Annotated in this window: 51 protein-coding genes (2 of these 51 only partly in view); 31 read left to right on the top strand and 20 right to left on the bottom strand. The window is 71.8% G+C overall.

Going from position 1 to position 56071, the window contains the following annotated elements:
• The 3 genes from ACZ42A_RS12280 to ACZ42A_RS12270 form a co-directional block, all read left to right on the top strand.
• On the top strand, window positions 1-677 hold the 3' portion of the coding sequence (locus tag ACZ42A_RS12280; protein ID WP_468527106.1) for a DUF5707 domain-containing protein. 103 nt of this gene lie to the left of the window's left edge; only the last 677 of its 780 coding nucleotides appear in the window; its start codon lies beyond the left edge, outside the window; the stop codon is at window positions 675-677.
• A gap of 74 nt (window positions 678-751) precedes the next feature.
• Window positions 752-1621 (top strand): calcium-binding protein, encoded by an 870-nt coding sequence (locus tag ACZ42A_RS12275; protein WP_468527105.1) that lies wholly within the window; start codon window positions 752-754, stop codon window positions 1619-1621.
• A gap of 200 nt (window positions 1622-1821) precedes the next feature.
• A complete protein-coding gene (locus ACZ42A_RS12270) occupies window positions 1822-2727 on the top strand; it encodes a hypothetical protein (RefSeq protein WP_468527104.1) in 906 nt (301 codons plus the stop codon).
• Window positions 2728-2730: 3 nt separating this feature from the next.
• On the opposite strand, the gene ACZ42A_RS12265 is transcribed toward ACZ42A_RS12270, so the two are convergent.
• Both ACZ42A_RS12265 and ACZ42A_RS12260 read right to left on the bottom strand, forming a co-directional pair.
• Window positions 2731-5121, bottom strand: a complete 2391-nt coding sequence (locus tag ACZ42A_RS12265; protein ID WP_468527103.1) for an HAD-IC family P-type ATPase — start codon at window positions 5119-5121, stop codon at window positions 2731-2733.
• A 46-nt stretch (window positions 5122-5167) separates the two neighbouring features.
• Entirely contained in the window at window positions 5168-5437 is a 270-nt protein-coding gene (locus tag ACZ42A_RS12260; protein ID WP_468527102.1) for a DUF2530 domain-containing protein, read from the bottom strand.
• 135 nt (window positions 5438-5572) lie between these two features.
• Between ACZ42A_RS12260 and ACZ42A_RS12255 the strand changes: the two genes are divergently transcribed.
• Window positions 5573-7024 (top strand): NCS2 family permease, encoded by a 1452-nt coding sequence (locus tag ACZ42A_RS12255; RefSeq protein WP_468527101.1) that lies wholly within the window; start codon window positions 5573-5575, stop codon window positions 7022-7024.
• Here the strand turns inward: ACZ42A_RS12255 and ACZ42A_RS12250 are convergent.
• Window positions 7017-7199: a ribbon-helix-helix protein, CopG family gene (locus ACZ42A_RS12250; protein WP_468527100.1), complete on the bottom strand. Its 183-nt coding sequence runs from the start codon at window positions 7197-7199 to the stop codon at window positions 7017-7019. The two genes, ACZ42A_RS12255 and ACZ42A_RS12250, sit on opposite strands and share 8 nt — an antisense overlap.
• A gap of 119 nt (window positions 7200-7318) precedes the next feature.
• Here ACZ42A_RS12250 and ACZ42A_RS12245 point away from each other — a divergent pair, with 119 nt between their 5' ends.
• Window positions 7319-7756 carry a MarR family winged helix-turn-helix transcriptional regulator gene (locus tag ACZ42A_RS12245; protein WP_468527099.1) on the top strand — a complete coding sequence of 146 codons (438 nt, stop codon included), beginning with the start codon at window positions 7319-7321 and terminating at the stop codon, window positions 7754-7756.
• Between the two features lie 30 nt (window positions 7757-7786).
• Window positions 7787-9154: an MFS transporter gene (locus ACZ42A_RS12240; RefSeq protein WP_468527098.1), complete on the top strand. Its 1368-nt coding sequence runs from the start codon at window positions 7787-7789 to the stop codon at window positions 9152-9154.
• Between the two features lie 22 nt (window positions 9155-9176).
• Here ACZ42A_RS12240 and ACZ42A_RS12235 read toward each other — a convergent pair whose 3' ends face one another.
• The gene (locus tag ACZ42A_RS12235; RefSeq protein WP_468527097.1) at window positions 9177-9689 is read right to left on the bottom strand and encodes a GNAT family N-acetyltransferase; all 513 of its coding nucleotides are present in this window, start codon (window positions 9687-9689) and stop codon (window positions 9177-9179) included.
• A gap of 41 nt (window positions 9690-9730) precedes the next feature.
• Here ACZ42A_RS12235 and thpR point away from each other — a divergent pair, with 41 nt between their 5' ends.
• On the top strand, window positions 9731-10303 hold the full coding sequence (gene thpR, locus ACZ42A_RS12230) for an RNA 2',3'-cyclic phosphodiesterase (protein WP_468527096.1): 573 nt from the start codon (window positions 9731-9733) through the stop codon (window positions 10301-10303).
• A 192-nt stretch (window positions 10304-10495) separates the two neighbouring features.
• Here the strand turns inward: thpR and ACZ42A_RS12225 are convergent, their stop codons facing one another.
• From ACZ42A_RS12225 to ACZ42A_RS12215, 3 genes are all read right to left on the bottom strand, one after another.
• Complete coding sequence (locus ACZ42A_RS12225; RefSeq protein WP_468527095.1) at window positions 10496-11488, bottom strand: aldo/keto reductase; 993 nt, start codon at window positions 11486-11488, stop codon at window positions 10496-10498.
• Between the two features lie 45 nt (window positions 11489-11533).
• The gene (locus ACZ42A_RS12220) at window positions 11534-12121 is read right to left on the bottom strand and encodes a Uma2 family endonuclease (protein WP_468527094.1); all 588 of its coding nucleotides are present in this window, start codon (window positions 12119-12121) and stop codon (window positions 11534-11536) included.
• Window positions 12122-12193: 72 nt separating this feature from the next.
• Entirely contained in the window at window positions 12194-12868 is a 675-nt protein-coding gene (locus ACZ42A_RS12215; protein WP_468527093.1) for a GDSL-type esterase/lipase family protein, read from the bottom strand.
• 87 nt (window positions 12869-12955) lie between these two features.
• Between ACZ42A_RS12215 and ACZ42A_RS12210 the strand changes: the two genes are divergently transcribed.
• A complete protein-coding gene (locus ACZ42A_RS12210; RefSeq protein ID WP_468527092.1) occupies window positions 12956-13939 on the top strand; it encodes a WD40 repeat domain-containing protein in 984 nt (327 codons plus the stop codon).
• Window positions 13940-13988: 49 nt separating this feature from the next.
• Here ACZ42A_RS12210 and ACZ42A_RS12205 read toward each other — a convergent pair whose 3' ends face one another.
• Both ACZ42A_RS12205 and ACZ42A_RS12200 read right to left on the bottom strand, forming a co-directional pair.
• On the bottom strand, window positions 13989-14738 hold the full coding sequence (locus ACZ42A_RS12205) for a sporulation protein (RefSeq protein WP_468527091.1): 750 nt from the start codon (window positions 14736-14738) through the stop codon (window positions 13989-13991).
• A 57-nt stretch (window positions 14739-14795) separates the two neighbouring features.
• A complete protein-coding gene (locus tag ACZ42A_RS12200) occupies window positions 14796-15578 on the bottom strand; it encodes a TetR/AcrR family transcriptional regulator (RefSeq protein WP_468527090.1) in 783 nt (260 codons plus the stop codon).
• A 115-nt stretch (window positions 15579-15693) separates the two neighbouring features.
• Here ACZ42A_RS12200 and ACZ42A_RS12195 point away from each other — a divergent pair, with 115 nt between their 5' ends.
• Together ACZ42A_RS12195 and ACZ42A_RS12190 are read left to right on the top strand one after the other, a co-directional pair.
• Complete coding sequence (locus tag ACZ42A_RS12195) at window positions 15694-16656, top strand: ATP-binding cassette domain-containing protein (protein WP_468527089.1); 963 nt, start codon at window positions 15694-15696, stop codon at window positions 16654-16656.
• A complete protein-coding gene (locus ACZ42A_RS12190) occupies window positions 16653-17474 on the top strand; it encodes an ABC transporter permease (protein ID WP_468527088.1) in 822 nt (273 codons plus the stop codon). The genes ACZ42A_RS12195 and ACZ42A_RS12190 overlap by 4 nt, the downstream gene beginning before the upstream one ends.
• A 75-nt stretch (window positions 17475-17549) precedes the next feature.
• Here ACZ42A_RS12190 and serC read toward each other — a convergent pair whose 3' ends face one another.
• A complete protein-coding gene (gene serC, locus ACZ42A_RS12185) occupies window positions 17550-18668 on the bottom strand; it encodes a phosphoserine transaminase (RefSeq protein ID WP_468527087.1) in 1119 nt (372 codons plus the stop codon).
• 142 nt (window positions 18669-18810) lie between these two features.
• On the opposite strand from serC, the gene ACZ42A_RS12180 reads away from it, so the two are divergent.
• The 11 genes from ACZ42A_RS12180 to ACZ42A_RS12130 all read left to right on the top strand — a co-directional run bounded on the left by ACZ42A_RS12180 (window position 18811) and on the right by ACZ42A_RS12130 (window position 33560).
• Window positions 18811-21708: an FAD-binding and (Fe-S)-binding domain-containing protein gene (locus tag ACZ42A_RS12180; RefSeq protein WP_468527086.1), complete on the top strand. Its 2898-nt coding sequence runs from the start codon at window positions 18811-18813 to the stop codon at window positions 21706-21708.
• Between the two features lie 99 nt (window positions 21709-21807).
• A complete protein-coding gene (locus ACZ42A_RS12175; RefSeq protein WP_468527085.1) occupies window positions 21808-22749 on the top strand; it encodes an EamA family transporter in 942 nt (313 codons plus the stop codon).
• Window positions 22750-22951: 202 nt separating this feature from the next.
• A complete protein-coding gene (locus ACZ42A_RS12170; RefSeq protein WP_468527084.1) occupies window positions 22952-23752 on the top strand; it encodes a TIGR03084 family metal-binding protein in 801 nt (266 codons plus the stop codon).
• Window positions 23749-25425: an acyclic terpene utilization AtuA family protein gene (locus tag ACZ42A_RS12165; protein ID WP_468527083.1), complete on the top strand. Its 1677-nt coding sequence runs from the start codon at window positions 23749-23751 to the stop codon at window positions 25423-25425. The genes ACZ42A_RS12170 and ACZ42A_RS12165 overlap by 4 nt, the downstream gene beginning before the upstream one ends.
• On the top strand, window positions 25422-27020 hold the full coding sequence (locus ACZ42A_RS12160) for an acyl-CoA carboxylase subunit beta (RefSeq protein WP_468527082.1): 1599 nt from the start codon (window positions 25422-25424) through the stop codon (window positions 27018-27020). The genes ACZ42A_RS12165 and ACZ42A_RS12160 overlap by 4 nt, the downstream gene beginning before the upstream one ends.
• A gap of 9 nt (window positions 27021-27029) precedes the next feature.
• Entirely contained in the window at window positions 27030-28877 is a 1848-nt protein-coding gene (locus ACZ42A_RS12155; protein WP_468527081.1) for an acetyl/propionyl/methylcrotonyl-CoA carboxylase subunit alpha, read from the top strand.
• A gap of 55 nt (window positions 28878-28932) precedes the next feature.
• Window positions 28933-30066: an acyl-CoA dehydrogenase family protein gene (locus ACZ42A_RS12150; protein ID WP_468527080.1), complete on the top strand. Its 1134-nt coding sequence runs from the start codon at window positions 28933-28935 to the stop codon at window positions 30064-30066.
• 27 nt (window positions 30067-30093) lie between these two features.
• Entirely contained in the window at window positions 30094-31662 is a 1569-nt protein-coding gene (locus tag ACZ42A_RS12145) for a 4-coumarate--CoA ligase family protein (protein ID WP_468527079.1), read from the top strand.
• Window positions 31659-32393 (top strand): enoyl-CoA hydratase family protein, encoded by a 735-nt coding sequence (locus ACZ42A_RS12140; protein ID WP_468527078.1) that lies wholly within the window; start codon window positions 31659-31661, stop codon window positions 32391-32393. The genes ACZ42A_RS12145 and ACZ42A_RS12140 overlap by 4 nt, the downstream gene beginning before the upstream one ends.
• A 4-nt stretch (window positions 32394-32397) precedes the next feature.
• Window positions 32398-33000, top strand: a complete 603-nt coding sequence (locus ACZ42A_RS12135; protein ID WP_468527077.1) for a TetR/AcrR family transcriptional regulator — start codon at window positions 32398-32400, stop codon at window positions 32998-33000.
• 2 nt (window positions 33001-33002) lie between these two features.
• On the top strand, window positions 33003-33560 hold the full coding sequence (locus ACZ42A_RS12130; protein WP_468527076.1) for a hypothetical protein: 558 nt from the start codon (window positions 33003-33005) through the stop codon (window positions 33558-33560).
• 72 nt (window positions 33561-33632) lie between these two features.
• On the opposite strand, the gene pdxH is transcribed toward ACZ42A_RS12130, so the two are convergent.
• Window positions 33633-34322, bottom strand: coding sequence for a pyridoxamine 5'-phosphate oxidase (gene pdxH / locus ACZ42A_RS12125; protein ID WP_468527075.1), 690 nt, complete (start codon window positions 34320-34322; stop codon window positions 33633-33635).
• A 279-nt stretch (window positions 34323-34601) separates the two neighbouring features.
• Between pdxH and ACZ42A_RS12120 the strand changes: the two genes are divergently transcribed.
• A complete protein-coding gene (locus tag ACZ42A_RS12120; RefSeq protein ID WP_468527074.1) occupies window positions 34602-35702 on the top strand; it encodes a citrate synthase 2 in 1101 nt (366 codons plus the stop codon).
• A gap of 31 nt (window positions 35703-35733) precedes the next feature.
• Here ACZ42A_RS12120 and ACZ42A_RS12115 read toward each other — a convergent pair whose 3' ends face one another.
• Complete coding sequence (locus ACZ42A_RS12115; protein WP_468527073.1) at window positions 35734-36753, bottom strand: isopenicillin N synthase family dioxygenase; 1020 nt, start codon at window positions 36751-36753, stop codon at window positions 35734-35736.
• A 710-nt stretch (window positions 36754-37463) separates the two neighbouring features.
• On the opposite strand from ACZ42A_RS12115, the gene ACZ42A_RS12110 reads away from it, so the two are divergent.
• Window positions 37464-38855, top strand: a complete 1392-nt coding sequence (locus ACZ42A_RS12110) for a PAS domain-containing protein (RefSeq protein ID WP_468527072.1) — start codon at window positions 37464-37466, stop codon at window positions 38853-38855.
• A gap of 14 nt (window positions 38856-38869) precedes the next feature.
• Here ACZ42A_RS12110 and ACZ42A_RS12105 read toward each other — a convergent pair whose 3' ends face one another.
• A complete protein-coding gene (locus ACZ42A_RS12105) occupies window positions 38870-39625 on the bottom strand; it encodes an SIS domain-containing protein (RefSeq protein WP_468527071.1) in 756 nt (251 codons plus the stop codon).
• A 257-nt stretch (window positions 39626-39882) separates the two neighbouring features.
• Here ACZ42A_RS12105 and ACZ42A_RS12100 point away from each other — a divergent pair, with 257 nt between their 5' ends.
• Window positions 39883-40575: a metal-dependent transcriptional regulator gene (locus tag ACZ42A_RS12100; RefSeq protein WP_165999814.1), complete on the top strand. Its 693-nt coding sequence runs from the start codon at window positions 39883-39885 to the stop codon at window positions 40573-40575.
• Between the two features lie 500 nt (window positions 40576-41075).
• Window positions 41076-41942 (top strand): alpha/beta fold hydrolase, encoded by an 867-nt coding sequence (locus ACZ42A_RS12095; RefSeq protein WP_468527070.1) that lies wholly within the window; start codon window positions 41076-41078, stop codon window positions 41940-41942.
• Between the two features lie 22 nt (window positions 41943-41964).
• On the opposite strand, the gene ACZ42A_RS12090 is transcribed toward ACZ42A_RS12095, so the two are convergent.
• From ACZ42A_RS12090 to ACZ42A_RS12080, 3 genes are all read right to left on the bottom strand, one after another.
• The gene (locus tag ACZ42A_RS12090; RefSeq protein ID WP_468527069.1) at window positions 41965-43566 is read right to left on the bottom strand and encodes a transporter; all 1602 of its coding nucleotides are present in this window, start codon (window positions 43564-43566) and stop codon (window positions 41965-41967) included.
• Window positions 43563-44333 (bottom strand): ABC transporter ATP-binding protein, encoded by a 771-nt coding sequence (locus ACZ42A_RS12085; protein WP_468527068.1) that lies wholly within the window; start codon window positions 44331-44333, stop codon window positions 43563-43565. The genes ACZ42A_RS12090 and ACZ42A_RS12085 overlap by 4 nt, the downstream gene beginning before the upstream one ends.
• A gap of 109 nt (window positions 44334-44442) precedes the next feature.
• The gene (locus ACZ42A_RS12080) at window positions 44443-45096 is read right to left on the bottom strand and encodes a bifunctional DNA primase/polymerase (protein WP_468527067.1); all 654 of its coding nucleotides are present in this window, start codon (window positions 45094-45096) and stop codon (window positions 44443-44445) included.
• 362 nt (window positions 45097-45458) lie between these two features.
• On the opposite strand from ACZ42A_RS12080, the gene ACZ42A_RS12075 reads away from it, so the two are divergent.
• Window positions 45459-46844: a transcriptional regulator gene (locus ACZ42A_RS12075; RefSeq protein ID WP_468527066.1), complete on the top strand. Its 1386-nt coding sequence runs from the start codon at window positions 45459-45461 to the stop codon at window positions 46842-46844.
• Window positions 46845-47044: 200 nt separating this feature from the next.
• The gene (locus tag ACZ42A_RS12070; RefSeq protein ID WP_468527065.1) at window positions 47045-48721 is read left to right on the top strand and encodes a hypothetical protein; all 1677 of its coding nucleotides are present in this window, start codon (window positions 47045-47047) and stop codon (window positions 48719-48721) included.
• A gap of 12 nt (window positions 48722-48733) precedes the next feature.
• On the opposite strand, the gene ACZ42A_RS12065 is transcribed toward ACZ42A_RS12070, so the two are convergent.
• A complete protein-coding gene (locus ACZ42A_RS12065) occupies window positions 48734-50050 on the bottom strand; it encodes an ABC transporter substrate-binding protein (RefSeq protein ID WP_468527064.1) in 1317 nt (438 codons plus the stop codon).
• A 117-nt stretch (window positions 50051-50167) separates the two neighbouring features.
• Between ACZ42A_RS12065 and ACZ42A_RS12060 the strand changes: the two genes are divergently transcribed.
• Entirely contained in the window at window positions 50168-50677 is a 510-nt protein-coding gene (locus ACZ42A_RS12060; RefSeq protein WP_468527063.1) for an SCO4402 family protein, read from the top strand.
• Between the two features lie 46 nt (window positions 50678-50723).
• A complete protein-coding gene (gene purU / locus ACZ42A_RS12055; RefSeq protein WP_468527062.1) occupies window positions 50724-51605 on the top strand; it encodes a formyltetrahydrofolate deformylase in 882 nt (293 codons plus the stop codon).
• A gap of 38 nt (window positions 51606-51643) precedes the next feature.
• On the opposite strand, the gene ACZ42A_RS12050 is transcribed toward purU, so the two are convergent.
• Both ACZ42A_RS12050 and ACZ42A_RS12045 read right to left on the bottom strand, forming a co-directional pair.
• Window positions 51644-53011 carry a zf-HC2 domain-containing protein gene (locus ACZ42A_RS12050; RefSeq protein ID WP_468527061.1) on the bottom strand — a complete coding sequence of 456 codons (1368 nt, stop codon included), beginning with the start codon at window positions 53009-53011 and terminating at the stop codon, window positions 51644-51646.
• A complete protein-coding gene (locus ACZ42A_RS12045) occupies window positions 53008-53586 on the bottom strand; it encodes a sigma-70 family RNA polymerase sigma factor (protein ID WP_468527060.1) in 579 nt (192 codons plus the stop codon). Before ACZ42A_RS12045 ends, ACZ42A_RS12050 begins: the two co-directional genes overlap by 4 nt.
• Before the next feature lie 363 nt (window positions 53587-53949).
• On the opposite strand from ACZ42A_RS12045, the gene ACZ42A_RS12040 reads away from it, so the two are divergent.
• Both ACZ42A_RS12040 and ACZ42A_RS12035 read left to right on the top strand, forming a co-directional pair.
• Window positions 53950-54330, top strand: a complete 381-nt coding sequence (locus ACZ42A_RS12040; RefSeq protein WP_468527059.1) for an STAS domain-containing protein — start codon at window positions 53950-53952, stop codon at window positions 54328-54330.
• A 134-nt stretch (window positions 54331-54464) separates the two neighbouring features.
• Complete coding sequence (locus tag ACZ42A_RS12035; protein ID WP_468527058.1) at window positions 54465-54983, top strand: EF-hand domain-containing protein; 519 nt, start codon at window positions 54465-54467, stop codon at window positions 54981-54983.
• 20 nt (window positions 54984-55003) lie between these two features.
• Here the strand turns inward: ACZ42A_RS12035 and ACZ42A_RS12030 are convergent, their stop codons facing one another.
• Window positions 55004-56071, bottom strand: partial view of a class I adenylate-forming enzyme family protein gene (locus ACZ42A_RS12030; RefSeq protein WP_468527057.1) — the 3' portion only. Its footprint extends 435 nt past the window's final position; the window shows 1068 of its 1503 coding nt (coding positions 436-1503); its start codon lies beyond the right edge, outside the window — the gene reads right to left on this strand; it ends in the stop codon at window positions 55004-55006.

Below are 56071 nucleotides of genomic sequence, written 5' to 3'. Positions count from 1 at the left end.
TCTCGAACATCTCCGTGAACGGCGGCAAGGCCGTCGTCGTCGGTGCGTCCGCCACCAAGACGATCACCATCTCCTTCACGGTGAAGGACGACTCGGGTGTCAAGGACGCCATGGCCCTGCCGTACCACGGCCCGGACCTGGACAACTCCGACAGCGCCGCCCTCCCCAACACCAGCGACTACTACTCGGTCTGCACGGCGGTGAACTCCACCACCGCCAACTGCAAGGCGACGTACGACTTCACGCCGGGCGAGAACGCCATCAACGAGGTCGCCGGCACCTGGAAGCTCTGGATCCTCGCCTCCGGCAAGGACGGCGACTACGTCCAGAAGGAGAACGCGAAGAGCTTCTACGTCCAGCGGCTCTCCAAGCTGACGGTCAACGCCTCCCCGGAGCCGGTCAAGAAGGGCAAGACCCTCACCGTCACGGGCAAGCTGACCCGCGCCAACTGGAACGCGAACAAGTACTCCGGCTACTCCGGCCAGTCGGTGAAGCTCCAGTTCCGCAAGAAGGGCACCAGCACCTACACGACGCTGAAGACCATCAAGACGAACACCTACGGCGACCTGAAGACCACGGTCACCGCGTCGACCGACGGTTACTACCGCTACAGCTTCGCGGGCACCACGACCACCCCGGCGGTCAGCGCCGCGGGTGACTACGTCGACGTGCAGTAAGTCGACGTCCAGGTAGGCCGCGACACCCCCCACGCGCTTTCCCACCTGTCGCTCTTTCCCACTTGAGGAAGCACATGCGTATTCGCACCACCGTGGCCGCCGTCACCGGCGCGCTCGCCCTGGCCGCTGCCGTCGCGCCGGTCGCCCAGGCCGACTCCCAGGGTGCCGGTTTCGACCGGCCCAGCGCCGCCGAGCGCTTCGGCGTCTCCGCCGGCAAGTCGGCGTTCAGCACGGCCGCCGCCGAGGAGGAGCTGCCCACCGTCTCCAACGTGACGGTGAACGCCGGCAAGAACATCGCCGTCGGCACCACCACGGCGAAGACCTTCACGGTCTCCCTCACCGCCAGCCACTCGACCGGCATCCAGGACGCGTACATCGACCTGTGGCACGGCACCGACGTCGAGACCGACATCGACGGCTGGTTGCCGCCGAACGAGGAGGCCGCCACCTGCACCGCGGTCAACGCCACCACCTCGACCTGCAAGCTGACGATCACCGCGTACCCGGGCGTCGAGGGCGACCTGTACGCCAACGCCCTGGCCGGCACCTGGAAGGTGACCGCCGGTGCCCTCGCCGGTGACGGCAGCATCTACTGGAACGACTACTACAAGACCCACAAGGTCCAGCGGTTCTCCAAGCTGACGGTCAACGCCTCCCCGGAGCCGGTGGTGAAGGGCAAGACCATCACCGTCACGGGCAAGCTGACCCGCGCGAACTGGGAGACGGCCAAGTACGCCGGTTACTCCGGCCAGTCGGTGCAGCTGCAGTTCCGCAAGAACGGCACCAGCACCTACACCACGCTGAAGACCGTCAAGACGAACACCTACGGCGACCTGAAGACGACGGTCACCGCGTCGACCGACGGCTACTACCGCTACAGCTTCGCGGGCACCACGACCACCCCGGCGGTCAGCGCCGCGGGTGACTTCATCGACGTGCGCTGAGCACCCGGTAGTTCGCATACGGCAGTTTGAGTACGGCATGTGAGTACGGCCCCGGAAGCCATCCGGGGCCGTACGTCTTTCGGCGTCGTTTTCGGTCGCTTTTTCAGCCTCGTACGGCTCCCGAGCAACCCCGCGCCCCCCAAGTCCATCTGATCACGTGAGTCATGACTCGGCTCCACGATCATTCACTTGGGGAACGCATGCGCATACGAGCCACCGTGGCCGCCGTCTCCGGCGCCCTGGCCCTCTCCGCCCTCGCCGTCCCGGCCGCGCAGGCCGCCGGCGGTCCGGCCCCGGCCGACGACTACCGCGCCGACGTCGCGAAGATCGCCTGGGCCGCGACCGACCGCGCCCCCGGCCAGCCGTACGACCTGAACGTCTCCTTCTCCGACTTCAAGGTCGCCAAGGCGATCAAGGTCGGCACCACCCAGCACGTCTCCACCACGGTCAGCTACACCCTGACCCACGACGCGGACGTCGACGTCAAGGCCGACGACTTCCTCACCGGCCCCGTCCTCTACCGCGGCAGCCTCGAGGCCCCGTCCGCCGTCCCGCTGATGGGCAACAAGCCGGCCACCTGCACTGCCACCTCGGCCACCACCGCCAAGTGCACCGGCAAGATCGACATCTACCCGGCCCAGGACGACCTGCTCAACTCCGACGCCGGCACCTGGAAGGGCGCGGCCCTGGCCATCGACTACAACGGCCAGGACCCGGACGGCCTCGACTTCGACATCACCAAGGTCGGGTACGCCCAGCAGGGCGGCCTCGGCACCACGCTGGTCCAGCGGAACTCCCAGCTGACGGTCGACGCCTCGCCGGAGCCGGTGGCGAAGGGCAAGACCCTCACCATCACCGGCAAGCTGTCCCGGGCGAACTGGGAGAGCCACAAGTACGCGGGGTACGTCAACCAGCCGGTGAAGCTCCAGTTCCGTAAGAACGGGACCACCAACTACACCGACGTGAAGACCATCAAGACGGACTCCACGGGCAACCTGAAGACCACCGTCAAGGCCTCCGAGGACGGCTACTTCCGCTACAGCTTCGCGGGCACCCCGACCACCCCGGCGGTCAGCGCCAAGGGTGATTTTGTGGACGTGCAGTAACCGCTAAGCCGGGAAGCGGCGGTCGACCCACGTCCACAGGAACTCCAGGGCGGCCGCCGCGCCCGCCGCGATGCCCACCGCGACCCACGGCATCGTCACCCCGACCAGCTTCAGCGCGAAGAACTCCTGCAACCACGGCACCACCAGCACCACCAGGAACCCCGCGCCCATCGCCGCGACCAGCGCGATCCGCCACCAGGTGTAGGGGCGGGCGATGATCGCCAGCACCCACATCGAGATCAGGAACAGCGTCAGCGTGGCCGCACTGGTCTCCGCGTCCAGCGCGCCGGGTCCGGAGTAGTACTGGCGGGCGATCAGATACGTCGCGAAGGTCGCCAGCGCGGCCAGCGCCCCGCCCGGGATCGCGTACCGCATCACCCGCCGCACGAAGTGGGGCTTCGCCCGTTCCTTGTTGGGCGCGAGCGCCAGGAAGAAGGCCGGGACGCCGATCGTCAGGGTGGACAGGAGGGTGAGGTGGCGGGGCAGAAACGGATACTCCACCTGTGAGCAGACGACCAGGATCGCCAGCAGCACCGAGTAGACCGTCTTCACCAGGAAGAGGGTCGCCACGCGCGTGATGTTGCCGATCACCCGGCGGCCCTCCGCCACCACCGACGGCAGCGTGGCGAAGCTGTTGTTCAGCAGCACGATCTGCGCCACCGCCCGGGTCGCCTCCGAGCCGGAACCCATCGCCACGCCGATGTCGGCGTCCTTCAGCGCCAGGACGTCGTTCACGCCGTCGCCGGTCATCGCGACGGTGTGCCCGCGCGACTGGAGCGCGCCGACCATGTTCCGCTTCTGCTGCGGAGTGACCCGCCCGAACACCGTGCCTTCGTCGAGCGCGGTGGCCATGCCGTCGCGGTCCTCCGGCAGCCGGCGCGCGTCCACCACGGCGCCGGACAGCCCCAGCTTGCCCGCCACCGCGCCGACGGACACCGCGTTGTCGCCCGAGATGACCTTGGCGCGGACGTTCTGCTCGGCGAAGTAGCGCAGGGTGTCGGAGGCGTCCGGGCGCAGCCGCTGGTCGAGTACGACGAGGGCGGCGGACTTGGCGCCCCGGGTGACGTCGGGGGAGTCCAGGTCGCCGGCGGCGCGGGCGAGCAGCAGCACCCGCAGGCCCTGCTCGTTGAGCCGCTCCGTCTCGCCCAGCGCCGGGTCGTCGGCGGGCAGCAGCACATCCGGGGCGCCCAGCAGCCAGGTGCTGGTCTCGCCGTCACCCTCGCTGAAGGAGGCGCCGCTGTACTTGCGGGCGGAGGAGAACGGCAGCGACTCGATACAGCGCCAGTCCTCCGCGTCCGGGTAGGCGTCGATGATCGCCTGGAGGGAGGCGTTGGGGCGCGGGTCGGACTCGCCGAGGGCGCCGAGGACCTGGCGTATGTACGACTCGTCGTAGCCGTTCAGGGCCCGCAGCCCGGTGACGTCCATGCCGCCCTCGGTGAGGGTGCCGGTCTTGTCCAGGCAGACGGTGTCGACGCGGGCCAGGCCCTCGATGGCGGGCAGCTCCTGCACCAGGCACTGCTTCCGGCCGAGCCGGATGACGCCGATCGCGAAGGCGACGGAGGTGAGCAGGACCAGGCCCTCGGGGACCATCGGGACGATGCCGCCGACGGTGCGGGCGAGGGAGTCCTTGAAGTCGGTCTCCTTCACCACCAGCTGGCTGATGATGAGGCCGATCGCGGTCGGGACCATCATCCACGTGACGTACTTGAGGATCGTGGAGATGCCGGAGCGCAGCTCGGAGTGGACCAGGGTGAACCGGGAGGCCTCCTCGGCGAGCTGGGCGGCGTAGGCCTCGCGGCCCACCCGGGTCGCCTGGAAGGCGCCGCCGCCGGCGACCACGAAGCTGCCGGACATCACCTGGTCGCCGGGCCGTTTGACGACCGGGTCGGCCTCGCCGGTGAGCAGTGACTCGTCGATCTCCAGCCCGTCCGCCTCGACGCACACCCCGTCGACGACGATCTTGTCCCCGGGCCCGACCTCGATGAGGTCGTCCAGGACGATCTCTGAGGTGCCGACCTCGGCGGCGACCCCGTCGCGGCGCACGGTCGGCCGCACCTCGCCGATCAGCGCGAGCGAGTCGAGGGTCTTCTTGGCCCGCCACTCCTGGACGATGCCGATGCCGGTGTTGGCGAGGATGACGAAGCCGAACAGGCTGTCCTGGATCGGCGCGACGAACAGCATGATCAGCCAGAGCACGCCGATGATCGCGTTGAACCGGGTGAACACGTTCGCCCGAACGATGTCCGTCATCGACCGGCTGCTGCGCACCGGCACGTCGTTGACCTGCCCGCGCGCCACCCGCTCGGCCACCTCCGCGGCCGTCAGCCCACCGGCCGGCACCGCGGACACGGGGCGCGCGGGCCCGGGGTGGGCGTCCGCGTCGATGTGCGTCATGCATTCGACGGTACGGGCGGATTTCTCCCTTCACCCGCCGAATGACTCAGGGAGCCGGCGCCGTCTGCTCTCGTGCCGCCGCCCGCTTGAGGGCGGCGTCCCGCTTGCGGACGTACCAGATGCCGATCAGCCCGAGGCCGCCGCCGGCCAGGCAGGTCCACAGCCACCAGGTGTGCCCGTGGTCGTCGAACCAGCCGTAGAAGGGGAGCTGGACCAGGAAGAGGACGAACCAGAGGATCGTGCCGCCGGTGATGGTGGCGACCACGGGGCCCTCCAGGGGCTCCGGCGCCTCGTGCTTGGGGGTCCACTTCGCCATAGGGGACAGCTTACGAGGCGGTCGGATCGGGCAGGTGGGTGATCAGGTCTACGCGCGGAGATGGCAATCTACGAACTCATATGTTCATACTGAAACCGTTTGTCTCTGACCACTTCTGTTCGTAGGAACTAACAAATGCCCACCTCGGCACCCGCCAAGGTCCCCGCGCCCCAGCAGCCGGGCAAGGCGCCTGTCCACGGCGCCCTCGACCGCTACTTCAAGATCTCGGAGCGTGGCAGCACCCTGGCGCGCGAGGTCCGTGGTGGTCTCGCCACCTTCTTTGCGATGGCGTACATCATCGTGCTGAACCCGATCATTCTCGGCAGCGCGAAGGACATGTACGGCAACCAGCTGGACAACGGCCAGCTGGTCACCGCGACCGCGCTGACCGCGGCCTTCACCACCCTGCTGATGGGCGTCATCGGCAATGTGCCGATCGCGCTCGCCGCCGGTCTCGGCGTGAACTCGGTGGTCGCGCTCCAGCTCGCGCCCCGGATGTCCTGGCCGGACGCCATGGGCATGGTCGTGCTGGCCGGTTTCGTGGTGATGCTGCTGGTCGCGACCGGTCTGCGCGAGCGCGTGATGAACGCGGTGCCGTTCGGGCTGCGCAAGGCGATCTCGATCGGTATCGGCCTGTTCATCATGCTGATCGGCCTGGTCGACGCCGGCTTCGTCTCCCGTATCCCCGACGTCGCCCAGACCACCGTCCCGCTCCAGCTCGGCGGCGACGGGCACCTCAACGGCTGGCCGGTGCTGGTCTTCGTCCTCGGCGCGCTGCTCACTCTCGCGCTGATCGTGCGCAAGGTGCCCGGCGCGATCCTGATCTCGATCGTCGCGATGACGGTCGTGGCCGTCGTCATCGAGGCCGTCGCCAAGGTGCCGTCCTGGGGTCTGACCACCCCGAAGTGGCCGGGCAACCCGGTCGCCACCCCCGATTTCGGCCTGGTCGGCGAGGTCAGCCTGTTCGGCGGCTTCGAGAAGGTCGGCGTGCTGACCGGCATCCTGTTCGTCTTCACCGTGCTGCTGTCGTGCTTCTTCGACGCGATGGGCACGATCATGGGCGTCAGCGACGAGGCCAAGCTGACCGACGCGCAGGGGCAGATGCCGGGCATCAACAAGGTCCTGTTCGTCGACGGCATCGCGGTCGCCGCGGGCGGCGCCAGCTCCTCCTCGGCCACCACCGCCTTCGTGGAGTCCACGGCCGGCGTCGGCGAGGGCGCCCGTACCGGCTTCGCCAACGTCGTCACCGGCGGTCTGTTCGCCGTGGCCCTCTTCCTGACGCCGGTCGCCACCATGGTCCCGTCCCAGGCGGCCACCCCGGCGCTGGTCGCGGTGGGCTTCCTGATCCTGGCGGGCTCCGTCAAGGAGATCGACTGGGCGGACTACACGATCGCCGTCCCGGCCTTCGTGACCATGCTGATGATGCCGTTCACCTACTCGATCACCAACGGCATCGGCATGGGCTTCATCACCTTCGCCGTGCTGCGCCTGGCGGCGGGGCGGGGCCGGGAGGTCCCGGCGGCGATGTACGTGGTGGCGGCGGTGTTCGCCTTCTACTACCTGATGCCGGCGCTGGGGCTCACGTAAGGCCGTAGAACTTCTCGGTCTCCTCGACGGCCGCCTGGAAGCGTTCGTCGAAGTCATCGCGGATGAGCGTCCGGACGACATAGTCCTGGACGCTCATTCCTCTTTTCGCCGCGTGGTGTCGGAGCCGTTCGAGCAGCTCGTGGTCTATTCGCAGGCTGAGCACGCTGGTCCCCATGGACACGAGGGTCACGGCAGCCGCCGGTTCGGTGTGTCACATTCCGGCACCGCGTCACCCGGATGAGTGATGCCATGCCCGGTGGTCCTTAGATAGGGTAATGAGGTACGCTAAAGAACATGCCGGACCTTAGCCATGGCGACGACGCTGCCGCCGTGAACTCCCTGCGATCCGCCGTCATGCGGCTCTCCCGTCGGCTGAAGCACCAGCGGGTCGACGAGTCACTGAGCCCCACCGAGATGTCGGTGCTGGGCACCCTGTCCCTCTGCGGCAGGGCCACGCCGGGCGAACTCGCCCGCAAGGAGCACGTCCAGCCGCCGTCGATGACCCGCATCGTGGCACTGCTGGAGGCCAAGGGACTGGTCCGGCTGGAGCCGCACCCCGAGGACCGGCGCCAGAAGGTGGTGACCCCGACCGAACAGGCCGAGGCGATGCTCGAGGAAAGCCGTAGAAAGCGGAACGCCTTCCTCGCCACCCTGGTGGAGGGCCTCAACGAGGACGAGTGGGCCAAGCTGCGCGCCGCCGCCCCCGTGCTGGAGAAGCTCGCGCACCTGTAAGCAGCCGTCGCAAGGAGGAGGCGAACCCTTTTGAGTACGGGATCCGGAGCAGACTCCGCCCCCGCACCGACCACCCACGACACCTCATCCACCCCCGAGGCCCCCCGCAAGACCAGGGCCTCCATGTTCAGCTCCCTGAAGGTCAGGAACTACCGCCTGTACTTCATGGGCCAGGTCGTCTCCAACACCGGCACCTGGATGCAGCGCATCGCCCAGGACTGGCTGGTGCTCAGCCTCACCGGCTCCGCCACCGCCGTCGGCATAACGACGGCTCTCCAGTTCCTGCCGATGCTGCTCTTCGGCCTCTACGGCGGCGTCCTCGTCGACCGCCTCCCCAAGCGACCCACCCTGCTGGTCACCCAGTCCTCGATGGCCGTCACCGGTCTCGCGCTCGCCGCGCTCACCCTGACCGGCCACGTCCAGGTGTGGCACGTGTACGTCGCCGCCTTCGCCGTCGGCCTCGCCACGGTCGTCGACAACCCGGCCCGCCAGTCCTTCGTCAGCGAGATGGTCGGCCCCGACCAGCTGCAGAACGCGGTCAGCCTGAACTCGGCGAACTTCCAGTCCGCCCGCCTGATCGGCCCCGCCGTCGCGGGCCTGCTGATCACCGGTGTCGGCACCGGCTGGGCGTTCCTGCTCAACGGCCTGTCCTTCGTCGCCCCCATCGCCGGACTGCTGCTGATGCGGGCCCGCGAACTGCACGTCGTCCAGCGCGCCCCACGCGGCAAGGGCCAGCTCCGCGAAGGCCTGCGCTATGTCGCCGGACGCCCGGAACTGATATGGCCGATCGTGCTCGTCGGATTCGTCGGCACCTTCGCCTTCAACTTCCCCGTCTACCTCTCCGCCTTCGCCGACGACGTCTTCCACGCCGGCGCCGGCACGTACAGCCTCTTCAACACCCTGATGGCGGTCGGCTCCGTCACCGGCGCCCTGCTCGCCGCCCGGCGCGGCACGGCCCGGATGCGGGTGCTGAGCGCGGCGGCGCTGGTGTTCGGCGCGGTGGAGATCGTCGCCGCGGCGACCCCGCAGCTGTGGATGTTCGCCCTGCTGATGATCCCGACAGGGATCTTCGGCATGACCGTCAACGTCACCGCGAACACCAGCATCCAGATGGCCACCGACCCGGCCATGCGCGGCCGGGTGATGGCCTTCTACATGATGGTGTTCCTCGGCGGCTCCCCGGTCGGCGCCCCGATCGTCGGCTGGATCACCGACACCTACGGCGCCCGCGTCGGCCTCGCGGCCGGCGGGGCGATAGCCGCCCTGGCCGCCACCGTGATCGGCCTGATCCTGGCCCGCACCGGCGGCCTGCGCCTCTCCGTCGGCTGGCACCACGGCCACCCGACGGTCCGCTTCGTCCCGCGCGAGCGGCAGGAGCGGCTGGCGACGGCGGCGTGACGGTGCCGTCCGCCCGGAGGGCTCAGACCCTCCGGGCGAGCACCTGCCCCGGCCACGCGTCCTCGCCGACCGTGAACGCCTCGGTCGGCGTGAAGCCCTGGCTCTCGTAGTAGGCGACCAGCTTGCGGTCGTCGCCCGCGTAGCAGTCCACGCGGAGGAGGGAGATCCCGGCCCGGCGGGTCTCCTCGGCCGCGTGCGCGAGCAGCGCCGCCCCGATCCCACGGCCCTTGTGACGCCGGTCGGTGACGAGCAGGCGGACGAACCGCTCGGGCTCGCCGGCGGGCTCCAGCTGCGCCCCCGGCGCGTCCGTGAGGACGAGCGCCCCCGCCGGCACCCCGCCGATCTCGGCGATGAACGGCGCGCCCCGGGTGACGTACTCCGTCATGAGTCCCCCGGCCGTCGGACGGGCCGACCACGGACCCGTCCCCCACTGCCCGGGACGCCCCTGCGCCACCAGCCATTCCACCGCCCCGTCCAGCATCCCGAGCATGGCGGGGATGTCGTCGGGTCCGCCGTTCCGTATCGCGATCTTCATTCCGACATGATGGCCTGCCCGATCCCTGCCAGGCTGGCGTCATGAGACTCTTCGCCGCCGTGCTGCCCCCAGACGACGTCACCGGTGAACTCGCCGCCGAGGTGGCCGCGTTGCGGAAACTGCCCGGCGCGGACGGGCTGCGCTGGACCGGACGCCCCGGCTGGCACTTCACCCTCGCCTTCTACGGCGAGGTCGACGACGACCTCGTCCCCGACCTGTCCGCCCGCCTGGAGCGCGCCGCGCACCGCACCGAGCCCTTCCGGCTGGCGCTGCGCGGCGGCGGCCAGTTCGGGCGCGGGCGGGCGCTGTGGACCGGCGCGGAGGGGGATCTCGATACCTTGCGGCTGCTGGCCGACCGTGCGGAGTCCGCTGCGCGGAAGGCGGGTGTTCCCATGGGGGAGCATCGGCGGTACAAGGCGCACATGACCGTGGCCCGCAGTCGTGAGGCGGTGGACGTACGGCCGTATGTCCGTGCCCTGGGTACTTTCACCAGCCGTACCTGGACCGTCGCCGAGCTGGCCCTGGTCCGCAGCAATCTCCCGCGCTCCGGGACGCCGGGCGAGCAGCCGCGCTACGAGACGGTCGCCCGCTGGCCGCTCGGCGGGGCCGGTTAGGCTCGATACGTGGACCCGAAAACCCGGAACCGGATCATGGCCGGTGCGCTTGTGTTGATGTTCGTTCTTGTGGCGGTGGCTTCGGCGCTAGGTGGATAGCGGCGGGGAACTGCGGCCGTCTTTTGGCTGCGGCTCGTGGAGGGCCGGTCGCGCAGTTCCCCGCGCCCCTGAGGGCGTTCAGCTCACCCCGTGTTACCAGGCGAAGGCCTCCGGGCTCGGGCCCGGGCCCGGGAAGATTTCTTCGAGGCCGGCCAGGAGCTCTGGGGACAGGTCCAGCTCGATCGCCCTCAGCGCCGACTCCAGCTGGTCGAGCGTGCGCGGGCCCACGATCGGGCCGGTCACGCCGGGGCGGGTGAGCAGCCAGGCCAGGGCGGCCTCGCCGGGCTCCAGGCCGTGCTTGTCGAGGAGATCCTCGTACGCCTGGATCCGCGCCCGCAGCGCCGGATCGGCGAGCGTGTCCGCGGCCCGCCCCGAGGCGCGGCGGCGGCCCTCGCCCTCCTTGCGGAGTACGCCGCCGAGCAGACCGCCGTGCAGCGGCGACCACGGGATGACGCCGAGGCCGTACTCGCGCGCGGCCGGGATGACCTCCATCTCGGCGCGCCGTTCGAAGAGGTTGTACAGGCACTGCTCGCTGACCAGGCCGAGCGAGCCGCGCCGGGCGGCGATCTCGTTGGCCTGGGCGATCTTGTAGCCGGGGAAGTTGCTGGAACCGACGTAGAGGATCTTCCCCTGCTGCACCAGGACGTCCATGGCCTGCCAGATCTCGTCGAACGGGGTGGCCCGGTCGATGTGGTGGAACTGGTAGACGTCGATGTAGTCGGTGCCCAGCCGCTGGAGGCTGGCGTCCACCGCGCGGCGGATGTTCAGCGCGGAGAGCCGGTCGTGGTTGGGCCAGGCGTGGGCGGCGTCGGGGCCCATGTTGCCGTACACCTTGGTGGCCAGGACCACCTTGTCGCGCCGGCCGCCGCCCTTGGCGAACCAGCTGCCGATGATCCGCTCGGTGCGGCCCTTGTTCTCCCCCCAGCCATACACGTTCGCGGTGTCGAAGAAGTTGATGCCCGCGTCCAGCGCGGCATCCATGATCGTGTGGCTTTCGGCCTCTTCGGTCTGCGGGCCGAAGTTCATGGTGCCGAGGACGAGTCGGCTGACCTTGAGTCCGGTGCGTCCGAGCTGCGTGTACTTCATGCCGACCTAGCCAACGGCTTGGAGTGCGCTCGAAGCAAGGGTGGGTCAGTCGCGGGGGAATTCGTCGGTCTTGAGGGTGAGGCCGACGACGGTGCGGGTGAGGTCGACGTCCTTGCCGAAGGGGACGATCATCTCGAGCTCGTAGCAACCGTCCTTGGGGTCGGTGTAGACGTGGCAGCGGCCCTGGTAGGGATCGGCGATCAGGTAGACGGGGACCTCGGCAGTGGCATAGGCGGTCTTTTTGGGGCCGTAGTCGTTCGGGCCGGTGCTCTTCGAGATGACCTCGGCGACGAAGATGACGTCCTCACAGCGCCACCGGCCGCTATCCGTCTTGGTGGCATCCTCGGCCATCACGGTCACGTCGGTCGCGAAGCCGTTGAGATGCCCCGGATAGTCGATCCGCACATCTGACTTGAGGCGCTTGAGCGCGTACTTGGTGCGTAGCTGTTCGATGATGCCCAGGATGATCTCCCAGTGGGTGTCCCGCTGCGGCGACATGTAGACGGTCCCCTCGACGATCTCGACCTTGTATCCCTCGGGGACGGGCATCTTCTCGAGTCGCTCGAACATTTCGTCCAGCGTGCTCGTGTTGTCGCTCTCGGCCATCGCGATCCTGTCTTCAAGGACGGTCATCGTGGCGCTCCTCCCCGACCGCACCTCGAACGGGTGCAGCCGCGCAGTACAACGATACGAACGCCCGACCGGTTACGCGCTGTATTCCCCGCCGACCCCCCACCCCTGCCACATCGCCTCCGCGAACGCGCCCGCGATCTTGTGCTCGCCGCTCGCGTTGGGATGCGTGCCGTCGTAGGTGTCGCGGTGGATGTCCCACGCGGCCGGGGGCGAGGCGAGGAGCAAGGGAGAGCGGGCATCGTCCAGATCGGCCACCGCCTTAGCCAGCAGCTCGTTGAAGCGGGTGACCTGCTCGGCGAACGGGGGGTCCTGCTGGGCGCGGACGTTGGGAATCACCGGCAGCACCACCATCCGCACCCGCGGCTTGGCATCGCGGGCAGCAGCGACGAACGCGTGGACGTTCTCCGCCGTCTGCTCGGCGTTCGTATAGAAGCCCAGGTCTATGAGGCCGAGGGAGACCAGCAGCACGTCGGCCCTCGTCTCGCGCACCGCGTCCCCGATCAGCGGTGCCATGTGCAGCCAGCCCTCGCCCCAGCCGGCCAGGTGGGCGCGGGGGAAGTCCGGGTCGGCGTAGGCGTACGACGTGGGGGCGTCGGCCGACTTGTCGTACAGCGTCTCGCGCGGGCCGACCAGCGTGAACGGGCCCCCGTACGTCGCGCACAGGTGCTGCCACATGCGGTGACGCCAGGTGTGTTCGCCCGCGCTGCCGATGGTCATGGAGTCGCCTACGGGCATGAACCTGAGCATCCGCTCATCATGAACGATCGGCGGGACGGGCGCAGCTCGGGGCGGGGTGTGAGGCCTGCCACGCCCCGGCCATGCCAGTCTTGGGGCATGCGCCGAACGTTCGTGCTCCTCGCCGCGGCCCTCCTCACGGGCGCGCTCGCCCATCCGCCCGCCTCCGCAGCCGACGGCGACGAGGGGTTCACCATCAAGGACCCGCGCATCACCGAGTCCAGCGGCCTGGCCGCCTCCCGGCAGCACCCGGGCGTCTACTGGACCCACAACGACAGCGACGACGGCGCCTATATCTACGCCGTCGACAGCCGGACCGGTGAGACGGTCGCGACGCTCACGCTCACCGGTGTCGGCACCCCGCGTGACGTCGAGGCCATCTCCATCGGGCCCGGCAACCAGATCTACGTCGGCGACATCGGCGACAACCTCGGCGGCGGCTGGCAGCACGTCTGGATCTACCGGCTGCCCGAGCCGAAGACGCTGCGGGACGCGACCGTGCGGGCGACGCAGTACGTCGTGACGTACGCGGACGGCGCCCGGGACGCCGAGTCGCTGGTCGTGCACCCCCGGACGGGGCGCGTCTACATCGTCGACAAGAACGAGCGGGGCAGCCATCTGTACGCGGGGCCGGCCGAGCTGTCCGCCTCGGGCGGCAACGTGTTCACGCGCGTCGCCGCCGTCCCCGACCTGGAGGCCACCGACGCCGCCCTGTCCCCGGACGGCGAACAGCTCGTCGTCCGCAGCTACTTCGGGGCGGTCGCGTACGACTGGAACGGCGGGAAGATCGAGAAGACGGGGCGGCTGAGCGTGCCGTTCCTGGGGCAGGGGGAGTCCGTCACGTACACCGCCGACGGGTCGAAGCTGATGTACGGCGCCGAGGGCTCGGAGAGTTCCGTGGAGCCCGGGGACGTGCCCGGGGGCAAGGGTCCCGCGGGCTCCAAGTCGCCTGCGGAGGAGGGCGGTTCCGCGCCGTCCGACGACGGCGGCGGCGACGGTGTCAGCGCCGGGAAGGGCGTGCTCGCCGTCGCCGTGGCCGCTGTCGCCCTGCTGGGGCTCAGCCGGTTGCGGCGCAAGAAGTGAGCCAACAGGTCGCTCAGGCCCAACAGGTCGCTCAGGCCCAGCGGGTCGCTCAGGCCCAGTAGGAGCGGATGTGCTCCTCGATCGCCTGCTTCCAGGCCGCCCGGTCCGGCTCGTCGGCCGGCAGCGTTACCGGCGGGTAGCCGCCGGGGTGGACGTCGATCGCGTCGGGGCGGGTGATGAGCACCGTCTCCAGCTCCTGGACGCCCCGGTTCCAGGACGCGGGGAAGTGGAAGTCGAGCTCCTGCCAGAAGGGGGCGGTGCGGCGGTCCTTCATCCGGTCCGGCCAGGGCTGCTGGCCGAGCTTGACCTCGGACTCGTGGAAGCGGAAGCCCAGGTCCTCGTAGACCTGGAAGACGAGGTCCTGGTGGGGCAGCGGGTGCACCTCGATCTCGTCGAAGTCGCCGCGGTCCACCGCGCTCTCGACGGCGAGTTCGGTGCGGACCGCGACCCGGCTGCCGGTCAGCCGGACGCCCCGCGCGTGCGTGAGGGGCATCTCCCAGGGCATGTCCAGCGCCACATGGCGGACGACGGTGCCGCCGGCGGGCAGCTTGAAGGGGTCGCTGGTCGCGGTGGAGACGACGTACGGGTTGTTCCAGCCGGTGGAGCCGTCCGGCTCCAGGTCCTCCGCGCGGACGACGAGTTCGAGCCGCAGCCGCTCCACGTCCAGGTCCGCGCCGCCGCCGCGCACGGTGACCTCGCACTGGAGCGGAGTGCCGGGCCGGATCCGGGCGGTGGTGACGAGGGTGTCGACGGACGGGGCGGCGGCGCCGAGCGTGCGCAGGAACGTGCGAAGAGCCATGTGGTGGGTTCCCCTCCCTGAGCCGGCGGTTCACCGTGAAGCGCCGACGCCGGGAGCCTACGTGTCCGCCGATCGCTCCCGCGCCCGTTGTGACACGAACACGTCCAGTCCGTCGAGGATCCGTTGCAGTCCGAACTCGAAGTGGTCGAAGTCGGAGCTCCAGGTGTCCTCGGAGAGGGACGCGAGGATCGGGTAGCGGCCGGAGGCCATGACCTTCTCCAGGACCGGGGCCTGCGCCTCGTAGAACTCGGCGGTGGTCAGGCCGGACCGGCGCTCGGCCTCCTCCTGGTACACCTGGGTGCGCGCGGCGCCGACGACGTACGAGTCGATCACGAGGATCGCCGAGATCAGCTCCGGGTCGCTCAGCCCCATCGGCCGGATGCGTTCCAGGACCCGCTCCATGCCGTCGAGGGCGCTCGGGCCGAGGATCGGCCGGGACTGGTTGACCTGGAGCAGCCAGGGGTGGCGCCGGTAGAGGGCGAGGGTGGCGCGGGCCATGGCCTCCAGGGCGGAGCGCCAGCCGCCGTCGCCGAGGCTTTCGGGGTCGTCGCCGGGGCGCTGGACGCGGTCCAGCATCAGGTCCAGCAGCTCGGCCTTGCCGGGGACGTAGCGGTAGAGCGACATGGCGCCGGTGCCCAGTTCGGCGCCGACGCGGCGCATGGAGACCGCCTCAAGACCCTCGGCGTCCGCGACCCGGACGGCGGCTTCCACGATCTGGTCGAGCGTGAGGGCCGGCTTCGGGCCCCGGCTGGGGCGTCGCCCGGTGTCCCACAGCAGTTCCAGGGTGCGGACGATGTCGCCGCTGCCGCTGGTGTCCGTCACGCCCTTGCCGCTCGTCATGACCTCAGCTTATGTCCCCCGGAGAAAAACTGCTTACGTCGTACGCGCAATCGGGTACGGTGTAAGCAGTTAGGCGCCAAGGGGCCCCAGGGCCCAGGGGGAGGACGTGGGGAACATGGACGGTTTCGCGGTACACGCCGAGGGCCTGGAGAAGCGGTACGGCGAGAAACGCGCCCTCGACGGCTTCGACCTGGCCGTCCGCGAGGGCACGGTGCACGGCCTGCTCGGCCCGAACGGCGCCGGGAAGACCACCGCCGTACGCATCCTGTCCACGCTGATCCGCCTCGACGGCGGGCGGGCGACGGTGGCCGGCCTCGACGTGGCCCGGCAGGCGCGCGAGGTGCGCGCCAGGATCGGCCTCACCGGCCAGTACGCGGCGGTGGACGAGGTGCTCACCGGCCGCCAGAACCTGGAGATGTTCGGCCGCCTGTTCCATCTGGGCGGCAAGCGGGCCAAGTTGCGGGCTGCCGAGCTGCTGGAACAGTTCGACCTGACCGACGCGGCCGACAAGGGCGTGGGCGGCTACAGCGGCGGTATGCGCCGCCGCCTCGACCTCGCGGCGTCGATGATCCTCGCCCCGTCCGTCCTGTTCCTGGACGAACCGACGACGGGACTGGACCCGAGGAGCCGGGGCGAGGTCTGGGAGTCGGTCCGGGCGCTGGTGGCGAGCGGCACCACGGTCCTGCTGACCACCCAGTATCTGGAGGAGGCCGACAAGCTGGCCTCCCGCATCACGGTCATCGACCAGGGCCGCGCCATCGCCGACGACACCCCCGACGGCCTGAAGGACCGGGTCGGCGGCGACCGGATCGAGGTCGTGGCCGCCGACCGGGCGGACATCCCGCGCGTGGTGAAGGCCATCGCGCGCGTCTCGGACGGCGAACCGGAGGCCGACGAGACCGAGCTGCGCGTGCACGCGTCGGTCGCCGACCGGGTCGCGGCCCTCACGGACGTCGCCCGCACCCTCCAGGACGAGGGCGTGAAGGTCGAGGACATCGGGCTGCGCAGGCCCAGCCTCGACGACGTGTTCCTGCGCCTGACCGGACACCGCACGACGAAGGAGGAGACGGCGGCATGAGCGCGCTGAACCTCACCGAGGGCCCCACGCGGAGCCGCACGTACTGGCTCCTCTCCGACTGCTGGAACATCGTCCGCCGCGGCCTGACCCACTACCAGCGCCAGCCGGTGAACATAGCCTGGCAGCTGGGCTTCCCGATCCTGTCGGTGCTGCTGTACGGCTATGTCTTCGGCAGCGCGATGCGGGTGCCCGGCGGCGGGGACTACAAGGACTTCCTGATGCCGGGCATGTTCGTCATGACGATGGCGTTCGGCTTCATCAACACCGCGACGGTGGTGGTCTACGACTCGACGAAGGGCGTCATCGACCGGTTCCGCTCGATGCCGATGGCGTCCTCGGCGGTGGTGGCGGGCCGGGGCGTCACCGACCTCCTGGTGGCCTGCGCGGAACTGGCCATCATGATGCTGACCGCCCTCGCCATGGGCTGGCGCCCGGACGGCGGCTGGGGCTTCCTCGCCGCGTTCGGTCTGCTGCTGTGGCTGCGCTTCGCGCTGATCTGGATCGGCGTCTGGCTGGGCCTGATCGTCCCCAACCCGGAGGCGGCGGGCGGCCTCTTCGCGGTCGCCTTCCCCCTGACGATGATCTCCAGCATCTTCGTCGCCCCGCAGCTGATGCCCGACTGGCTCGGCTGGCTGGCGGCCTGGAATCCCATCTCCTCCACCGCCGCCGCCACCCGCGACCTGTTCGGCACCCCGGCCGGCAACGGCGACTCCTGGGTCGAACAGCACGCGTTGCTGATGTCCGGGGTGTGGCCGGTGATTCTCACGGCGATCTTCCTGCCGCTGGCGGTGCGGAGGTTCCAGAAGTTGAGCCGCTGACGGCTCAACGAGGAGGGGCACCCGGGAAGTTCCGGGTGCCCCTCGTCGTCGTACTCGATCGTCTTGCCCGGAAGGTCAGAGCTTCTCGATGACGTAGTCGATGCACTTCGTCAGCGCCTCGATGTCCGACGGCTCGATCGCCGGGAACATCGCGACGCGCAGCTGGTTGCGGCCGAGCTTGCGGTACGGCTCGGTGTCGACGATGCCGTTGGCGCGCAGGACCTTGGCGACCGCCGCGGCGTCGACCTCGTCGGTGAAGTCGATCGTGCCGATGACCTGCGAGCGCTTGGCCGGGTCGGCGACGAACGGGTTGGCGAACTTGACGTCCTCGGCCCAGCCGTAGAGCGTCCGCGCGGAGGTCGCCGTGCGGCGCACCGCCCAGTCGAGCCCGCCCTGCCCGTTGATCCACTCCAGCTGCTGGTTCAGCAGGAAGAGGGTGGCGAGCGCCGGGGTGTTGTACGTCTGGTTCTTGCGGGAGTTGTCGATCGCCGTCGGCAGCGAGAAGAACTCCGGGATGTGGCGGCCGGAGGCGTGGATGCGCTCGGCGCGCTCGATCGCCGCCGGGGAGAACACGCCGATCCACAGGCCGCCGTCGGAGGCGAAGGACTTCTGCGGGGCGAAGTAGTAGACGTCGGTCTCGGCGATGTCGACCGGCAGACCGCCCGCGCCGGAGGTGGCGTCGACCAGGACCAGCGCACCCTCGTCGGCACCGGCCACGCGCTTGATGGGCATGGCGACACCGGTCGAGGTCTCGTTGTGGGTGAAGGCGTAGACGTCCACGCCCGCCTCGGCGACCGGCTCCGGGTGGGTGCCGGGGTCGGCGGAGATGACGTCCGGCTCGGCCAGCCACGGGGCGAGCTTGGCGGCCTTGGCGAACTTGGAGGAGAACTCGCCGAAGCTGAGGTGCTGCGACTTGTTCTCGATCAGACCGTGGGTCGCGATGTCCCAGAACGCGGTGGAGCCGCCGTTGCCGAGGATCACCTCGTAGCCGTCGGGCAGCTGGAACAGCTCGCGGATGCCCTCGCGCACCTGGCCGACCAGGTTCTTGACCGGGGCCTGGCGGTGGGAGGTGCCGAGCAGCGACGTACCGGTGGCGGCCAGGGCGTCCAGCGCCTCCACCCGCACCTTGGAGGGACCCGCGCCGAATCGACCGTCCGCGGGCTTGATGTCAGCAGGAATCTGGATCTCAGCCACGAGGCGGAGGGTATCCCTTCACAGAAACGGGACGGAAACGTGTCCGTTCGATGAGACGAGATCTCCACCTCATGGACCTGTGGGGACCTACAGCGCGGGCGGCCGGACGGTCACTGTCAGTGGTCGGATGCATCCTGGACGCATGACGGATCTCGAAGCCGAACTGCGTGCGGCCGTCAGGGGTGAGGTGGGGTTCGACGTCACCTCGCGGGCGCTCACGACCATGGACGCCTCCAACTACCGGCGGGTCCCGCTGGGAGTGGTCGCGCCCCGGGACGCCGACGACGTCGCCGCGGTGCTGGAGGTGTGCCGCGCGCGCGGGGTGCCGGTCGTGGCGAGAGGCGGGGGGACCTCGATCGCGGGGCAGGCGACCGGGAGGGGAGTGGTGCTGGACTTCACGCGGCACATGAACCGGCTCCTGTCGCTGGACCCCGAGGCGCGCACGGCCGTCGTCCAGCCGGGCCTGGTGCTGGACCGGCTTCAGGAGGCCGCCGCGCCGCACGGACTGCGCTTCGGGCCCGACCCGTCCACACACAGCCGGTGCACGCTCGGCGGGATGATCGGCAACAACTCCTGCGGCTCGCACTCGGTGGCGTGGGGGACGACCGCGGACAGCGTGCGGGAGCTGTCGGTGGTCACCGCGCGGGGGCGGCGGTTGCGGCTGGGGCAGGGCTGGGCGGGCGCTCCGGAGGGGCTGCGGGCGCTGGTGGAGGGGGAGTTGGCGCGCCTGCGGACCGGCTTTCCGGAGCTGCCGCGCCGCATCTCGGGCTACGCCCTGGACGCGCTGCTGCCGGAGAAGGGCGCCGACGTCGCCCGCTCCTTCTGCGGCTCGGAGGGCACTCTGGCCGTGCTGACGGAGGCGGTCGTCGGGCTGGTGGAGGCCCCGCGCGCGAGGGCGCTGGCCGTGCTGGGGTACGCCGACGAGAGCGCGGCGGCGGAGGCGGCGGCGGGCCTGCTGCCGCACCGGCCGCTGACGGTCGAGGGCATGGCCGCCGACCTGGTGCCGTCGCCGGCGGCGCTGCCGAGGGGCGGGGCCTGGCTGTTCGTGGAGACCGGCGGGGAGTCGGCGGCGGAGGCACGCGCGCGTGCGGAGGCGATCGTGCGGGCCGCGGACGTCGTGGACGCGCTGGTGGTGACGGACGCGGCGGACCAGCGGGCGTTGTGGCGGATCCGGGAGGACGCGAGCGGTACGGCGACGAGGATGCCGGACGGCAGTGAAGCATGGCCGGGGTGGGAGGACTGCGCGGTGCCGCCGGCCCGGCTGGGCGCGTATCTGCGGGACTTCCGGGGCTTGCTGGCGGCGCATGGTCTGCGCGGCACGCCGTACGGGCACTTCGGGGACGGCTGTATCCACGTCCGGATCGACTTCGACCTGCTGACCGAGGCGGGCGTGGCCCGCTTCCGGCGGTTCTCCGAGGAGCTGGCCGACCTGGTGGTGGCGCACGGCGGCTCGCTGTCCGGGGAGCACGGGGACGGTCAGGCGCGGGCGGAGCTGCTGCCGAGGATGTACGGGGCGGGGATGGTGACGCTGTTCGAGCGCGCGAAGGCGATCTGGGACCCGGACGACCTCCTCAACCCGGGCATGCTGGTGCGGCCCCACCGCCTGGACGACAACCTCCGTTTCGCCCCGCTGCCGCGCCGGCCGGTCGACGTGGCCTTCGGCTACCCGGCCGACGGCGGCGACTTCTCGGCGGCGGTCCGGCGGTGTGTGGGCGTGGCGAAATGCCGTACGGCGACGGCGGGCGGCCCGTCCGTGATGTGCCCGTCGTTCCGCGTGACCGGCGAGGAGGAGCACTCCACGCGCGGGCGTGCCCGGCTGCTGCACGAGATGCTGGCGGGCGAGGTGGTCACCGACGGCTGGCGCTCGGCCGAGGTCCGGGACGCGCTCGACCTGTGCCTGTCCTGCAAGGGCTGCCGCTCGGACTGCCCGGTCGGCGTCGACATGGCCACGTACAAGGCGGAGTTCCTGCACCACCACTACGCCGGGCGCCGCCGCCCCGCCGCGCACCACAGCATGGGGCGGCTGCCGGAGTGGCTGCGGTGGGTGTCCCGGCTGCGGGCCGCGCCGGTGGTGAACGCGCTGGCGGCCGTGGGGCCGCTGGCCGGGCTGGGGAAACGGCTCGGCGGGATCGCGGGGGAGCGGGAGATCCCGAGGCTGGCGACGGAGACGTTCAGCCGGTGGTGGCGGCGTAGGGGAGGCGCGCGCGTGGGGGCAGGGGGCGCGCGGGTGGTGCTGTGGCCGGACACGTTCACGGAACACCTCTCGCCCTCGGTGGGCCGGTCGGCGGTGCGGGTGATGGAGGCGGCGGGCCTGGAGGTGACCCTGCCGCCGTCGCCGGCCCGCGTCTGCTGCGGGCTGACGTACGTCTCGACGGGCCAGCTGGACCGCGCCCGTACGGTGATGCGCCGCACGCTGGACGTGATGGCACCGGTGCTGGAGACCGGCACGCCGGTGGTGGTCCTGGAACCGAGCTGCGCGGCGGCGCTCCGCACCGACCTGCCCGAGTTGCTGTCCGACGACCCGCGCGCGGCCCGCCTGGCCTCCCGCGTGCTCACCTTCGCCGAGTCCCTGGCCCGCCTCGCCCCCGACTGGATCCCGCCCCGCCTCGACCGCCCGGTCGTCGGCCAGACCCACTGCCACCAGCACGCGGTCCTCGGCGACGGCCCCGACCGCCGCCTGCGCGCCGCCGCGGGCCTCACCGGCGAGCTGACCGGCGGCTGCTGCGGCCTCGCGGGCAACTTCGGCTTCGAGGCCGGCCACTACGAGGTCTCGGCGGCCTGCGCGGAGGAACAACTGCTGCCGGCGGTGCGGGAGGCACCCGAAGGTGCGGTGGTCCTGGCGGACGGCTTCTCGTGCCGGACGCAGCTGGAGCAGTTGGGCGGGGTGCGGGGGAGGCATGTGGCGGAGGTGCTGGCGGAGGGGTTGGGGGAGCGGCCGGGGGGCGGGTCCGGGGCAGGTACGGGGGAGGGCCCGGAAGAGCGGCCGGGGGAAGGGTCCGGTAAAGGCCCGGGGGAGGGTCCGGGAGAGGAGACGAAGTAAGTGGCATAACGGCTTCACACACCTGATGCAGTCCACTACCCTGGACTCGGCAGTACACCGAGATGAACGACGCTTTCAAGCCGAGCCCCTGGACCGCCCGTGACTTCCCCCGAGACCGCCACGACCTCTCCCGTCGCCGCCCCTTCCGGTGCCTCCTCCGGTGCCCCGCGCCGCTTCGGCTCGCTCGGGCCCGTGGGGCTGGTCTTCGCGGGCGGCATCTCGGTGCAGTTCGGCGGGGCGCTCGCCGTGATGCTGATGCCGAGGGCCGGTGCGCTCGGTGTGGTGGCGCTGCGGCTGGCGGTGGCGGCCGTGGTGCTGCTGCTGGTCTGCCGGCCCCGGCTGCGCGGCCACTCCCGTGCCGACTGGGGGACGGTCGTCGTCTTCGGCCTCACCATGGCCGGCATGAACGGCCTCTTCTACCAGGCCGTCGACCGCATCCCGCTGGGCCCGGCGGTCACTCTGGAGGTGCTGGGGCCGCTGGCGTTGTCGGTCCTGGCATCCCGTCGCGCCGTGAATCTGATCTGGGCGGGCCTGGCGCTCGCGGGCGTTTTCCTGCTGGGTGGTGGCGGATTCGGCGATCTGGACATGGTCGGCGCGGCGTTCGCGCTGGGCGCGGGTGCGATGTGGGCGGCGTACATCGTCTTCAGCGCCCGCACGGGCCGCCGCTTCCCGCAGGCGGACGGCCTGGCACTGGCCATGGCGGTGGGCGCGGTGCTGTTCCTCCCGCTGGGCGTGGCCGAATCGGGCGGCAAGCTGCTGGACCCGGTCACGATCGGCCTGGGCGCGGCGGTGGCGTTGCTCTCCTCGGTCCTCCCCTACACCCTCGAACTCCTCGCCCTGCGCCGCCTGCCCGCCTCCACCTTCGCGGTCCTGATGAGCCTGGAGCCCGCCCTCGCCGCGACGGCCGGCTTCCTCATCCTGGACCAGTCCCTCACCGCCACCCAGGCCCTCGCGATCGCCCTGGTCATCGCGGCGAGCATGGGAGCGGTGCGGACGCAGGTGGGACGGGGGAAGCCGGTGCCGGCCGAGGGGGCTTCCTGACGGCGTACGGGCGTGGTGGGGTCCGACAGTGACCCGGCGTCGGGAGTACGTCCCGGACGAGGGAGACCGTGGCAGCCGGAGCTCCGCTCGCCTGCGCTGACGTACCTGCCGAACCTCCCGCACACGCCGACGCCGGAATGGCGGGGAACAAATTCATGCAAGCATGCTTGATTGTTTATGGGGGCGCTGCCATGCTCCCCCCATGGCCGAGCCGACGCCCCTGCCCGTGTTCGATGACCTCCGTGCCGAAAGCGACGAACTCGACGCGCTCGTAGCCGAGTTGGAGACGGAGCGCTGGGCGCTCCAGACTCCCGCGCCCGGCTGGACCGTCGCCCATCAGATCGCCCACCTCGCCTGGACCGACCGCTCGGCGCTGCTCGCGGTGACCGATGAGGACGGGTTCCGGGTGATGATCGAGAAGGCCCTCGCGGCGCCGGACTCCTTCGTGGACGAGGGGGCCGAGGAGGGGGCGCGTATCGCTCCCGCCGAGTTGCTGGAGCGGTGGCGCGAGGGGCGTACCGCTCTAGATCGCGCCCTCCGTGCCGCCCCGGCCGGCGCCCGTTTCCCCTGGTACGGCCCGCCGATGTCCGCCGCCTCCATGGCCACCGCACGCCTGATGGAGACCTGGGCGCACGGACTGGACGTCGCGGACGCCCTCGGCGTCACCCGCGTCCCCACCGACCGCCTCCGCCACATCGCCCGACTCGGCTACCGCACCCGGGACTTCGCGTACACCGTGCACGGCATCCAGGCCCCGGCCGAGCCCTTCCGCGTCGAGCTGACCGGCCCCTCCGGCGAACTCTGGGTCAACGGTCCCGAAGACGCCCCCCAGCGCGTCACCGGCCCCGCCCTCGACTTCTGCCTCCTCGTCACCCAGCGGGCCAACCGCACCGACCTCGCCCTCCGCGCCGAAGGCCCCGACGCCGACCGCTGGCTGGACATCGCGCAGGCCTTCGCGGGCCCGCCCGGTGCCGGACGGCCGGCGAAGGGGGACGCGCGGTGAGCGTGCTGCGTATCGGCAACGCCTCCGGCTTCTACGGCGACCGATTCGACGCCTTCCGCGAGATGCTGACCGGCGGCGACCTGGACGTCCTCACCGGCGACTACCTCGCCGAGCTGACCATGCTGATCCTCGCCCGGGACCGGCTGAAGAACCCGGAGGCGGGGTACGCCCGCACCTTCCTCCGGCAGTTGGAGGACACCCTCGGCCTCGCCCACGAGCGCGGCGTGCGGATCGTCACCAACGCGGGCGGGCTCAACCCCGCCGGGCTCGCCGAAGACATACGCGAGGTGGCGGACCGGCTCCGCATTCCCGTCCGCGTCGCGCACGTCGAGGGCGACGACCTCACCGCCGCCCACCCCGGCAGCCTCGCCGCCCACGCCTACCTCGGCGGCTTCGGCATCGCCGCCGCCCTGCGCGAGGGTGCCGACATCGTGGTCACCGGGCGGGTGACGGACGCCGCCCTGGTGACCGGGCCCGCCGCCGCGCACTTCGGCTGGGCGCCCACGGACCACGACCGGCTCGCGGGTGCCGTCGTCGCCGGGCATGTGCTGGAGTGCGGGACGCAGGCGACCGGCGGCAACTACGCCTTCTTCCGGGACGGTGACGTCAGCCGGCCCGGCTTCCCGCTCGCGGAGATCCACGCCGATGGGTCCTCGGTCATCACCAAGCATCCCGGCACCGGCGGGTTCGTCGACGTCGGCACGGTCACCGCCCAACTCCTCTACGAGACCGGCGGCGCCCGGTACGCCGGACCCGATGTCACCGCCCGGCTGGACACCGTACGGCTCAGCCAGGAGGCCCCCGACCGGGTGCGGATCGAGGGTGTGAGAGGCGAGGCCCCACCGCCCACTCTCAAGGTCGGCGTCAACCGGCTCGGCGGCTTCCGCAACGAGGTCGCCTTCGTGCTGACCGGGCTGGACATCGAGGCCAAGGCCGAACTCGTGCGCCGGCAGATGGGCGACGTACTCGCCAAGTCGCCGCCCGCCGACGTCCGTTGGGAGCTGTCCCGCACCGACCGGTCCGACGCCGACACCGAGGAGACCGCAAGCGCCCTGCTCCGGCTGGTCGTCCGTGACTCCGACCAGGCCGTCGTCGGACGGCCGCTCACCGCCGCCGCCGTGGAACTCGCCCTCGCCAGCTACCCCGGCTTCCATGTGCTGGCCCCACCTGAAAAGGGCTCGCCGTATGGGGTGTTCGAGGATGTGTTCGTCCCCCATGGTGCCGTCGACCATATGGCCGTCCTCCATGATGGGCGCCGGATCGCCGTGGCCCCGCCCCATGACACCCATCCACTGCACCCTGTGCCGGAGCCGCCCCTCCCCGAGCCCCTGCCGCCCGGCCCCACCCGCCGCGCGCCCCTCGGGCTCGTCGCGGGCGCCCGCAGCGGGGACAAGGGCGGGAACGCCAACGTCGGGGTGTGGGGCCGCACGGACGAGGCGTGGCGGTGGCTCGTCCACACCCTCACCGTCGACCTCTTCCGGCAGCTCCTCCCCGAGACCGCCGAGCTGACCGTCGTACGCCACCCACTCCCCGCCCTGCGCGCCCTGAACTTCGTCGTCGAGGGGATCCTCGGCGCGGGCGTCGCCGCCCGGCACCGCTTCGACCCGCAGGCCAAGGCCCTCGGCGAATGGCTGCGCTCCCGCCACCTGGACATTCCGGAGACCCTGCTGTGACGGTCCTGACCTCCGCCCTGGACACCACCGGTCCCGACTACCGGGCCCACCGCGAGGCCATGCTCGCCAAGCTCGCCGCACTCGACGCCGAGCACGCCAAGGCCCTCGCGGGCGGCGGCGAGAAGTACGTCGAACGGCACCGGCGGCGCGGCAAGCTGCTCGCCCGGGAGCGGATCGAGCTGCTGCTCGACCCGGACACGCCGTTCCTGGAACTGTCGCCGCTCGCCGCGTGGGGGAGCGAGTACGCCGTCGGGGCGTCGCTCGTGACCGGCATCGGGGTCGTCGAAGGCGTCGAGTGCCTGATCACCGCCAACGACCCGACCGTGCGCGGCGGTGCCAGCAACCCCTGGTCCCTGAAGAAGGCCCTGCGCGCCAACGACATCGCGCTCGCCAACCGGCTGCCCTGCATCAGCCTGGTGGAGTCGGGAGGGGCCGATCTGCCGTCCCAGAAGGAGATCTTCATCCCCGGCGGGGCGATCTTCCGGGACATCACGCGGCTCTCCGCCGCCGGGATCCCGACCGTGGCGGTCGTCTTCGGGAACTCGACGGCCGGGGGCGCGTACATCCCCGGTATGTCCGACCACGTGATCATGGTCAAGGAGCGCGCGAAGGTGTTCCTCGGCGGGCCGCCGCTGGTGAAGATGGCCACCGGGGAGGAGAGCGACGACGAGTCCCTGGGCGGCGCCGAGATGCACGCGCGCGTGTCGGGCCTCGCCGACTACTTCGCCGTGGACGAGCGGGACGCCCTGCGGCAGGCCCGGCGGGTCGTCGCCCGGCTCAACCACCGCAAGGCGTATCCGGACCCGGGACCGGCGGAACCCCCGAAGTACGACCCGGACGAGCTGCTGGGCATCGTCCCCGGCGACCTCAAGATCCCCTTCGATCCGCGCGAGGTCATCGCCCGGATCGTCGACGGCTCGGACTTCGACGAGTTCAAGCCGCTGTACGGCACCAGCCTGGCCACCGGGTGGGCGCGGCTGCACGGCTACCCGGTCGGGATCCTCGCCAACGCCCAGGGCGTGCTGTTCAGCGAGGAGTCGCAGAAGGCCGCCCAGTTCATCCAGCTCGCCAACCAGCGCGACATCCCGCTGCTCTTCCTGCACAACACCACCGGGTACATGGTCGGCAGCCGGTACGAGCAGGGCGGCATCATCAAGCACGGCGCGATGATGATCAACGCGGTCGCCAACTCCCGCGTCCCCCACCTGTCCGTCCTCATGGGCGCCTCCTACGGCGCCGGGCACTACGGCATGTGCGGACGCGCCTACGACCCGCGCTTCCTGTTCGCCTGGCCCAGCGCCAAGTCCGCCGTCATGGGCCCGCAGCAGCTCGCGGGCGTCCTGTCGATCGTCGCCCGGCAGTCCGCCGCCGCCAAGGGGCAGCCGTACGACGAGGACGCCGACGCCGCCCTGCGCGCCATGGTGGAGCAGCAGATCGAGTCCGAGTCGCTGCCGATGTTCCTGTCCGGGCGGCTGTACGACGACGGCGTCATCGACCCGCGCGACACCCGCACCGTCCTCGGCCTGTGCCTGTCCGCCCTCCACACCGCGCCCTACGAGGGCGTGCGGGGCGGCTTCGGCGTCTTCCGGATGTGAGGAGACCCTGTGATCACTTCTGTGCTCGTCGCCAACCGGGGCGAGATCGCCTGCCGTGTCTTCCGCACCTGCCGTGAGTTGGGAATCCGGACGGTCGCGGTGCACTCCGACGCCGACGAAAACGCCCTCCACGCGCGCGTGGCCGACGCGGCGGTACGCCTGCCGGGGGCGGCACCCGCCCACACCTACCTGCGCGGCGACCTGATCGTGAAGGCCGCCCTCGCCGCCGGCGCCGACGCCGTGCACCCCGGCTACGGCTTCCTCTCCGAGAACCCCGGCTTCGCCCGCGCGGTCCTCGACGCGGGCCTGGTCTGGATCGGCCCGCCCCCGGAGGCGATCGAGGCCATGGCGTCCAAGACCCGCGCCAAGGAACTGCTGGGCCTCGCCCCCCTGCGCGACGTCACCGAGGCCGACCTGCCGGTGCTGGTGAAGGCGGCCGCCGGTGGCGGCGGGCGCGGCATGCGGGTCGTACGCCGCCTCGCCGACCTGGACGCGGAACTGACGGCCGCCCGCGCGGAGGCACGGTCCGCCTTCGGCGACGACGAGGTGTTCGTCGAGCCGTACGTCGAGGACGGACGCCACGTCGAGGTGCAGGTGCTCGCCGACACGCACGGCACGGTGTGGGCGCTCGGCACCCGCGACTGTTCCCTCCAGCGCCGCCACCAGAAGGTGATCGAGGAGGCCCCGGCGCCCGGACTGAGCCCCGAACTCACCCACGAGCTGCACGAGACCGCCGTACGCGCCGCCCGCGCGGTCGGCTACACAGGCGCCGGCACGGTCGAGTTCCTGGTCGCCGACGGGAAGGCGCACTTCCTGGAGATGAACACCCGCCTCCAGGTCGAACACCCCGTCACCGAGGCCGTGTTCGGCGTCGACCTGGTGGCCCTCCAGATCCGTGTCGCCGAGGGCCACGCCCTCGAAAACGACCCTCCCCGCGCGCGTGGCCACGCCGTGGAGGCCCGCCTCTACGCCGAGGACCCGGCGAACGGCTGGGCCCCGCAGACCGGCACCCTGCACCGCCTGGCCGTCCCGGACACCGTCCGCCTCGACACCGGTTACACCGACGGCGACCCGATCGGCGTCCACTACGACCCCCTCCTCGCCAAGGCCGTCGCCCACGCGCCCACCCGCGCGGAGGCGATCCGCAAGCTCGCCGGCGCACTGGAGCAGGCGGCGATCCACGGCCCGGTCACCAACCGCGACCTCCTGATCCGCTCCCTGCGGCACAAAGAGTTCACGTCCGCCCACATGGACACCGGCTTCTACGACCGCCACCTGCCGGAGCTGACCGAACCCGCCCCCGACCCCCACGCCCCCCTAGCCGCCGCCCTCGCCGACGCCCACGGCCGCTCCCGCTTCGGCGGCTGGCGCAACCTGCCCTCCCAGCCGCAGACCAAGCGGTACACGATGGCAGGCGAGGAGCACGAGGTCCACTACCACCACACCCGCGCGGGCACCCTGGAAGCCGACGGGGTGCGCGTCGCACACGCCGACGCCCGTCTCGTCGTCCTCGAGGTGGACGGCGTACGACGGACGTACACGGTGGCGCGGTACGGCGACGAGATCCACGTCAACCAGACGGCCCTGCGCGCCCTTCCCCGCTTCCCCGATCCCGCTGCCCAGCACGCCCCGGGTTCCCTCCTCGCCCCCATGCCCGGCACGGTCGTCCGCATAGCCGACGGCCTGACCGCAGGAGCCGCCGTACGGGCCGGAGAGCCCCTGCTCTGGCTGGAGGCGATGAAGATGCAGCACCAGATCTCCGCACCGGTGACAGGAACCCTGAACGCCCTGCACGCAAGGCCGGGCCAGCAGGTGGAACTCGGCGCCCTCTTGGCCGTGGTGAGTGAAACCCCCTAGGGGCGCGGGGAACTGCGCGACCAGCCACAGACAACCCGCAGACCGAAGGAGCCCAGTGACCACCCTCCTCGAATCCGAAGAGAACAAAGCCCTCCGAAACGCGGTAGCAGCCCTCGGCAACCGCCACGGCCGCAACCACAACCACCAGGAACTCTGGTCCGAAGCAGGCAAACTCGGCTACCTCGGCGTCAACCTCCCGGAGGAATACGGAGGCGGAGGCGGCGGCATCACCGAACTCTCCATCGTCCTGGAAGAGCTCGGCGCAGCCGGCTGCCCCCTCCTGATGCTGGTCGTCTCCCCGGCCATCTGCGGCACGGTCATCGCCCGCTTCGGCACGGAAGAACAGAAGCGGACCTGGCTCCCCGGAATCGCCGAAGGCACCCGCACCATGGCCTTCGGCATCACCGAACCCGACGCCGGCTCCAACTCCCACCGCATCACCACCACGGCCCGCCGGGACGGCGCCGACTGGCTCCTCACCGGCCGCAAGGTCTTCGTCTCCGGCGTCGACATCGCCGAGGCGACCCTCATCGTCGGCCGCACCGAGGACGCCCGCACCGGCCGTCTGAAGCCCTGCCTGTTCATCGTCCCCCGGGACGCGCCCGGGTTCGGGCGACGCAAGATCGACATGGAGATCCAGGCCCCGGAGAAGCAGTTCGAGCTGACCCTGGACGACGTACGGCTCCCCGCCGACGCGCTCGTCGGCGACGAGGACGCGGGCCTGCTGCAGCTCTTCGCCGGCCTCAACCCCGAACGGATCATGACCGCCGCGTTCGCCATCGGCATGGGCCGCTACGCGATCGCCCGAGCCGTCGAGTACGCCCGCGACCGCACCGTGTGGAAGTCCCCCATCGGCGCCCACCAGGCCATCGCCCACCCCCTCGCACAGGCGCACATCGACCTGGAGCTGGCCCGGCTGATGATGCAGAAGGCGGCCCATCTGTACGACGCGGGGGACGACGCCGGCGCGGGCGAGGCGGCCAACATGGCCAAGTACGCCGCCGGGGAGGCCTGCGCGAAGGCCGTCGACCAGGCCGTGCACACCCTCGGCGGCAACGGCCTCACCCGCGAGTTCGGCCTCGCCTCGCTCATCACGGCCGCGCGCGTGGCTCGTATCGCGCCGGTGAGCCGGGAGATGATTCTGAACTACGTCTCCCACCAGGCCCTGGGTCTGCCCAAGTCGTACTGACACCCGCCCCCGCGCGAGGAGGAACCGATGTTCCGCAGCGAGTACGCAGACGTCCAGCCCGTGAACCTGCCCATCCACGAAGCGGTCCTCGGCCGGGCCGCCGAGTTCGGTGACGCGCCCGCGCTCATCGACGGCACCGACGGCACCACCCTGTCGTACGAGCAGGTGGACCGGTTCCACCGGCGTATCGCCGCCGCGCTCGCCGAGGCGGGCGTGCGCAAGGGCGACGTGCTCGCCCTGCACAGCCCCAACACGATCGCCTTCCCCACCGCGTTCTACGCCGCCACGCGCGCGGGTGCCGCCGTCACCACGGTGCACCCGCTCGCCACGGCGGAGGAGTTCGCCAAGCAACTCGGCGACTCGGCGGCCCGCTGGATCGTCACCGTGTCCCCGCTGCTCGACACCGCGCGGCGGGCCGCCGAGCTCGCGGGCGGCGTCCGGGAGATCTTCGTCTGCGACAGCGCGCCCGGACACCGCTCGCTGATCGACATGCTGGGGTCGACGGCCCCCGAGCCCGTGGTCGACATCGACCCCGCGGAGGACCTGGCCGCCCTGCCGTACTCCTCGGGCACCACCGGCACCCCCAAGGGCGTGATGCTGACCCACCGGCAGATCGCCACCAACCTGGCACAGCTGGAACCGGCCATCGACGCGGGACCCGGGGAACGCGTCCTCGCCGTGCTGCCGTTCTTCCACATCTACGGGCTGACGGCCCTGATGAACGCCCCGCTCCGGCAGGGCGCCACCGTCGTCGTGCTGCCCCGCTTCGACCTGGAGACCTTCCTCGCGGCCATCCAGAACCACCGCATCACCGCCCTGTACGTGGCCCCGCCGATCGTGCTCGCCCTGGCCAAGCACCCGCTGGTCGCGCGGTACGACCTGTCGTCCCTGAAGTACGTGATCAGCGCCGCCGCACCGCTGGACGCCGGCCTCGCCGCGGCCTGCTCCCGCCGGCTGGACCTGCCGCCCGTCGGCCAGGCGTACGGCATGACGGAACTGTCCCCGGGAACCCATGTCGTCCCCCTCGACGCCATGCGGGACGCGCCTCCCGGGACCGTCGGGAAGCTGATCGCCGGGACGGAGATGCGGATCGTCTCCCTCGACGACCCCGGCAAGGATCTCGGGCCGGGGGAGGCGGGGGAGATCCTGATCCGCGGTCCCCAGGTGATGAAGGGCTACCTCGGGCGGCCCGACGCCACCGCCGCGATGATCGACCCGGACGGCTGGCTGCACACCGGCGACATCGGCCACGTCGACCGCGACGGCTGGCTCTTCGTCGTCGACCGCGTCAAGGAGCTGATCAAGTACAAGGGCTTCCAGGTCGCCCCGGCCGAACTGGAGGCGCTGCTCCTCACCCACCCCGGCATCGCCGACGCCGCCGTCATCGGCGTCTACAACGAGGACGGAAACGAGGTCCCGCGTGCGTACGTGGTGCGCCAGCCGAACGCCGGGGACCTCTCCGAAGGAGAGGTCATGATGTACGTCGCCGAACGCGTCGCCCCCTACAAGCGCGTCCGCCAGGTCACCTTCATCGACGCGGTGCCGCGGGCCGCCTCCGGGAAGATCCTGCGCCGGGAACTGCGGGAGCGGGCATGACGTCGATCGTGCGGACCCGCGCGCGGGGGATCGAGACCCTGGCCCTCGACTCCCCGCACAACCGCAACGCGCTGTCCGCGGCGCTGCTGGGAGAGCTGGCCGACGCGCTCACGGAGTGCGGCAAGGACGGCGACGTCCGCGCGGTCGTCCTCACCCACACCGGCACCACGTTCAGCGCCGGCGCCGACCTGAAGGACCCTCCCGACCCCGACGCGCTCGTCGCCCTCCTCCGGCAGCTCGTCGAACTTCCCAGACCGGTCGTCGCCCGCGTCACCGGGCACGTCCGCGCGGGCGGCCTCGGCCTGCTCGCCGCCTGCGACATCACCGCCGCCTCCGCCACAGCCACGTTCGCGTTCACCGAGGTGCGGATCGGGGTGGCGCCCGCGGTGATCTCCCTGCCGCTGCTGCCCCGCACCGACCCGCGCGCCCTCGCCCGCTACTACCTCACCGGGGAGCGGTTCGACGCCGCCGAGGCGGCCCGCATCGGCCTGCTCACCGCGGCCGGCGACGACGTGGACGACGTACTGGCACCGATCCTGGACGGCCTCAGGCGTTCCGCGCCCGAGGCCCTGGCCGAGACGAAACGGCTGCTCGCGGCTAGGGTGCTGGAGACCTTCGACCGGGACGCGGACCGTCTGACCGCGCTCTCGGCCCGGCTGTTCTCCTCACCGCGGGCCCGCGAGGGGATGACGGCCTTCCTGGAACGACGGGATCCCGAATGGGTGCTGTGACGGAATGAGTGCTGTGACGACAGTCGACCGCGTCCCCAAGCAGGACCGCAGCCGGGCCACCCGGCAGCGGCTGCTGGCCGCCGCCGTGGCCTGCCTCGCCGAACACGGCTGGGCGGGCTCCACGGTGTCCGTCGTCGCCGAACGCGCCGGGGTCTCCCGCGGCGCCGCCCAGCACCACTTCCCCACCCGCGAGGACCTGTTCACCGCCGCCGTCGAGTACGTCGCCGAGGAACGCTCCGACGCCCTGCGCGCCCTCTTCCCCGAGGGCGCGGCAGGCGACCGCCGGGCCGTCGTCGCCGCCCTCGTCGACCTGTACACCGGCCCGCTCTTCCGCGCAGCCCTGCACCTGTGGGTCGCCGCGTCCAACGAGGAGCAGCTGCGCCCCCGGGTCACCGAACTGGAGGCGCGCGTGGGCCGCGAGACCCACCGCATCGCCGTGGACCTCCTCGGCGCCGACGAGTCCCGCCCCGGCGTCCGCGAGACCGTGCAGGGCCTGCTCGACATGGCCCGCGGCCTCGGCCTCGCCAACCTCCTCACCGACGACGCGCCGCGCCGGGAGCGCGTGGTGGACCAGTGGGCGGCGCTGCTGGACGCGGCGCTGGGCTGACCATGGGCGACCGTTTCCAGGTGTTCGTCGACCTCGACGCGAGCACCGACGACGCACCGCGGCTCGCCCAGCGCGTCGTCGACCGGCTCGTCGCCGAGGGCATCGTCCTCGCCGGGCGCACGACGTGCGTCCCCGGGCAGCCCCTGGGCCATCCGCCCGGCCCGAACTGGCACCGGGCCGTGCGGGACGACTGGGACTGGGAGCCGTCGGACGGCCTCGCCGTCCACACCCGGCGCACCGGCTTCCCCAGCGGCGCCGACATGCCGGGCGCGGCCGTCTGCCCGCGCTGCGCCGCGGCCACCCCGCTGGACGACGCGGCCTGGACGCGCTTCAGCGACGCGATGGAGACCTGGTACGACACCGGAACCGCCGCCGTCGGCTGCCCCGGCTGCGCCACGGCCGTCGCCCTGCCGGACTGGACCTGGGACGAGGCGCCCATCGCCTTCGGCCACCCGGGCTTCGAGTTCTGGAACTGGCCGGAGTTCACCGACGAGTTCCACACCTGGATGTCCCAGCTCCTCGACGGCCACCGCACGGCCTACGTCTGGGGCAAGATCTAGGGCCTGTCTTCCGGATCAGGCCCTAGGCCGTGTCCGCAAAGTCCCGCCTGCCCCGCGACGCCTGGCCCGCCCTCACGGGCTCAGCCGCTCCACCCGCCAGCTCCCGTCCGCCTGCGCCACGTACCGCAGCCGGTCGTGGAGCCGGTTCTCCCGGCCCTGCCAGAACTCCACCGACTGCGGTGCCACCCGGAACCCGCCCCAGTGCGGCGGCACCGGCACCTGCTCGCCGTCCGGGTAACGGGCCTCCAGCTCGGCGTAGGCGGCGTCCAGCTCGTCCCGGCCGGCGATCACCGAGGACTGCTCGCTCGCCCACGCGCCGAGCTGGGAGCCGTGCGGCCGGGTGCGGAAGTAGGCGGCCGTCTCGTCGCGGCCGGTGCGCCGGGCCACGCCCGTGACGATGACCTGCCGGGCCATCGGATACCAGGGGAACAGCAGCGAGACGTACGGGTTCTCCGCCAGGTCACGGGCCTTGCGGGAGTCGTAGTTGGTGTAGAAGACGAAGCCCTGCTCGTCGAAGTGCTTCAGCAGCACCGTGCGCGAGCTGGGCCGCCCCTCGGCGTCGGCCGTGGAGACGACCATCGCGTTCGGCTCGAACAGCCGGCCCTCCGTCGCGGCCTGCCGAAACCAGCGGGCGAACTGCTGTACGGGCGTGGCGGCGAGATCGGCCTCGGCGAGCCCTTCCTCGCGGTAGTGCTTGCGCATCACCGAGGGATCGGGAATGGGCTCGGGGACAGCGGCGGGGACGGCGTCATGCTCGGTCACGCGGTCATCTTGCCGTATGGCCCACCGCCGTACGCCACGGTGTCCTTCATCACTGCGTGGCACTCAGTGCCGCGAAACCTCCCCAGGGTTGACACTCGGGGATATCGTGCAGATGCCGTCCCGGTGGGGTGACCGCCGGCCGCACGGGGCATCACCCGAGTGACCGTTCGTGACCGCGAGCCCGTCACCGGCCGTGGATCCCCAGGGCGATCACCCACAGCCGCACCTACAGCCGGGCCTGCCCCACAACCCGTCGCACACATCACGAGGAGCCGCCTGATGTCCGACTTCGTACCCGGACTCGAAGGAGTCGTCGCGTTCGAGACGGAGATCGCCGAACCGGACAAGGAGGGCGGCGCCCTCCGGTACCGGGGCGTCGACATCGAGGACCTGGTCGGCCATGTCTCCTTCGGCAACGTCTGGGGCCTGCTCGTCGACGGCGCCTTCAACCCCGGCCTGCCGCCCGCCGAGCCGTTCCCCATCCCCGTGCACTCCGGCGACATCCGCGTCGACGTCCAGTCCGCGCTCGCCATGCTGGCGCCCGTGTGGGGCCTGAAACCCCTCCTGGACATCGACGCCGAGCAGGCCCGCGAAGACCTGGCCCGCGCCGCCGTCATGGCCCTGTCGTACGTCGCCCAGTCCGCCCGCGGCCAGGGCCTGCCCATGGTTCCGCAGCGCGAGATCGACAAGGCCCAGTCCGTCGTCGAACGCTTCATGATCCGCTGGCGGGGCGAGCCCGACCCCCGGCACGTCGCCGCGGTCGACGCCTACTGGACCTCCGCCGCCGAGCACGGCATGAACGCCTCCACCTTCACCGCCCGGGTCATCGCCTCCACCGGCGCGGACGTGGCCGCGGCGCTCTCCGGGGCCGTAGGGGCCATGTCCGGCCCGCTGCACGGCGGCGCCCCCTCCCGCGTCCTGCACATGATCGAGGAGATCGAGCGCACCGGCGACGCCGAGGCGTACGTCAAGAAGACCCTCGACAAGGGCGAACGCCTCATGGGCTTCGGCCACCGCGTCTACCGCGCCGAGGACCCCCGCGCGCGCGTGCTGCGCCGCACCGCCCGCGAGCTCGGCGCCCCGCGCTTCGAGGTCGCCGAGGCCCTGGAGAAGGCGGCCCTGGAAGAGCTGCACAACCGCCGCCCGGACCGCGTCCTCGCCACCAACGTCGAGTTCTGGGCGGCGATCATGCTGGACTTCGCCGAGGTCCCGGCGCACATGTTCACCTCGATGTTCACCTGCGCCCGTACGGCGGGCTGGTCGGCGCACATCCTGGAGCAGAAGCGCACCGGCCGCCTCGTCCGCCCCTCCGCCCGCTACATCGGCCCCGGCCCGCGCGACCCGCGCGAGATCGAGGGCTACGCGGACATCGCGCGCTGAGCGCACTGAGCGCACTCAGCGCTGAAGGGCGTCACGCGGGGCTGAGCAGCTCCGCGTGATGCCGCCGGGCCGCCAGCGGATGCGCCCGCAGCTTGCCCTTCAGCTCGTTGAAGCCGTACTCCGCGAACAGCGGGTTCGCCGGATCGTCGGTCACCCCCGGCGCGGCGGAGGCGTGCGGGAACGGCAGCGGCTCGATCCGGGCGTCCAGCCGCGGGTTGTAGAAGAACGGCACGGAGAACCGCTCGGTGGCCCCGGGCGGCGAGACCACCCGGTGGTTCGTGGCCAGCAGATACCCGTTGGTGGCCACCTCCAGCAGCTCCCCGAGATTCACCACGAACGCCCCCGGGATCGGCGGCACGTCGTGGAAGAGCCCGTCCTCCCGCTGCACCTGAAGCCCGCCGACCTCGTCCTGCAGCAGCAGCGTCAGGAACCCGTAGTCCTTGTGGGCGCCCACCCCCTGGTCGGCGCCGTCTCCCGCGCTGCCCGGATACCGCACCAGCTTCAGATGCGGATGCGCGTGCTCCCCGAAGACCGGGTCGTAGAAGCCGGCGGGCGCGCCGATCGCGGTCAGCAGCTCGTGCAGCAGCCGCTCGGCGACCCCGCTGAGCCGGTCGATCCACGCCAGCGCGGCGGTGCGCAGCTCGGGCAGCGCGGCGGGCCACTGGTTCGGCCCCTGGAGCCACCAGTACGCCGGCTCGCCCGGACCGGGGATCCGGGCCGGCCGCTCCGCCCCGATGTCCAGCTGGTCCCGCCAGTCCCGGGCGCCGCCGGTGCGCTCGTCCCCGGTGCGCGTGTAACCGCGGAAATGCGGCGAGTTGACGTTGTCGAGGGCGAGCCGGTCCGCCTCGGGCAGCGCGAAGAAGCGGCGCATGGCGGAGAGCAGCGCCTCGGTCTCGGCCTGCGAGACCCCGTGCCCGACGAGCTGGAAGAAGCCCACGTCGTGCGCGGCGGCGTGCAGCCGGGCATGCAGGGCCTCGCGGGCTTCGGGGCCGCCGTCGGCGGCGGAGAGATCGATGACGGGAAGTTGCCGGTACGGCGCAGAGAGGTTCATGTCAGACATCCGCAGGGGTACACGGGGGCCGCGCCGCCGCCGGGGTGGGGCGGGGACACGGCGCCGAACGAAGAAAAGAAAGAAGTAAAGGAACGCAGAAGAAGCGCAGAAGGGCCGGACGGCTCAGATGTGGGAGCGTCGACAGCCCATGCTCGTGACGCGGACGAAGTCCACGTGGCGGCGTCGAACGAGCGCGAGCATGCGCCCAGCGTACTGCGCTCGAACACCGGACGACGTGTCTCGCCCGGAACGCAGACGACCCGCGAGCCTGGTCCTCCTCGAAGGAGGAGCCGGTCGGACGTACCGGCAGCTCGCGGGTCGGGTGACTGCTTGGGATTGGGCCGGCTGCGCGCTTCGCTCACGCGCTGGTCCGGCACCGCACTGAGTGTGGTGGCGAGCCGCTAGCCCGCAGCCACCTCACGCGTCCGGTTTTCATACATCTGCCGAACCACCTCCCTTCTCGTGTACCGCACACCCTAAGAACCGCCCTGGGACCGCTCAACCCCTTTTTTGGCGGACCCGTACGGGGCCGTGCCCTGGCGTTCGGTGCATGACAACGTGACGGCGGTTTCCGGACGGCAACGATTCGTCGCGGATTCCTTGCAATCTTGCGGGAACCATATGTGGGCTGGGTCACGTTCGAGTTGAATGATTGCCAGTGAGCGCGACCGACGTGCCGTACGTGCGGACACAGCCTGCAGGGGGTCCAGGTGAGTGCTTCCCGGCGTAGTGGGACCACCGACGAACTGGGGCCGGACGAGCCCGAGCGGGATGGTTCGGATCTGCTTGCCGCGCTGCTGGACGGCATGGACGCCGCCCTGTGCGCGTTCGACGCCGACGGGGTCGTCACGCACTGGAACCGCGAGGCCGAGCGGATCCTCGGCTGGACCGCGGCCGAGGCCGTGGGCCGGCACGGGTTCGCCGGCTGGGCGGTGCGCAGCGCGGACGCCGAGGAGGTGGAGGCGCGGCTGCTGTCCGCCATGCACGCGCCGGGTCGGCAGGTGCACGAGTTCGCGCTGGTGACCAAGGACGGCGGGCGGGTGCTCGTACGGACCCAGTCCGCCGCCGTACGCGGGCCGGACGGCAAGCCCGCCGGGGTGTACTGCGCCTTCAGCGAGGTGCACGCGCAGATCGACCTGGAGCGGTCCATCGCGCTCAGTGAGGCCCTGTTCGAGGACGCCAGCTGGGGTGTCGTGCTGGTCGACGCCGATCTGCGCCCGGCGGTCGTCAACGCGCACGCGGCCCGCGCGCTGGGCACCGGGCGTACGGCGGTGCTGGGGCGGCCGCTCGGGGACCTGCTGGCCCAGGGTGTGGAGGAACTGGAGAGCGCGCTCACCCATGTGCTGGCCGAGGGCGCGCCGCCGGCGCCCGCCGAGATCTGGGTGGGGGTGCGCACCCCGGACGGGGAGCGGCGGCGCTGCTGGCGCTGCGGGTTCGTGCGGCTGGCCTCGCCGCTCGCGGAGGAGCCGGTGCCGCTGGGCGTCGGCTGGCTGTTCCAGGACGTCACCGAGGCGAAGCAGGGTGAGCAGGAGGCCGCGCTGCTGCGGTTCCGGACCAACCAGCTGCACCGCGCGGCGCGGGCGGCGGCGGAGTGCGAGGACCCGCTGGAGGCGGCCACCGTCCATCTGGACTTCGCGCTGGCCGGGTTCGCCGATCACGCGCTGATCGACCGGGTCGTGGGCGGGGCGATCGCGGACGGGGAGATCTCGGGGCCGGTGCGGCTGGTCCGGATCGCGGCCACCCCCTCCGGCGCGCCCGGGCCCAGCCTGTCGGTGGGCCAGGCGGGGCTGCCGGTGCGCTACGGCGAGGGGCATCCGGCGTTGCAGTGCGTGGAGCGGATCGGCACCGTGCGGGCCGGCGTCGGGACGGTGCCGGCGGACCAGGCGCGGGCCTGGGCGCGGGCCCGGCAGTGGCCGGAGGACGCGGTGCACGCGCTGTGCGCGGTGCTGCGCAGCCGGGGGCGGACGCTGGGCGTGGTGACGTTTCTGCGGGCGAGCGGGCGGAGCGCCTTCGAGCGGTCCGACACGGCGTACGCCGAGGACGTCGCCGTACGGATCGGGGCGGCGCTGGATCTGGCGGGGCTGGTGCGGTCCGAGCCGTAAGCGCTCGGGGTGGCTCACTGCCGGTAGAAGATCCGGTCCCCGTACTGCTCGAAGACGCGGCCGTTCCACTCGTGGCCGCCGTCGACGTTGCCGGAGCGCAGCAGCGGGGGCTCGATGCCGCGCTCGGCGAGGACACCGGCGGCGGTGGCCATCACGGCCTGCAGGAGGGCCGTGGTGACGACCGTGGAGGCGGGTGCGAAGGGCGCCGGGACGCTGTCGAGGGTCAGCTCGGCGTCACCGATGGCGATCTTCGAGTCGAGGACGATGTCGCAGTGGTCCTTGAGGAAGGTGCCGGAGGCGTGCCGTGAGCTGGTCTGCGTGGCGTAGGCGACCGAGGTGACGCCGATGACGCGGATGCCGAGGGCGCGGGCGTTCATCGCCATCTCGACGGGGAGGGCGTTGCGGCCGGAGAGGGAGACGATCACGAGGGCGTCGCCCGCGCGGAGCGGGGAGCTGTCCAGGACGGCGGCGGCGAGGCCGTCGACGCGTTCCAGGGCGGAGCCGAGGGTGGCGGGCATGACGTCGACGCCCACGACCCCGGGGACGGCGAGCAGGTTCATCAGGGCGAGGCCGCCGGCGCGGTAGACGAGGTCCTGGGCGGCGAGCGAGGAGTGGCCGGCGCCGAAGGCGAAGAGCCGGCCGCCGTCGGCGACGGTGTCGGCGAGCAGGGTGCCGGCCGCGGCGATGGGGGCGGCCTCCTCGTCGCGGACACGTTGCAGCAGGCCGATCGCGGCGTCCAGGTACTGGTCGGCCAGCTTGCTGTCGCCCATGCGAGCTCCTTCGCGCCGTCGCGTGTGTCGCGGATCGCTGTTGCGTGTGTCGCGGATCACCGTGCGGTCTGGACCATTGTGCTGTCAATACGGGGTGGCGCGGGAGGGGGTGTCCGGGACTCCCGTGTCCAGGCCTCCGGCCCCCGGTTCCGGCGGCGCCGCACGGTTGTCAGTGGCATCCGGCAGAATTGATGACAGGGCCAGCGCACGCGCCGAAGCGCCGTCGAGCATTCGGCAGATCTCATCGAGGGGCACGTATGTCCGGACTGATCGACACCACGGAGATGTATCTCCGCACCATCCTCGAGCTGGAGGAGGAAGGTGTGGTCCCCATGCGCGCCCGGATCGCCGAGCGGCTCGACCAGAGCGGGCCGACGGTCAGCCAGACCGTGGCGCGGATGGAGCGTGACGGCCTGGTGTCCGTGGCCAGCGACCGGCATCTTGAGCTGACCGAGGAGGGCCGCCGGCTCGCCACGCGCGTGATGCGCAAGCACCGGCTCGCGGAGTGCCTGCTCGTCGACGTGATCGGCCTGGAGTGGGAGCAGGTGCACGCCGAGGCCTGCCGCTGGGAGCACGTGATGAGCGAGGCCGTCGAGCGGCGCGTCCTGGAGCTCCTGCGGCACCCGACCGAGTCGCCGTACGGCAACCCGATCCCGGGCCTGGAGGAGCTGGGCGAGAAGGACGGTGCCGACCCGTTCCTGGACGAGGGCATGGTCTCGCTGGCCGAGCTCGACCCGGGCACGGAGGGCAAGACGGTCGTGGTCCGCCGGATCGGCGAGCCGATCCAGACGGATGCCCAGCTGATGTACACGCTGCGCCGCGCGGGTGTGCAGCCCGGCTCGGTGGTGAGTGTGACGGAGTCGGCCGGCGGGGTGCTGGTGGGCAGCGGTGGCGAGGCCGCCGAGCTGGAGGCGGACGTCGCCTCCCATGTCTTCGTCGCCAAGCGCTGAGCCCGCGACCACCCTGTGGCGGTCAACTCCCTTGCGCCACAGGGGAGTTGTGACGTAGTCCCGTCGATCGTGTCGAATCCCGGACTCCGTGCGCCGAATCCCGGCGCCCGGCCGCTTCGCGTGTCAGGCTGTCGCGTGAGGCATATGACCGCGAGGGGTGGGGCGGATGGGTCGCGCATCGGCCGGTTCTGCAGAGGGCCCCGGCGCCCTGCGGCGCCGGGGCCTGTCCTCCCCTGTTTCGACCCGGAGCCCCGAGCTCTCAGGGTCGTCCCCCTCGGACCGGTTTCCCCGAGCGGTCCGCCTCCCGCTGAAGATCTCCCCTCGGCGGCGGCGATCAATCCTTGAGTGGGGTCACTCGAACGAGGGGTGTTGTCCGCCGAGACCGTATCTTCGAATGCGCTTTCGATAGTCTGCGGGGGCGGACAGCACACCGCACAGCAGCACCAGAGCACGACCAGCAGTACTCAGGCGTACGAGCGGAGCTTGGGGGGTGCCGGGACATGGCGCGGCGCATCGACGTGACCGGAGCGGGCGGCGTACGGCTCGCCGCCTGGGAGTTCGGCGACCCGCCCAAGAGCGACTCCGACCCGGACCCCGCCTCCCCCGGAGTGCTGTTACTCCACGGCCTGATGGGCCGCGCCTCGCACTGGGCGCCCACCGCCCGCTGGCTCGCGGAGCGGCATCGCGCCGTCGCACTCGACCAGCGCGGCCACGGCCAGAGCGAGAAGCCCCCACAGGCCGCCTTCACCCGTGAGGCCTACGTCGACGACGCCGAGGCCGCCCTGGAACAGCTCGGCCTCGGCCCGGCCGTCCTGATCGGCCATGCCATGGGCGCGCTGACCGCCTGGCAGCTCGCCGCCAAACGCCCCGACCTCGTCCGCGCCCTGATCATCTGTGATATGCGGGCCTCCGCGCTCGGCGCCGCCTCGCAGCGCGAGTGGGCCGCCTGGTTCAGGTCCTGGCCGGTGCCCTTCGCCACCCTCGCCGACGTCCGCAAGTGGTTCGGCGAGGACGACCCCTGGGTCGAGCGGCCGAACCCGGCCCGCGGCGCCTTCTACGCCGAGGTCATGGCCGAGTCCCCGGACGGCTGGCGGCCCGTCTTCGAGCCCGAGCAGATGCTGAAGTCCCGCGAGACCTGGGTCTACGACGCCCACTGGGAGGAGCTGGCCCAGGTCCGCTGCCCCGCCCTGGTGGTCCGCGGCCTCGACGGCGAGCTGGGCCGGGCCGAGGCCCAGGAGATGGTCCGGGTGCTGCCCCGCGGCGAGTACGCGGAGGTCGCCGACGCCGGCCACCTCGTCCACTACGACCAGCCCGAGGCCTGGCGCGCGGCGATCGAGCCGTTCCTGGACGCGGTCCGCACGCCCTGAACGCCCCCCGGGACCGCGCTCGTCACGCCTTGCTGACCGCCGTCAGGATCTCCGGCAGCCGCGCGGCCGTGCGCGGCGCGGCCAGGCGCAGGCCGGCGTAGGCGAGCGCCGCCCCGTAGACCGTGCCCGCCGGCAGCAGCAGCGCGCCCCACTCCTCGGCGTCCGCGCCGGTGTGGATCAGGATCGTGGCCACGATGAGGGGCGCGCACAGCAGCGCGGCGGCCACCATCCCGCCGAGGATGGAGATCCAGGCGAGCCCGGCCTGCCCGGGGGCCACGTTCTTGTAGCCCTCCTGCGGGATCGAGTACGGGAACCGCGCCGAACTCCACGCCCCGGTCGCCAGCATCGCCCCCAGCAGCGCGTAGGACAGCCCCAGCGCCTCCGGCAGCCGCGCCCAGTCGCCGAGCAGCGCCGTGGTCAGGACGGTGACCAGGGTGGCGTAGGGCAGGGTGATCACCAGCAGGGCCAGCGCCCGCCCGCGCAGTTCGACGTAGGCGTCCCGGGTGGACGAGATCGTCATCGCGACCATCCAGAACGCGGAGGTGTCCTGCCCGAACTGGTTGTACATCTGGATGCCGAGCATGCCCGCCGCGAAACAGGCGAAGTAGACCGACCCGGTGCCCTGGACGGCGTTGAACACCGGCACGATCAGCCCGATCGCCAGCGAGGTCACCCACGCCGCCTTGGTCTTCGGATCCCGCCACACATAGCGCAGGCTGCGGTCCATGACCGTCCCGGTCCGCCCGCCCGGCAGCAGCCGCCCGAGCCCGGTCGAGGACCGCTCCCGCGCGGCCGCGTCGGCGCTCGGCAGCGTGGACCCGTCCGGCGAGGTCATCAGCCGGGTCAGATGCCTCGCCCATACGGCGATCAGGGCCGCCAGCGCCGCCACGGTCAGCGCCAGTTGCAGCGCGGCCACCCCGTAGTCGCCCCCGCTCACCGAGTCCACCGCGGCGAGTGCCGACGCCGGCGGCACCCAGCGCAGCACGTCCGCCGCCGGGTCGAGCTGGCCGAGCCCCGACGAACCGAGCCGTTGCGCCCCGAAGTTGACGACCTGTGCGCCGACCGCCACGACCAGCCCGCTCAGCACCGCCAGGTCCCGCCCCCGGCGGCTGGTCAGCAGCCGGATGTTGGCGGCGGCGACGGCCCGCGCGAGGGCCACGCAGACGAGCAGCGCCAGCGCGACCCCGACGACGCCGACGACGTATGCCGCCGCCCCGCGCGCCACCGTGATCACCGAACCGGCGAACAGGCAGACCGTGAACAGCGGCCCGATTCCCACCAGCGAGGCGGCGAGCAGCGCCCGCACCAGCGGCCGGGGCCGCAGCGGCAGCATCACCAGCCGCGTCGGGTCGAGGGTCTCGTCCCCGCTGGGGAAGAACAGCGGCATCACCGCCCACCCCAGCCCCAGCACCGCCACCAGCAGCACGACCAGCGAGTCCGCGTGCGCGGTGCCGCGCAGCAGGACGAGACCGAGCACCTGGAGCACGGCGAACAGCAGCGTGACGACGGCCGACGCGATGTAGGCGGCCTTCCGCCCGCCGGACTGCCGCAACCCGTTGCGCAGCAGGGACAGCTTCAGCCGTACGACGGTGGCGGTGACGCCGGCTTCCGTGGCCGCGCTCATCGGGCCCCGCCGCCGAGCCAGTCGAGGTCGGTCCCGGAGTCCCGCCCGTGCGCGCCGACCAGTTCGAGGAAGGCCTTCTGGAGGGTGGGGGAGTCGCCCCGCACCTCGGCGAGGGTGCCATGGGCGCGGATCCGCCCGGCGGCCATGACGGCCACCCAGTCGCACAGTGACTCCACCAGCTCCATCACATGAGAGGAGAAGACGACGGTGGCCCCGGAGGCGGTGTACCGCTCCAGGACGCCCCGAATGGTCTGCGCGGAGACCGGGTCGACGCCCTCGAACGGCTCGTCGAGGAAGAGCACCTCGGGGTTGTGCAACAGGGCCGCCGCGAGCCCGATCTTCTTGCGCATACCGGTGGAGTAGTCGACGACCAGCTTGTGCTGGGCGCCCGCCAGATCCAGCACGTCCAGCAGCTGGCCGGCCCGCTTGTCGACCTCGGCGCCGGGCAGGCCGCGCAGCCTGCCCGTGTATCCCAGCAGTTCCCGCCCCGACAGCCGCTCGAACAGCCGCAGCCCCTCGGGCAGCACCCCGATCCGCGCCTTCACCTCGACCGGATCCCGCCACACGTCGTGCCCGACCACCTCGACGCTGCCCTGATCCGGCCGCAGCAGCCCGGTCACCATGGAGAGGGTCGTGGTCTTCCCGGCTCCATTGGGTCCGACGAGCCCGATGAACTTCCCGGCAGGCAGCTCCAGATCGATCCCGGCAACGGCGACCTGCTGCCCGAACCGCTTCCAGAGCCCATGAACGCGTACGGCTGACGTCATGTCTGAACCCTACGGTGGAGGAACTCCGAGAGGGGCGTGAGGAACTGCGCGAGCAACCACCCACGACCCGCAGCCGCCGAAGATCAGCAACCAGGCAGACGAGCAGGCGTCACCGATCCCGCCCGCACGCATAGGCGAGCGGCGAGATCAACTCCTCCGCATCCGGCAGCCACCGATTCGCGGGCGTAGGCCGGCAGGCCCACTGCACGGCCCCCCGCGACCCGTACCGCGTGGGAGGCGCCGCGACGTAACTGCCCTCCCCCAACGCCACCAGATCCAGCGACGCCAACGACCAGCCCAGCTTCCGCACCAGATCCGGCACCTTCGCAGCGGCCCCCGGCAGCACGAAGAACTGCATCCGCCGCGCCGGCGTCAACGTCACCGGCCCCAGCGTGAGTTCCATCCGCTCCATGCGCGCCAGCGCGAGAAAGCCCGCCGTCTCCGGCACGGAGATCGCGTCGAACGTGCGCCCCGTCGGCAGCAGGATCGACGCGTTCGGCTGCTTCTGCCACATGCGGCGGGCGACGGTCGCGCTGCCGGTCGCCTGGGTCGCCCAGTCCGTGCGCGCGGGATGCGCGCCGGGCTCCTCGCACAGCGCGTCGCCGCAGGAGCAGCGCTGACTTCCGTCGACGGCTTCCAGCCAGGTGCCGGGGAACACGTCCCAGTGGCGCTCCTCGGCGTAGCGAACGGCGGTCTCCAGCAGCGATTCCCCGCGCTGCTTCGGAATCTGTGCGGCTTCGGTGGCCGGGATCGTCTCTTCCACGTGGAACTCAACTCCCGCGTCCACCTCGGGTTACGGCTCTCCCCGGGTCTCTCCGCGCGCGGGGGAGGAGCATCGATTCGGCGTCCGGGGCGCATGGGTGCACGGGTGGGGGCGCGCGGGAGGATCCGTGGCGGGACCTGGGTAGCCAGGAGGGGACGGGTGGGTACGGGGTGCCTTTTACCCCGGCTTACCCCGGCAAGCCGCGCATGCTTCGCATTTTCGGGGCATGTCCGCATTTTCGGTACGACGACGGGGCATTGATCTTCACGACCGGAGCTTTCGCCACCGGCGACGGGCAACGGCCGGGGAAGACACACACATCGGTGCACGGGCAGGCACCGCAGCCACAGGGGGTTAACGCCATGGCCGCAAGGCCTCTCGTCGCGCGGCAGCCGAACGAACGGCTGCAGGCGCTCATCCAGGAGGCGGGGTGCTCGAACGCCGGGCTCGCCCGCCGGGTCAACATGTGCGGCGCCGAACACGGACTCGACCTGCGCTACGACAAGACGTCCGTGGCCCGCTGGCTGCGCGGACAGCAGCCCCGCGGTCGGGCCCCGGCGATCATCGCCGAGGCGCTGGGCCGCAAACTCGGCCGTACGGTCACGATCGACGAGATCGGCATGGCCAACGGCAAGAATCTCGCGTCGGGCGTCGGCCTCCAGTTCTCGCCGACGGTACTGGGAGCCATCGAGCAGGTCTGCGAGCTGTGGCGCAGCGACGTCGGGCGCCGCGACTTCCTGTCCGGTTCGTCCGTCGCCGCCTCGGCGCTGGTCGAGCCGAGCCGCGACTGGCTGATCTCGGCGCCCGACGCGCAGGTGGCCCGCTCGGCCGGTCCCCGTGTGGGCCGGTCGGACGTGGCCGCCGTGCGCTCGATGACCCAGGCGCTGGTCGAGCTGGACCACCAGTACGGCAGCGGGCATGTCCGCCCGGTCGTCGTGCACTACCTCAACAGCGTGGTCTCGGGCCTGCTCGCCGGCTCCTACCGGGAGTCGGTCGGTCGGGAACTCTTCGCCGCCGTCGCCCGGTTGACCGAGCTCGCCGGGTACATGGCGGTCGACACCGGCCAGCCCGGGCTCGCCCAGCGCTACTACATCCAGGCGCTCCGGCTGGCCCAGGCGGCGGGCGATCGCGGCTACGGCGGCTATGTCCTCGCCGCCTCCATGAGCCACCTCGCCGCCCAGCTCGGAAACCCGCGCGAGATCGCCCAGTTGGCGCGGGCGGCGCAAGAGGGGGCGCGGGGGCGCGTGACCCCGCGCGCGGAGGCCATGTTCCACGCGGCGGAGGCGCGCGGCCACGCGCTCATGGGGGACGCGCGCGCCGCCCAGGCGGCGGTGGGGCGCGCGGTGAGCGCCATGGACCAGGCGGATCCGTCCTCCGGGGACGACCCCGCGTGGATCGCCCACTTCGACCAGGCCTACCTCGCCGACGAACTCGCCCACTGCCACCGCGACCTGGGGCAGGCGGAGGCCGCCGCGCGGTGCGCGCAGCAGTCCCTGGACGGGCACCCCGAGTCCCGGGCCCGCCGGCGCGCGATCGGCTATGTGCTGCTCGCCACGGCTCAGGTGCAGCAGCGCGAGATCGAACAGGCCTGCCACACGGGACTGAAGGCCGTGGAGCTCCTGGAGACCCTGCGGTCCAACCGGGGCGCCGAGTATCTGGAGGACCTGCAGCAGCGGCTGGACCCGTTCCGGGACGAGGCGGTGGTACGGGAGTTCGGAGCGCGGCTGGATCTCCAGCAGGCGGCGTGAACGGGGACCGCGCGGAGCGTGAACCCACGGAGAACGCGAGGTCGGCGGGCAGGAGGTGACATAAACAGCGTGCCGCGGGGCGGTTTTGTTACCGCCGTCACAGGGAAGAAGGTCACGCCCTGTGCTGCGTGGCCACCGGCTCCGGGGACCCGGTAGCGTGAGCCGACGATTCCGAAGGTCCCCCATTCGTAGGAGTCCCGGTGACGCAGAGTGGACAGGGCGAGGAGCCCTCGGCGCAGCCCGCGCGCGAAGGCATCGTGCTGCCCTCCGACGGTGGCGAGCCCCTGCTGCCGGGCATGCAGGCCGGCCCCGGCCGCCCCGCCGACGGCCCCCTCCCGGCCCAGGCCCCGCCCGGCGGCCAGGCCTGGGGACAGCCGTGGGGACCCGGACAGCAGCAGCACACCCCGCAGCAGAACTGGCCGGCGCCGCCGGACCAGGCGTGGGGGACCCCTCAGGGCCCGCAGGGCGGCTACCCCGCGCCCCAGCCCGGCGCCGGTGCGCCGCCCGTCCCGCAGGCCCCGCAGGCCTCGCATGCTCCGGGTGCCGGGCCGCTGCCGCCCGAGGGCGCGCCGAGCCCGTCGTACGGCGGGAACGCGGGGGCGTACGGCGCCCCGGCCCATCCCGCGCAGGGCGGCGCGAGCGGGGCGTACCCGGGCCACTCCGGTGCCGCGAGCGGTGCTCCGCTGCCCCCGCAGGGTGCCGGTGCGCCCTTGCCGCCCCCGGCCGGCGCGGGGGCGCCGCTGCCGCCGCCCGCCGACGAGGGCGCGACCCAGTACATACCGCCGGTCGGGTCCGCACCCGGCATACCCGGCGGCGCCGCCCCGGACGGCGCCACCCAGTACCTGCCGCCCGTGCAGCCCGGGTCCGCTTCCGCGCACGAGGGCGCGACGCAGTACCTTCCGCCGGTGACTCCGGGCGCGCTGCCGCCGGAGATGCCCGCCGCGGGGGCTGCCGAGCGTCCCGCCGAGACCACCCAGTACCTGGGGCGCGCCCGCAACGGCGGTGCCCCCGGCGCGGCTCCGCAGCCGCCGGCCGGGCCGCAGCCGTCCGGCCCCGACGCCGAGGCCACCCAGTACATCCCGCCCGTGCCCGGGGCCCGGCAGACGCCCGCCGAGTTCGACAACCTCTTCCGCGCCGACGGCGCCGCCGCCGGCACCCAGCAGCTGCCGCACGTCCAGGGTCCGCGGCCGCCGGTGCCGTCGTACGACGAGCCCGCCCAGGGCCGGGGCCGCGGTGGCCGTACCGGTTCCCGGGTGCCGCTGATCGCGGCGTGCGGCATCGGTATCGCGGTGGTCGGGATCGGCGCGGGCGCGCTGCTCGCCGGCGGCGGCGAGGAGGAGGAGACGCCGAAGCCCGTCTCCGCCACGGCGCCCGCGAGCGAGTCCGCCACCGCGCCCCCCTCGCCGTCCGTGGACCCGGCCGAGCAGCAGGCGATCGAGCTGGACAAGCTGCTCGCCGACAGTGGTGACAGCCGTACCGCCGTGATCAACGCGGTGAACGACGTGAAGTCCTGCACCAACCTCGCCCAGGCGGCCAAGGACCTGCGTGACGCGGCCAAGCAGCGCAACCAGCTGGTCACCCGGCTGTCCGGGCTGGCCGTGGACAAGCTGCCGAACAACGCGGCGCTGACCACCGCGCTCACCAACGCCTGGAAAGCGTCCGCGTCCGCCGACAACCACTACGCGGCCTGGGCCGACCAGGTGGCCGGGCAGAAGGGCAAGCTCTGCAAGAAGGGGCAGGCCCGCAGCACCGGCCAGACCCAGGCGGGCAACCGGGAGAGCGGCACCGCGACCACGCAGAAGGCGGAGGCCGCCAAGCTGTGGAACGCGATCGCGAAGACCTACGGCCTGACCGAGCGGCAGCCGACCCAGCTCTGAGCGGCGGGCGGGTCAGCCGACGTCGGCGCCCTGCAGGGTCCGGGTCACGTCGGTGAAGCCCTTGCGGGCGGCGACCAGCCGGCCGTCGCGGACGACCTGGAGGGTGACGTTGGCGTTGACCAGGCGCGGGAAGCCCACCGAGGCCAGCCGGTCCTGGAACTTCCAGCGCAGGGTCGGCGTGAGCCCGCCCGTGCTGACCTCGACGCCGTCGTCCAGGGCCCGGCGCACCGAGGCCGCCGTCACGTCCTCGTCGTCGCCGAGCCCCTCGACGACGGCCCGGAAGACGGTGTACGCGATCCAGGAGGTCTGCACTCCGGCGTCCGCGGGGTCGATCCGGGTGTCGGAGAAGGCCTGTTCGCGGATCACCCGCTTCATCTCGTCCCAGCGCTTGTCGGTCTCCACCGGGTACCAGCCCGTGATGTACGCCCCCTCGTACGGCCCCGAGCGGCCGCCGGAGGCGTCGATCACGGTCTGGTCGACGCTGCCCAGCACGGTGCCGGTGCGGACCTCCGGGTAGTTCTCCCGGGCGCGCCGGAAGGAGTCCATGAAGGTGCTGGTGCGGTCGCCGAGCGCGGGCACCACACAGCCCCGCTCCGTCGGGTCGGCGGTCGCCTGCTGCAACGCTCCCACCGACTGCCGGGAGTACTCGGTGGCGTCCTCGGCGGCGTGCAGGTCCGCCGCGTCCTCGTGGCCGCCCGCCTTCAGACCCGAGTTGATCAGGGCGGGCAGTTCGTCGCCCGCGATGGTGTCGGGGCGGACCAGGGTGACCGGCCCGCAGCCGGCGGCCAGCTCCTTGCCGAGGCCGGCCAGCAGCGTGGGCTGGCCGCCGTTGACCGGGTAGGACAGCGGGCTGGTGAACTCGTTGCTGGTGATGCCGTAGCCGCCTATGTAGGGGATGCCGGCGCCCTCCAGGACCGGGAAGAAGGAGTCGGCGTACTGGCTGTAGGAGCCGACGACCGCGACGACGTCCTCCTTGACCGCGCGCCGGGCGCACTTGGCGGCGCCCACGCTGTCGTTGTGGTCGTTGCAGATCAGGACCTTGATCTTGCGGCCGTCGATGCCGCCCTGGGCGTTCACATGGCGGGCGTAGGCGAGGGCGAGGGCGGGCATGCCGGGCTTGTTGGTCGCGTTGGTGTCCGACGGCGCCCAGGTCATGACGGTGATCGTGTCGTCCCCGGCACCCCCCGTGACACCGGGGACGACACCGCATCCGGCGACCAGCGACGCACCCGCGACCATGGCGCCCACCGTGCGGGCAAGGCGGGACCCGCGTGCCGTGCGGGAGATCATGGGGTGAAATGTGCTGCGCGTGCGTCGCCTGCCGGTCATGGTCACGCACGATTCCGCCACATCGCTAACCTGGGAGTGACCTTCGGTCAACGAAGGGTGACGTACAGGTGAATTGCGGGGGTCGGTGAGCGGCCCGTTGGGGGGAACGTACGATCGATGACCGTGCAAGGTGTCCAAGGTTCGGAGAACTCTTCCCGTCGCGGCCGTCGCTCATCCACGATGGGTGGCATGCCACTGAACGACATGCCGTGGTGGCGCTGGCGCAGCAATGTGCGCTCCGCGCTGCACATGCTCTCCGATCCGGTGTTCCAGCGGGACGTCTGGCTGGCGGGTGTCGAGGGGTACGGAGACGTGACCGACGCCGTGTACCGGCTGGTCGAGGACACCTGGCTGGACCACTGGTCCGCCGAGAAGTACGTCGGCACGATCTTCCGTGACTCGCAGGAGGCGGCGCTGGTCGACACCGCGGTGCTCCGGGTGCTGCGGATCATGCACCAGGTGGGGCCGGACGCGCCGGTGTCGTCGTATCTCGACCACCCCGGCTGGCCGGAGGCGGTGCGGGCGGCCCGGGACGCGCATGTGCGGATGGCGGTCAGCGACGGCGAGGACCCCGATGCGGCGCCGCGCACGCTGGAGGTGCTCCGCATTCTGACGCGGTCCGTCTAGCGGGACGATTGCCGGGACTCGAGGTCCTTGTGGGACCCTGTGGTGCATGAACGAGCAGTCCACCGGGGCCGCGGCGCCCGCTGATCAGTACGTCCTCACCCTGTCGTGTCCTGACAAGCAGGGCATCGTGCACGCCGTGTCGAGCTACCTGTTCATGACCGGCTGCAACATCGAGGACAGTCAGCAGTTCGGTGACCATGACACCGGGCTGTTCTTCATGCGGGTCCACTTCTCGGCGGAGGCGCCGGTGACGGTGGAGAAGCTGCGGGCCAGCTTCGCGGCGATCGGTGACTCCTTCCACATGGACTGGCAGATCCACCGGGCCGAGGAGAAGATGCGGGTCCTGCTGATGGTCAGCAAGTTCGGGCACTGCCTGAACGACCTGCTGTTCCGGGCGCGGATCGGGGCGCTGCCGGTGGAGATCGCCGCGGTGGTGTCGAACCACACGGACTTCGCCGAGCTGGTGGCGTCCTACGACATCCCCTTCCACCACATCCCGGTGACGAAGGACACCAAGCCGGAGGCCGAGGCGCGGCTGCTGGAGCTCGTCCGCGAGGAGGGCGTGGAGCTGGTCGTGCTGGCCCGCTACATGCAGGTCCTCTCCGACGACCTGTGCAAGCAGCTCAGCGGGCGGATCATCAACATCCACCACTCCTTCCTGCCGAGCTTCAAGGGCGCGAAGCCGTATCACCAGGCGCACGCGCGTGGGGTGAAGCTGATCGGGGCGACGGCGCACTACGTGACCGCGGACCTCGACGAGGGGCCGATCATCGAGCAGGAGGTCGAGCGGGTCGGTCACGACGTCACCCCCGACCAACTCGTCGCCATCGGGCGCGATGTGGAGTGCCAGGCGCTGGCGCGGGCGGTCAAGTGGCACGCGGAGCGGCGCATTCTGCTGAACGGGCGCCGGACGGTGGTGTTCGCCTAGGAGCTCGTGGGGTTCTGTCGTCGGGCGCTGCCCTACCTCTACATCCGGCTCAGCGAAGCGGCGGCGAACAGCACGTCCTTGATGGCCTCCCGGTCACCGCCCTGCCCCGCCGCCGCATCCTCCGGCGCCAGCCGGCCCGCGGCCAGTCTGCAGAACTCCACCCCGTCGAGCGCGACATGCGCCACCTCGTGCTCCGCGGAGGCCGCCGCCGCGGGTGAGTCGAGCGGGATCAGCCACTCCCCGCCGCCGGAGCCCTCGACCTCCAGTCGCAGGGTGCGGCCGGGTTCGCCCGCCGCGACGAGGTGGCGGCCGGGCCGCGCGGGCGCGGCGAGTCCCGCCCGGCGGCGCTCGGCGAGCGCCTCGGGCAGCATGCGCGCCGCGAGGTCGATCATGCGGTTGAGGTGACGCCCGGAGGGCGCGTCGTAGGGATAGTCCACGGCGAGCGCGATGTCCTCCGCGTGCATCCAGCACTCGAACGCCCGGTCGGCCATGGCGTCGTGCAGCGGCAGCGCGAACTCCCCGTACGACACCGGCATCCGGCCGCCGCCGCCGCCGGTGAAGGCCACCGTGCGGACGATGCCGTGGCTCTGCTCCCGCCAGGGCGCGCGCACGGACCGGGTCGGCGGGAAGTGCGAGGCCCGCCAGTACGCCTCCGTGCGGCCCTCCGGAGTCGGCCGGTCCGCCTCGGTGTCGCCCAGTGGGTCGTCGAGGCCGAGGGCCAGCGCGACCAGTCCGTCGACCGCGAGGAGATGTGCGATGACGCCGGCGACGGTCGTCCGCCGGCTCGCCGCCTCCTTGCCGTCGTACCAGCGCAGCCGCACCGGCGCGTGCCACTCCGCGTCGCCGAAGTCCTGGAGCAGCGCGTCGAGGCGCGCGGTCTCCGCGTCGTACGCGGTGGCCCACTCGGGGACCGGGATCCGCGGCGGCCGGCGGTCCAGGCAGCTCTCCAGGACGTGGGTCCGCAGGGACGGGTCCAGGTCGAGGGTTTCGGGCGGGTGCAGCAGCCCGACCGCCTCGCGCAGCCGCCGGGCCTCGTCGGCGCAGCTTCCGCAGCCGCCGAGGTGCTCCTCGACGGCCGCCGTCTCCTCCGGCGAGCACGCGGACAGGGCCCAGGCGCCCAGCAGGGACTTGAGGACGGGGTGCGCCAGCTCGAGCGGTGTCATGGCCGCGCGCAGTTCGTCGAGGGCGGGCAGGGGGATGTCGCCGTCCTCGACGGAGGCGCGGGGCATCGGTATGCGGGGCGGCCGGGTGTGCGGGGTGCCCGGGGCGGGAGTGGGGTCATCGTGGCTGCCGTCGTCGTGGCGCTGGTGCTCCTCGTCGGCGCCGAACTCCTGATCGGCGTCGAACTCGTTGTCGGCGTCGAACTCGTTGTCGTCGTGGTCGTCGAACCGGCTGGGCTCGGTCACGCCACACCCCCGTATCCCGGCGGTGCGCCCGGTGCGCCGGTGTCGTGGGCCGTGGACAGCAGCTGGAGGCCGAGGCGGAGCCGGCGGCGGGCCTCGTCCTCGGTGACGCCGAGGTCGACCGCGGTCTGGCGGTAGTCGCGGCGCTGGAAGCAGGCCAGGTCCAGGGCGGCGCGCAGCGGGGCGGGCATGGACTGGACGATGTAGTCGGCGCGGGCGGCGACGGCGGCGTGCCGGACCTTGCGCTCCAGTTCCTCGGAGGTGCCGTGGCCGCTCTTCAGGGCGGCGGTCTCGGTGGCGCGCAGCCGCTGCACGGCGAGGCGGTGGGTGAGGTTCGCCACCCAGGAGCGCAGGGGGCCCTGTTTCGGGTCGTAGGCGTCGGGGTGTTCCCAGACGTGGGCGAAGACCTCGCGGGTGATGCCGTCGGCCGCGTGTTCGTCGCCGAGGACGCGGTGGGCGAGGCCGTGGACGAGGGTGGCGAAGCGGTCGTACAGCTCGCCGAGGGCCGCCGCCTCGCCGCGCGCGAGCCGTTGCTGCATCTTGCGGTCCCAGCGGGGTGGTGTGTCCTTCCTCGCCATCAGGCCCCCTCCCCTTGCGTCGGCGCCGGGTCCGGTCCGACTCCAGCGTGCGTCCACCGTGGTCCCGAATGTAGTCGGCACGTCTGACAACGCACGCCCCTTTGTGGCTATGCGCGCCCCCGACGGGCCGCGGGTGATAAGGGACCTCCCTTTTCTGGCGCTTACCCGGCCATTCTGCGCTCAGACATGTTTGTGATCTGATCGAACAGGATCGAAGTCGACTGAAACAAGCCCTTTCCGATCGGTTTCCGTTTCCGGCGCGGTGTTTCAGGGAACGGCCGCTGGGCAGCCGCGCTGAGGGAAGCGTAGGGACTGCTTCCGTTTCCGGGCGGCGGTTCCGGGAAGTTCCGGCGAACGAAGGGCTTGGTGGTGGCGTTCAATGTGACCGGCGGCGAGCAGGGCGAGTGGGCCGTGCTCCATGTGTCGGGCGAGCTGGACCTGGTGACGTCGCCGGTGCTGCGGCAACGGGTGCACGACGTGGTGGCCGAGGGCCGGCACCGGCTCGTCCTGGACCTCTCCGAGGTGTTCTTCTGCGACTCCAGCGGTGTCGGTGTGCTCATCGCCACCCGCCGCCTGCTGCGCTCCTGCCAGGGCCGGCTGCGGCTCATACTCCCCGAAGGCGGCGCCGTCGACGGCTCGCACGTCAACCGCGTCCTGGGCGCCCTCGGTGTACGCCGCCTGTTCGACGTGCACGTGGATCTCGCCTCGGCCGTCTCGGAGGAGTCCCGTCCGCTGTCGGCCTGAGCACTTCGCCACACTGTTGTCCCGAAATTCCCCCGGTCTTGGCACAACCGTCGTTTTCCCGCTCCCGGAGCGGCCGTGGCGTCGTACGCTCCGTGCGAGACGCACCCACGTGATGTAAGGCGGCCCGAGAAGAGATGGTCAGCAGCGAGAGCGAGTACGAGCGCAGGATCGCGGCCAGGTTCGCCACCTTCGACCAGGACGGCAACGGCTATATCGACCGCGAGGACTTCAGCGGGGCGGCCAAGGCGCTGCTCGCGGAGTTCGGTACGGCGGCCCGGTCCGACAAGGGACAGGCGCTGTACGGCGGCGCGGAGGCGTTCTGGCAGGGCATGGCGGGGATAGCGGACCGGGACGGCGACCAGCGCATCACGCGGGACGAGTTCGTGAACGGCGCGGTGAAGCGGCTGCGGGACAACCCGGAGCGGTTCGCCGAGATCGCTCGGCCCTTCCTGCACGCCGCCATCGACGTCGCCGACACGGACGACGACGGCGCGGCCACCGTCGAGGACACCGCGCGGGTGCTGACGGCGCTCGGCGTGCCCGAGGACGCCGCCCGCGCGGCCGCCGCCGCCCTGGACGCCGACGGGGACGGCAAGGTCGGTGAGGCGGAGATCGTGCCCGCCTTCGCGCGCTACTTCACCGTCCCCGAGTAGCCGTTCCCGGGCAGCGCTGCTCACCGTTCCGAATAGCGCTCCCGCAGTTTGTACTTGAGCACCTTCCGCAACGTCTCCCCGCGCGGCAGGGCGTCCACCACCTCCAGCCGCTCCGGCAGCTTGTGGACGGAAAGGCCCTCCGCGCGGAGATACGCCGTCACCTCGGCGAGGGTCAGCCGCCGTGCGCCCGGCGGCTGTTCGGCCACCGCGCAGACCAGCTCGCCCCGTTCCGCGTCCGGCAGGCCGATCACGGCCACGTCCGCGATGTCCGGATGGCGGTGCAGCAGGTCCTCGATCTCCTGGGCCGAGATGTTCTCCCCCTTGCGGATGATCACGTCCTTCAGTCGGCCGGTCAGGACGAGGTGGCCGGTCTCCGTGAGATGCCCGAGGTCGCCGGTGCGCAGGAAGCCGTCCTCGTCGAAGGCCTCGGCCGTCTGCGCCGGGTTCAGATAGCCCCGGCACACCGCCTCCCCGCGCAGCCGCACCTCCCCGTCCACGATCCGTATCTCCATGCCCTCGGGCGGGCGTCCCTCCGTCGTCGCCAGGTTCTCCGGGCTGTCGTCCGGGTCGCCCATGGTGATCATCGGGACCTCGGTCATGCCGTACCCGTGGGTGAGCTGGACCCCCATCTCGCGGGTGACCGCGTGGTACAGCTCCGGCGGCTTCGGGGCGCCGCCGCCCGCCAGCAGGCGCAGGGTGGGGATCGGTCTCGTCCCCGGTCGCCTGCGCTGCTCGGCGAGGAACATCGAGTAGAACGCCGTCGACCCGCCCGCGATGGTCACCCCGTGCCGGCGGTAGCCCTCCAGCGCGTCCGGCAGCGCGAACTGCTCGAACAGCACCGCGGGGAAGCCGTACAGCAGCAGCATCACCGTGTAGTCCGGGCCGCCGATGTGCGCGTACGGGAAGGCGATCGAGCCGACGTCGCCGGTGGTGGGCCGCAGCGCGTGGGCGAGGCAGGAGCCGCCCGCGATCAGTGAACGGTCCGTGTGCAGCACGCCCTTGGGATCGGAGGTGGTGCCCGAGGTCCAGTGGATCCAGCGGACGTCCGTGCCGTCGGCGGGCGGGGCGGGCAGGACGGCCGGATCGCC

The sequence above is a fragment of the Streptomyces sp. NPDC030838 genome, assembly GCF_055572035.1.
This window is presented reverse-complemented; position numbering and strand designations above follow the sequence as displayed.

What these genes read in the sequence shown, in the direction of transcription:
- ACZ42A_RS12235 (WP_468527097.1), bottom strand. Translation starts at nt 9,689, where the DNA reads ATGAAGATCGCGATACGGAACGGCGGACCCGACGACATCCCCGCCATG.
- ACZ42A_RS12135 (WP_468527077.1), top strand. Translation starts at nt 32,398, where the DNA reads ATGAGTGCTGTGACGACAGTCGACCGCGTCCCCAAGCAGGACCGCAGC.
- ACZ42A_RS12255 (WP_468527101.1), top strand. Translation starts at nt 5,573, where the DNA reads ATGCCCACCTCGGCACCCGCCAAGGTCCCCGCGCCCCAGCAGCCGGGC.
- ACZ42A_RS12105 (WP_468527071.1), bottom strand. Translation starts at nt 39,625, where the DNA reads ATGGGCGACAGCAAGCTGGCCGACCAGTACCTGGACGCCGCGATCGGC.
- ACZ42A_RS12120 (WP_468527074.1), top strand. Translation starts at nt 34,602, where the DNA reads ATGTCCGACTTCGTACCCGGACTCGAAGGAGTCGTCGCGTTCGAGACG.
- ACZ42A_RS12065 (WP_468527064.1), bottom strand. Translation starts at nt 50,050, where the DNA reads ATGACCGGCAGGCGACGCACGCGCAGCACATTTCACCCCATGATCTCC.
- thpR (WP_468527096.1), top strand. Translation starts at nt 9,731, where the DNA reads ATGAGACTCTTCGCCGCCGTGCTGCCCCCAGACGACGTCACCGGTGAA.
- ACZ42A_RS12045 (WP_468527060.1), bottom strand. Translation starts at nt 53,586, where the DNA reads ATGGCGAGGAAGGACACACCACCCCGCTGGGACCGCAAGATGCAGCAA.
- ACZ42A_RS12100 (WP_165999814.1), top strand. Translation starts at nt 39,883, where the DNA reads ATGTCCGGACTGATCGACACCACGGAGATGTATCTCCGCACCATCCTC.
- purU (WP_468527062.1), top strand. Translation starts at nt 50,724, where the DNA reads ATGAACGAGCAGTCCACCGGGGCCGCGGCGCCCGCTGATCAGTACGTC.
- ACZ42A_RS12265 (WP_468527103.1), bottom strand. Translation starts at nt 5,121, where the DNA reads ATGACGCACATCGACGCGGACGCCCACCCCGGGCCCGCGCGCCCCGTG.
- ACZ42A_RS12215 (WP_468527093.1), bottom strand. Translation starts at nt 12,868, where the DNA reads ATGCTCAGGTTCATGCCCGTAGGCGACTCCATGACCATCGGCAGCGCG.
- ACZ42A_RS12095 (WP_468527070.1), top strand. Translation starts at nt 41,076, where the DNA reads ATGGCGCGGCGCATCGACGTGACCGGAGCGGGCGGCGTACGGCTCGCC.
- ACZ42A_RS12260 (WP_468527102.1), bottom strand. Translation starts at nt 5,437, where the DNA reads ATGGCGAAGTGGACCCCCAAGCACGAGGCGCCGGAGCCCCTGGAGGGC.
- ACZ42A_RS12085 (WP_468527068.1), bottom strand. Translation starts at nt 44,333, where the DNA reads ATGACGTCAGCCGTACGCGTTCATGGGCTCTGGAAGCGGTTCGGGCAG.
- ACZ42A_RS12035 (WP_468527058.1), top strand. Translation starts at nt 54,465, where the DNA reads ATGGTCAGCAGCGAGAGCGAGTACGAGCGCAGGATCGCGGCCAGGTTC.
- ACZ42A_RS12140 (WP_468527078.1), top strand. Translation starts at nt 31,659, where the DNA reads ATGACGTCGATCGTGCGGACCCGCGCGCGGGGGATCGAGACCCTGGCC.
- ACZ42A_RS12180 (WP_468527086.1), top strand. Translation starts at nt 18,811, where the DNA reads ATGACGGATCTCGAAGCCGAACTGCGTGCGGCCGTCAGGGGTGAGGTG.
- ACZ42A_RS12190 (WP_468527088.1), top strand. Translation starts at nt 16,653, where the DNA reads ATGAGCGCGCTGAACCTCACCGAGGGCCCCACGCGGAGCCGCACGTAC.
- ACZ42A_RS12145 (WP_468527079.1), top strand. Translation starts at nt 30,094, where the DNA reads ATGTTCCGCAGCGAGTACGCAGACGTCCAGCCCGTGAACCTGCCCATC.
- ACZ42A_RS12245 (WP_468527099.1), top strand. Translation starts at nt 7,319, where the DNA reads ATGCCGGACCTTAGCCATGGCGACGACGCTGCCGCCGTGAACTCCCTG.
- ACZ42A_RS12060 (WP_468527063.1), top strand. Translation starts at nt 50,168, where the DNA reads ATGACCGTGCAAGGTGTCCAAGGTTCGGAGAACTCTTCCCGTCGCGGC.
- ACZ42A_RS12270 (WP_468527104.1), top strand. Translation starts at nt 1,822, where the DNA reads ATGCGCATACGAGCCACCGTGGCCGCCGTCTCCGGCGCCCTGGCCCTC.
- ACZ42A_RS12170 (WP_468527084.1), top strand. Translation starts at nt 22,952, where the DNA reads ATGGCCGAGCCGACGCCCCTGCCCGTGTTCGATGACCTCCGTGCCGAA.
- ACZ42A_RS12205 (WP_468527091.1), bottom strand. Translation starts at nt 14,738, where the DNA reads ATGGCTCTTCGCACGTTCCTGCGCACGCTCGGCGCCGCCGCCCCGTCC.
- ACZ42A_RS12210 (WP_468527092.1), top strand. Translation starts at nt 12,956, where the DNA reads ATGCGCCGAACGTTCGTGCTCCTCGCCGCGGCCCTCCTCACGGGCGCG.
- ACZ42A_RS12225 (WP_468527095.1), bottom strand. Translation starts at nt 11,488, where the DNA reads ATGAAGTACACGCAGCTCGGACGCACCGGACTCAAGGTCAGCCGACTC.
- ACZ42A_RS12090 (WP_468527069.1), bottom strand. Translation starts at nt 43,566, where the DNA reads ATGAGCGCGGCCACGGAAGCCGGCGTCACCGCCACCGTCGTACGGCTG.
- ACZ42A_RS12250 (WP_468527100.1), bottom strand. Translation starts at nt 7,199, where the DNA reads ATGGGGACCAGCGTGCTCAGCCTGCGAATAGACCACGAGCTGCTCGAA.
- ACZ42A_RS12200 (WP_468527090.1), bottom strand. Translation starts at nt 15,578, where the DNA reads ATGACGAGCGGCAAGGGCGTGACGGACACCAGCGGCAGCGGCGACATC.
- ACZ42A_RS12075 (WP_468527066.1), top strand. Translation starts at nt 45,459, where the DNA reads ATGGCCGCAAGGCCTCTCGTCGCGCGGCAGCCGAACGAACGGCTGCAG.
- ACZ42A_RS12195 (WP_468527089.1), top strand. Translation starts at nt 15,694, where the DNA reads ATGGACGGTTTCGCGGTACACGCCGAGGGCCTGGAGAAGCGGTACGGC.
- ACZ42A_RS12220 (WP_468527094.1), bottom strand. Translation starts at nt 12,121, where the DNA reads ATGACCGTCCTTGAAGACAGGATCGCGATGGCCGAGAGCGACAACACG.
- ACZ42A_RS12275 (WP_468527105.1), top strand. Translation starts at nt 752, where the DNA reads ATGCGTATTCGCACCACCGTGGCCGCCGTCACCGGCGCGCTCGCCCTG.
- ACZ42A_RS12130 (WP_468527076.1), top strand. Translation starts at nt 33,003, where the DNA reads ATGGGCGACCGTTTCCAGGTGTTCGTCGACCTCGACGCGAGCACCGAC.
- ACZ42A_RS12115 (WP_468527073.1), bottom strand. Translation starts at nt 36,753, where the DNA reads ATGAACCTCTCTGCGCCGTACCGGCAACTTCCCGTCATCGATCTCTCC.